The sequence below is a fragment of the Erythrobacter sp. genome, from assembly GCF_024305245.1.
Taxonomy (GTDB): Bacteria; Pseudomonadota; Alphaproteobacteria; order Sphingomonadales; family Sphingomonadaceae; genus Erythrobacter.
This window is the reverse complement of record NZ_JAMWYX010000014.1, coordinates 1-56,199: the sequence shown is the minus strand read 5'-3', so window position 1 is coordinate 56,199 and position 56,199 is coordinate 1. Positions and strand designations below refer to the sequence as shown.

Annotated in this window: 54 protein-coding genes (1 of these 54 only partly in view); 29 read left to right on the top strand and 25 right to left on the bottom strand. The window is 64.2% G+C overall.

Annotated features, from left to right (window positions below):
* The 3 genes in view from Q0L48_RS15580 to Q0L48_RS15570 are tightly spaced (each overlapping or abutting the next) and all read right to left on the bottom strand, a layout consistent with a single transcriptional unit that may run on beyond the window.
* Positions 1–1,358: the 5' portion of an efflux transporter outer membrane subunit gene (locus Q0L48_RS15580; protein ID WP_296722477.1), read on the bottom strand. 130 nt of this gene lie to the left of the window's left edge; the window shows 1,358 of its 1,488 coding nt (coding positions 1–1,358); the start codon lies at positions 1,356–1,358; the stop codon falls past the left edge of the window.
* Complete coding sequence (locus tag Q0L48_RS15575; RefSeq protein ID WP_296722476.1) at positions 1,355–4,573, bottom strand: efflux RND transporter permease subunit; 3,219 nt, start codon at positions 4,571–4,573, stop codon at positions 1,355–1,357. Before Q0L48_RS15575 ends, Q0L48_RS15580 begins: the two co-directional genes overlap by 4 nt.
* Entirely contained in the window at positions 4,570–5,670 is a 1,101-nt protein-coding gene (locus tag Q0L48_RS15570) for an efflux RND transporter periplasmic adaptor subunit (RefSeq protein WP_296722474.1), read from the bottom strand. The genes Q0L48_RS15575 and Q0L48_RS15570 overlap by 4 nt, the downstream gene beginning before the upstream one ends.
* A gap of 138 nt (positions 5,671–5,808) precedes the next feature.
* Between Q0L48_RS15570 and Q0L48_RS15565 the strand changes: the two genes are divergently transcribed.
* From Q0L48_RS15565 to Q0L48_RS15515, 11 genes are all read left to right on the top strand, one after another.
* A complete protein-coding gene (locus Q0L48_RS15565; protein ID WP_296722472.1) occupies positions 5,809–7,011 on the top strand; it encodes an AraC family transcriptional regulator in 1,203 nt (400 codons plus the stop codon).
* A 431-nt stretch (positions 7,012–7,442) separates the two neighbouring features.
* On the top strand, positions 7,443–8,183 hold the full coding sequence (gene otsB / locus Q0L48_RS15560) for a trehalose-phosphatase (protein ID WP_296722471.1): 741 nt from the start codon (positions 7,443–7,445) through the stop codon (positions 8,181–8,183).
* Positions 8,168–9,973: a glycoside hydrolase family 15 protein gene (locus Q0L48_RS15555; protein ID WP_296722469.1), complete on the top strand. Its 1,806-nt coding sequence runs from the start codon at positions 8,168–8,170 to the stop codon at positions 9,971–9,973. Before otsB ends, Q0L48_RS15555 begins: the two co-directional genes overlap by 16 nt.
* Positions 9,970–11,379, top strand: a complete 1,410-nt coding sequence (locus Q0L48_RS15550; protein ID WP_296722502.1) for a trehalose-6-phosphate synthase — start codon at positions 9,970–9,972, stop codon at positions 11,377–11,379. Before Q0L48_RS15555 ends, Q0L48_RS15550 begins: the two co-directional genes overlap by 4 nt.
* A 637-nt stretch (positions 11,380–12,016) precedes the next feature.
* Positions 12,017–12,739 (top strand): Crp/Fnr family transcriptional regulator, encoded by a 723-nt coding sequence (locus Q0L48_RS15545; RefSeq protein WP_296722467.1) that lies wholly within the window; start codon positions 12,017–12,019, stop codon positions 12,737–12,739.
* 140 nt (positions 12,740–12,879) lie between these two features.
* Positions 12,880–13,761 (top strand): hypothetical protein, encoded by an 882-nt coding sequence (locus tag Q0L48_RS15540; protein WP_296722465.1) that lies wholly within the window; start codon positions 12,880–12,882, stop codon positions 13,759–13,761.
* Positions 13,762–13,788: 27 nt separating this feature from the next.
* Positions 13,789–14,664, top strand: a complete 876-nt coding sequence (locus Q0L48_RS15535) for a hypothetical protein (RefSeq protein ID WP_296722463.1) — start codon at positions 13,789–13,791, stop codon at positions 14,662–14,664.
* Between the two features lie 83 nt (positions 14,665–14,747).
* Positions 14,748–15,809, top strand: a complete 1,062-nt coding sequence (locus tag Q0L48_RS15530; RefSeq protein ID WP_296722461.1) for a hypothetical protein — start codon at positions 14,748–14,750, stop codon at positions 15,807–15,809.
* On the top strand, positions 15,806–16,510 hold the full coding sequence (locus Q0L48_RS15525) for a C39 family peptidase (RefSeq protein ID WP_296722459.1): 705 nt from the start codon (positions 15,806–15,808) through the stop codon (positions 16,508–16,510). The genes Q0L48_RS15530 and Q0L48_RS15525 overlap by 4 nt, the downstream gene beginning before the upstream one ends.
* 59 nt (positions 16,511–16,569) lie before the next feature.
* A complete protein-coding gene (locus Q0L48_RS15520) occupies positions 16,570–17,028 on the top strand; it encodes a hypothetical protein (protein WP_296722458.1) in 459 nt (152 codons plus the stop codon).
* A gap of 75 nt (positions 17,029–17,103) precedes the next feature.
* A complete protein-coding gene (locus Q0L48_RS15515; protein WP_296722456.1) occupies positions 17,104–18,504 on the top strand; it encodes a hypothetical protein in 1,401 nt (466 codons plus the stop codon).
* A 30-nt stretch (positions 18,505–18,534) separates the two neighbouring features.
* On the opposite strand, the gene yihA is transcribed toward Q0L48_RS15515, so the two are convergent.
* The 6 genes from yihA to Q0L48_RS16705 form a co-directional block, all read right to left on the bottom strand.
* On the bottom strand, positions 18,535–19,221 hold the full coding sequence (gene yihA, locus Q0L48_RS15510; RefSeq protein ID WP_296722455.1) for a ribosome biogenesis GTP-binding protein YihA/YsxC: 687 nt from the start codon (positions 19,219–19,221) through the stop codon (positions 18,535–18,537).
* 1 nt (position 19,222) lies between these two features.
* Entirely contained in the window at positions 19,223–21,001 is a 1,779-nt protein-coding gene (yidC, locus tag Q0L48_RS15505; RefSeq protein ID WP_296722453.1) for a membrane protein insertase YidC, read from the bottom strand.
* Between the two features lie 77 nt (positions 21,002–21,078).
* Entirely contained in the window at positions 21,079–21,288 is a 210-nt protein-coding gene (gene yidD / locus Q0L48_RS15500) for a membrane protein insertion efficiency factor YidD (RefSeq protein WP_296722452.1), read from the bottom strand.
* Positions 21,285–21,662: a ribonuclease P protein component gene (gene rnpA, locus Q0L48_RS15495; protein ID WP_296722450.1), complete on the bottom strand. Its 378-nt coding sequence runs from the start codon at positions 21,660–21,662 to the stop codon at positions 21,285–21,287. The genes yidD and rnpA overlap by 4 nt, the downstream gene beginning before the upstream one ends.
* Before the next feature lie 126 nt (positions 21,663–21,788).
* Complete coding sequence (gene rpmH / locus Q0L48_RS15490; RefSeq protein WP_036801591.1) at positions 21,789–21,923, bottom strand: 50S ribosomal protein L34; 135 nt, start codon at positions 21,921–21,923, stop codon at positions 21,789–21,791.
* Positions 21,924–21,998: 75 nt separating this feature from the next.
* Complete coding sequence (locus Q0L48_RS16705) at positions 21,999–23,096, bottom strand: hypothetical protein (RefSeq protein WP_367274051.1); 1,098 nt, start codon at positions 23,094–23,096, stop codon at positions 21,999–22,001.
* Positions 23,097–23,196: 100 nt separating this feature from the next.
* On the opposite strand from Q0L48_RS16705, the gene Q0L48_RS15480 reads away from it, so the two are divergent.
* The 3 genes from Q0L48_RS15480 to Q0L48_RS15470 all read left to right on the top strand — a co-directional run bounded on the left by Q0L48_RS15480 (position 23,197) and on the right by Q0L48_RS15470 (position 26,411).
* Positions 23,197–24,687: a YifB family Mg chelatase-like AAA ATPase gene (locus Q0L48_RS15480; RefSeq protein ID WP_296722445.1), complete on the top strand. Its 1,491-nt coding sequence runs from the start codon at positions 23,197–23,199 to the stop codon at positions 24,685–24,687.
* A 6-nt stretch (positions 24,688–24,693) separates the two neighbouring features.
* On the top strand, positions 24,694–25,449 hold the full coding sequence (locus Q0L48_RS15475; RefSeq protein ID WP_296722444.1) for a DUF4019 domain-containing protein: 756 nt from the start codon (positions 24,694–24,696) through the stop codon (positions 25,447–25,449).
* Positions 25,450–25,577: 128 nt separating this feature from the next.
* Positions 25,578–26,411, top strand: a complete 834-nt coding sequence (locus Q0L48_RS15470; protein ID WP_296722443.1) for a hypothetical protein — start codon at positions 25,578–25,580, stop codon at positions 26,409–26,411.
* Here the strand turns inward: Q0L48_RS15470 and recQ are convergent.
* Together recQ and Q0L48_RS15460 are read right to left on the bottom strand one after the other, a co-directional pair.
* Positions 26,408–28,198: a DNA helicase RecQ gene (recQ, locus tag Q0L48_RS15465; protein ID WP_296722442.1), complete on the bottom strand. Its 1,791-nt coding sequence runs from the start codon at positions 28,196–28,198 to the stop codon at positions 26,408–26,410. The genes Q0L48_RS15470 and recQ overlap by 4 nt on opposite strands.
* A 62-nt stretch (positions 28,199–28,260) precedes the next feature.
* Complete coding sequence (locus Q0L48_RS15460; protein WP_296722440.1) at positions 28,261–28,815, bottom strand: helix-turn-helix domain-containing protein; 555 nt, start codon at positions 28,813–28,815, stop codon at positions 28,261–28,263.
* A 206-nt stretch (positions 28,816–29,021) separates the two neighbouring features.
* On the opposite strand from Q0L48_RS15460, the gene Q0L48_RS15455 reads away from it, so the two are divergent.
* Complete coding sequence (locus Q0L48_RS15455; protein ID WP_296722439.1) at positions 29,022–29,363, top strand: hypothetical protein; 342 nt, start codon at positions 29,022–29,024, stop codon at positions 29,361–29,363.
* A gap of 203 nt (positions 29,364–29,566) precedes the next feature.
* Here Q0L48_RS15455 and Q0L48_RS15450 read toward each other — a convergent pair whose 3' ends face one another.
* From Q0L48_RS15450 to galE, 3 genes are all read right to left on the bottom strand, one after another.
* Positions 29,567–30,169, bottom strand: a complete 603-nt coding sequence (locus Q0L48_RS15450) for an HAD-IA family hydrolase (RefSeq protein ID WP_296722437.1) — start codon at positions 30,167–30,169, stop codon at positions 29,567–29,569.
* Between the two features lie 97 nt (positions 30,170–30,266).
* Positions 30,267–30,392 (bottom strand): type B 50S ribosomal protein L36, encoded by a 126-nt coding sequence (gene ykgO / locus Q0L48_RS15445; RefSeq protein WP_029724010.1) that lies wholly within the window; start codon positions 30,390–30,392, stop codon positions 30,267–30,269.
* 101 nt (positions 30,393–30,493) lie between these two features.
* Positions 30,494–31,519: a UDP-glucose 4-epimerase GalE gene (gene galE / locus Q0L48_RS15440; protein ID WP_296722436.1), complete on the bottom strand. Its 1,026-nt coding sequence runs from the start codon at positions 31,517–31,519 to the stop codon at positions 30,494–30,496.
* A 117-nt stretch (positions 31,520–31,636) separates the two neighbouring features.
* Between galE and Q0L48_RS15435 the strand changes: the two genes are divergently transcribed.
* Together Q0L48_RS15435 and Q0L48_RS15430 are read left to right on the top strand one after the other, a co-directional pair.
* A complete protein-coding gene (locus Q0L48_RS15435) occupies positions 31,637–32,284 on the top strand; it encodes a hypothetical protein (protein WP_296722434.1) in 648 nt (215 codons plus the stop codon).
* Complete coding sequence (locus Q0L48_RS15430; protein WP_296722433.1) at positions 32,281–33,420, top strand: M14-type cytosolic carboxypeptidase; 1,140 nt, start codon at positions 32,281–32,283, stop codon at positions 33,418–33,420. Before Q0L48_RS15435 ends, Q0L48_RS15430 begins: the two co-directional genes overlap by 4 nt.
* A gap of 8 nt (positions 33,421–33,428) precedes the next feature.
* Here the strand turns inward: Q0L48_RS15430 and Q0L48_RS15425 are convergent, their stop codons facing one another.
* From Q0L48_RS15425 to Q0L48_RS15415, 3 genes are read right to left on the bottom strand one after another with little or no spacing between them, the layout of a single operon-like run.
* Positions 33,429–33,872 carry a cytidine deaminase gene (locus Q0L48_RS15425; RefSeq protein WP_296722431.1) on the bottom strand — a complete coding sequence of 148 codons (444 nt, stop codon included), beginning with the start codon at positions 33,870–33,872 and terminating at the stop codon, positions 33,429–33,431.
* Positions 33,851–34,585 carry a glycoside hydrolase family 25 protein gene (locus tag Q0L48_RS15420; RefSeq protein ID WP_296722430.1) on the bottom strand — a complete coding sequence of 245 codons (735 nt, stop codon included), beginning with the start codon at positions 34,583–34,585 and terminating at the stop codon, positions 33,851–33,853. The genes Q0L48_RS15425 and Q0L48_RS15420 overlap by 22 nt, the downstream gene beginning before the upstream one ends.
* 8 nt (positions 34,586–34,593) lie before the next feature.
* The gene (locus Q0L48_RS15415) at positions 34,594–35,127 is read right to left on the bottom strand and encodes a UPF0262 family protein (protein ID WP_296722429.1); all 534 of its coding nucleotides are present in this window, start codon (positions 35,125–35,127) and stop codon (positions 34,594–34,596) included.
* A gap of 136 nt (positions 35,128–35,263) precedes the next feature.
* On the opposite strand from Q0L48_RS15415, the gene Q0L48_RS15410 reads away from it, so the two are divergent.
* On the top strand, positions 35,264–36,784 hold the full coding sequence (locus tag Q0L48_RS15410; protein WP_296722427.1) for a replicative DNA helicase: 1,521 nt from the start codon (positions 35,264–35,266) through the stop codon (positions 36,782–36,784).
* 32 nt (positions 36,785–36,816) lie between these two features.
* Here Q0L48_RS15410 and phbB read toward each other — a convergent pair whose 3' ends face one another.
* Positions 36,817–37,539 carry an acetoacetyl-CoA reductase gene (gene phbB / locus Q0L48_RS15405; RefSeq protein ID WP_296722426.1) on the bottom strand — a complete coding sequence of 241 codons (723 nt, stop codon included), beginning with the start codon at positions 37,537–37,539 and terminating at the stop codon, positions 36,817–36,819.
* Between the two features lie 159 nt (positions 37,540–37,698).
* On the bottom strand, positions 37,699–38,457 hold the full coding sequence (locus Q0L48_RS15400) for a hypothetical protein (RefSeq protein WP_296722425.1): 759 nt from the start codon (positions 38,455–38,457) through the stop codon (positions 37,699–37,701).
* A gap of 433 nt (positions 38,458–38,890) precedes the next feature.
* Here Q0L48_RS15400 and Q0L48_RS15395 point away from each other — a divergent pair, with 433 nt between their 5' ends.
* The 5 genes from Q0L48_RS15395 to Q0L48_RS15375 all read left to right on the top strand — a co-directional run bounded on the left by Q0L48_RS15395 (position 38,891) and on the right by Q0L48_RS15375 (position 44,956).
* Positions 38,891–39,310: a DUF3576 domain-containing protein gene (locus Q0L48_RS15395; protein ID WP_296722500.1), complete on the top strand. Its 420-nt coding sequence runs from the start codon at positions 38,891–38,893 to the stop codon at positions 39,308–39,310.
* Between the two features lie 41 nt (positions 39,311–39,351).
* Complete coding sequence (gene leuS, locus Q0L48_RS15390; RefSeq protein WP_296722423.1) at positions 39,352–41,871, top strand: leucine--tRNA ligase; 2,520 nt, start codon at positions 39,352–39,354, stop codon at positions 41,869–41,871.
* Positions 41,871–42,371, top strand: a complete 501-nt coding sequence (gene lptE / locus Q0L48_RS15385) for an LPS assembly lipoprotein LptE (RefSeq protein ID WP_296722421.1) — start codon at positions 41,871–41,873, stop codon at positions 42,369–42,371. Before leuS ends, lptE begins: the two co-directional genes overlap by 1 nt.
* Complete coding sequence (locus Q0L48_RS15380; RefSeq protein WP_296722419.1) at positions 42,368–43,432, top strand: DNA polymerase III subunit delta; 1,065 nt, start codon at positions 42,368–42,370, stop codon at positions 43,430–43,432. The genes lptE and Q0L48_RS15380 overlap by 4 nt, the downstream gene beginning before the upstream one ends.
* 120 nt (positions 43,433–43,552) lie before the next feature.
* Entirely contained in the window at positions 43,553–44,956 is a 1,404-nt protein-coding gene (locus Q0L48_RS15375) for a sugar transferase (protein WP_296722417.1), read from the top strand.
* A gap of 18 nt (positions 44,957–44,974) precedes the next feature.
* On the opposite strand, the gene Q0L48_RS15370 is transcribed toward Q0L48_RS15375, so the two are convergent.
* The 3 genes from Q0L48_RS15370 to Q0L48_RS15360 are packed head-to-tail and all read right to left on the bottom strand — an operon-like array spanning position 44,975 to position 46,855.
* Positions 44,975–45,553, bottom strand: coding sequence for an LptA/OstA family protein (locus Q0L48_RS15370; protein ID WP_296722415.1), 579 nt, complete (start codon positions 45,551–45,553; stop codon positions 44,975–44,977).
* A complete protein-coding gene (gene lptC / locus Q0L48_RS15365; RefSeq protein WP_296722413.1) occupies positions 45,553–46,221 on the bottom strand; it encodes an LPS export ABC transporter periplasmic protein LptC in 669 nt (222 codons plus the stop codon). Before lptC ends, Q0L48_RS15370 begins: the two co-directional genes overlap by 1 nt.
* A 13-nt stretch (positions 46,222–46,234) precedes the next feature.
* Complete coding sequence (locus tag Q0L48_RS15360) at positions 46,235–46,855, bottom strand: ribonuclease D (RefSeq protein WP_296722411.1); 621 nt, start codon at positions 46,853–46,855, stop codon at positions 46,235–46,237.
* Positions 46,856–46,936: 81 nt separating this feature from the next.
* Here Q0L48_RS15360 and ung point away from each other — a divergent pair, with 81 nt between their 5' ends.
* Together ung and Q0L48_RS15350 are read left to right on the top strand one after the other, a co-directional pair.
* Entirely contained in the window at positions 46,937–47,623 is a 687-nt protein-coding gene (gene ung, locus Q0L48_RS15355) for a uracil-DNA glycosylase (protein ID WP_296722409.1), read from the top strand.
* Between the two features lie 108 nt (positions 47,624–47,731).
* Complete coding sequence (locus Q0L48_RS15350) at positions 47,732–48,811, top strand: CNNM domain-containing protein (RefSeq protein WP_296722407.1); 1,080 nt, start codon at positions 47,732–47,734, stop codon at positions 48,809–48,811.
* Here the strand turns inward: Q0L48_RS15350 and Q0L48_RS15345 are convergent.
* Positions 48,789–49,997, bottom strand: a complete 1,209-nt coding sequence (locus Q0L48_RS15345) for a phosphatidylserine/phosphatidylglycerophosphate/cardiolipin synthase family protein (protein ID WP_296722405.1) — start codon at positions 49,995–49,997, stop codon at positions 48,789–48,791. The genes Q0L48_RS15350 and Q0L48_RS15345 overlap by 23 nt on opposite strands.
* A gap of 108 nt (positions 49,998–50,105) precedes the next feature.
* On the opposite strand from Q0L48_RS15345, the gene rpoZ reads away from it, so the two are divergent.
* From rpoZ to Q0L48_RS15330, 3 genes are all read left to right on the top strand, one after another.
* On the top strand, positions 50,106–50,450 hold the full coding sequence (gene rpoZ, locus Q0L48_RS15340) for a DNA-directed RNA polymerase subunit omega (RefSeq protein ID WP_296722403.1): 345 nt from the start codon (positions 50,106–50,108) through the stop codon (positions 50,448–50,450).
* A gap of 176 nt (positions 50,451–50,626) precedes the next feature.
* On the top strand, positions 50,627–51,358 hold the full coding sequence (locus Q0L48_RS15335) for a ParA family protein (protein ID WP_296722401.1): 732 nt from the start codon (positions 50,627–50,629) through the stop codon (positions 51,356–51,358).
* 81 nt (positions 51,359–51,439) lie between these two features.
* A complete protein-coding gene (locus Q0L48_RS15330) occupies positions 51,440–52,492 on the top strand; it encodes a DUF3667 domain-containing protein (RefSeq protein ID WP_296722399.1) in 1,053 nt (350 codons plus the stop codon).
* 92 nt (positions 52,493–52,584) lie between these two features.
* Here Q0L48_RS15330 and ftsH read toward each other — a convergent pair whose 3' ends face one another.
* Positions 52,585–54,552, bottom strand: coding sequence for an ATP-dependent zinc metalloprotease FtsH (ftsH, locus tag Q0L48_RS15325; protein ID WP_296722397.1), 1,968 nt, complete (start codon positions 54,550–54,552; stop codon positions 52,585–52,587).
* A gap of 105 nt (positions 54,553–54,657) precedes the next feature.
* A complete protein-coding gene (locus tag Q0L48_RS15320) occupies positions 54,658–55,332 on the bottom strand; it encodes a TetR/AcrR family transcriptional regulator (RefSeq protein WP_296722396.1) in 675 nt (224 codons plus the stop codon).
* Between the two features lie 94 nt (positions 55,333–55,426).
* Between Q0L48_RS15320 and Q0L48_RS15315 the strand changes: the two genes are divergently transcribed.
* Positions 55,427–56,199 (top strand): ABC transporter permease (locus Q0L48_RS15315; protein ID WP_296722394.1); only part of this gene is annotated, 773 nt, incomplete at its 3' end.

Below are 56,199 nucleotides of genomic sequence, written 5' to 3'. Positions count from 1 at the left end.
TGTCTCTGCGTGTCGAGCAGCACCAATTGGCTATCGAGCCCCTGTTCGAACCGCAGCTTGGCAAAGCCGTAACTCTGTGACCGCTCAGCCAAAACCGCTTCGAGCACGCGCAGCCGCCGCTGCGCATAGACATAAGCCGTCAACGCCCGGTCAGCGTCTTCAAACGCGCGTAGAACGGCGCCGCGATAGAGCGCCCGGGCTTCGTCGGCACCGGCGCGCGCTTCGGCAATTTCTGCTCGCGCACGTCCGCCAGAAAAAACCGGCCAGTTCAAAGCCGCACCGATAGACGTATTTTGCGACCCGCCCGCAAAGAGCGTGTCGAGCGCGATCGAGGAGAATCCGAACAGGCCCGACAGGCTGAAACTGGGATAAAGATCGGCAATCTCCCCGCCAATATCGGCGGTTTCGGCAGCGAGCCTTCGCTCGGCAAGGCGAATATCGGGTCGGCGACGAAGCACATCGCTCGGCACCCCGGCGGGGAAGGCGTCGCTCGGCACCGCAATTGCGGCGGGTGTCATCAGACTTTCGCCAAGCTCGGCCGGGAATTGTCCCGTGAGTGCCGCAATGGCCGCATTGTTCGCCCTGACCTGCGCGCCAAGCGGCGCGAGCTGGGCCTCTGCGCTGCGCGCATCGGCCTCAGCACGGGATAGGTCGAACTGCGATGCCAGCCCCTTGTCGAACCGCAGCTGCGTCAGCCTGACGGTCTCGCGCGTGGTCTCCAGATTGGCCTCCACCGCGCCGAGCTGTTCCTGCGCGATCCGCAGTTCGGCATAGTTCTGCACGGTGTCGGCGATCACGGTCAGCAACAGGGCGTTGCGATCCTCCTGCGCGATACCGACGCGGGCTTCGGCGGCTTCCACGCGGCGGCCGATCCTGCCGAACAGGTCGATTTCCCACGATGCCGAGGTTCCGACGCTGTAGATCGTCTGCGGGGCACCAATGCCGCCGATCGGAGCGCCGCCGCCCCCACCCCCGCCGCCAAGGCCGCTGAGGTCGATGGCGTTCTCGCTGGTCTGGGACCGGGTGACGCTGCTGTTGGCCGCAACATTCGGGCGTGCGCCGCCGGCCGCAACGGCGCGCAACGCCCGCGCCTGCGCGATCCGGGCAGCCGCCGCCTCGAGATCGGCGTTGTTCGCCACCGCGTCGTTGACCAGCCGGTCGAGCAGCGGGTCGCCGAACGCCTGCCACCACCTTGCATCAGGCGCGGCTTGCGAAATCTCGGGCGCTTCCGGCAGCGTCGTTACGGTAAGGGGCACGCTTTGGCTGGGCCGCGCGTAATCCGGCCCGACCGCGCAGCTGGCCATTCCGAAAGCCATCGCGTTAAGCATGGCGGCGACGAGGAAAGATTTCCCGCTCATGCCTTCGCCCCCCGCCGCGCAATCGGCAACTTGGCTATCAAGCGGCGCCACCAGCTGTCCGCTTGCCCCGCCCCGGTCTCGCCGTCGCGGTCGGGCCTGCGAATGCCGAAAAACAGGCAGTAGAGGACCGGCGTCAGCGCCAGAGACACCACGAATGTGCCGATCAGCAGGCCGAACGCGACCGAACTGGCGAAACCGTAGAACAGCACGTCCTGCGCGATGATGAGCGGCAGCAGACCCGCTATCGTGGTCAGCGTCGTCATGACAACCGGACGGAAGCGCCGCCGACACGCCGAGATTACCGCTTCGAATTCGCGTTCCAGGCTCGCCGATGTTTCCGCCGCGCCCTCAGGACGCTCCGCATCCTCGGCGAGGATCGCGTTTCGCTCGATATCGATGCGGTCGACCAGCACGATCGAATTGTTGATGATCACCCCGAACAGCGCGAACAGGCTCAGTATCGCCATGAAACCGAACGGCGACTGCATCACCAGCAGCCCGAAGAACGCCCCGAAAGTGGCAAACGGCAGGCTGAGAAAAATCACCAACGGACGGCGGAAATCGCCGAACTGGGCGATCAGCAGAAAGAAGGTCATCCCGATCACGATCGGCAGGGTTGCAATCAGGGCCGCATTGTTCTTGCCCGATTCTTCGAGAATGCCGGCGATCTTGATGTTGTGACCGGGCGCAAGGTCCGCGTTCATTGCGTCGATTTTCGGCTGGAGCTGGGGCGCCAGATCATCCGGGCTCATCCTCAGGTGGCGGCCTTCGACCGTTACCGTGCGCACCATGTCCTCGCGCTGGATGAAACCCCATTCGCCGGCAAGTTGCAACTCGGCCACCTGCCCCAGCGGGACACTGCTGCCATCGGCGGCATAGACCGCCGCAGTGCGCAGCCGTTCGATACTGGTGCGTTCGTCCTCTGCTCCGCGCATCACGATCGGGAAGCTTTCATCGCCTTCGCGGAACGTGGAAACGGGCTGCCCATCGAGCTGCCGTTGCAGCGAAAGCGCGATCGCCGCCGAAGTCACCCCTGCCGCCCGCGCGGCCTGTTGATCGACCTTGAGATCAACCTCCACCGTGCGCGAACGCCAGTCGGACCAGATATCGATCATGCCCGGTTCCGCCGCGAGCATGTCCATCACATCACCAGCGCGCGCATTGATATAATCGGCATCCGGCCCTGTGACCTGAAGGCGGATGACCTTGGGGTCTTCCGGCCCCAGAAACATGCGCGTGACCCGCGCGTTGATATCCGGAACACGCGCCGCAAACACTTCACGCAGGCGCGGCACAATCGCCTCCGCCCCTGCCAGATCAGTCGTGTTGATGACGATAAAGCCCTTGTTCGGCGCAGGATCGACGGGGGACAGCGAAAGCACGAAACGCGGCCCGCCAAAACCGACATAGGCGGCGAAATCCTCGACTTCGGGGAAGGCTTCATCGTCATCAATCAATTTCACGATATCGCGCACGCCCGCGTCGGTCTGGCTGCTGGTCGCGCCCGACGCGAGTTCGATATAGACCAGCACCTGCGGGTTGTTGTTGCTGGGGAAGAATTCCTTCGGGATCGCCGATTGCAGCAGGCCCGCAGCGGCGAACAGAGCGACCATCGCGGCGACATAAAGCCAGCGGAAGGCGAGCAGCTTGCGAAGGATTCCGGCATAAATATCGGTCAGCCGGTCAAACGCCTTGGCGATCCGGGTCTTTTCGTCTTCTGCATCATCGGCGCTCCCGGCTTCGGGAACCTTGAGGAAGTGGTAACACAGCGTCGTCGTCACCGTCATGGCGAAGACGTAGGAGACACCCAGCGAAATCGTCACCACCAGACTGATCGAGCGGGTGTATTCCGAACTGTCGCTGTTCGCGATCAGCAGCGGCAGGAACACCGCAATCGTGGTGAGCGACGATACCAGCAGCGGAAATGCCAGCTCGCGGCTGGTCTGCGCCAGCGCCTTGTCACGGTCGCCCAGTTCCTGCACGCGCCGCTTGAAATCTTCGGCGATGACGATGCCGTTGTCGACCAGCAGGCCCAGCGAGATGATGATCGTTGCCAGGCTCATGCGTTGCAGCGCAATCTCGAACGCGCCCATCACCGCAAAGGTGGCAAGAATCACCGCCGGGATGATCGCGCCGACGATCAGGCCGGTGCGAACCCCCAGAAACAGGATGACGATGCCCAGCACCACCGCCAGCGTCTGGAGCATGTTGAAGGTGACACCGTAGACGGCGGCTTCGACCTTGGTTGCTTCGTAAGTGACGATGTCGAGCGACAGGCCCACCGGCAGTGTCGCGGCGATCCGCTCCACTTCCGCGCGCGCCACAGCCGAATAATTGAGGACGCTCAGCCCCTCTTCCATCACCACTGCAAGGATCACGGTCTCGTCCTTGTTGTAATAAGCAAGCCGCTGGACGGGGTCTTCGTATCCGCGGCTGACAGCCGCAATGTCCTCCACGCGCACCAGCGTTCCGTCGGGTGACCGGACTAGCGCGCTGCGGACATCGTCGATATTCTGGAAATTGCCGCCCGGCCTCACCGCGATCGAACCGTCGGCGACTTCGACCGAGCCGCCCGGCCGGATCGTGTTCTCGCTATCGAGCGCAGCGGCAATCGCATCGGGCGATATGCCTGCCTGCGACAAGACGGCATTATCGAATTCGACGAAGATGCGTTCCGGGCGAACGCCCAGCAGGTCGACCTTCTTCGTCCCTTCGACCAGAATCAGCTGGTCGCGGACATGCTCGGCATATTCGGCCAGTTCGGCATTGCTGTATTCCGGGCCGTGCAGCGCCAGTGTCATTGCGGCGATATCGCCGAAATCATCATTGACGATCGGGGTCTGCGCGCCTTCCGGAAGCGCGGGCACGGTTTCGGTCACCGTCTCCGCGAGGTTTTCGAAGGCCAGTTCGAGATCGGGCGTATCGAAATCGAACCGCGGCTTGATGATCGAAACGCCGTTCATCGATGTGCTGGCGATGTCCCGGATATTGGGCAGCGCCATGATCCGTTCTTCCAGCGGCTTGGTGATCAGCAATTCGACCTGATCGGCGGACAGCCCCGGATAGACGGTTGTCACCACCGCCTGACGGATGATCAGCTTGGGATCCTCGCGCGCAGGCAAGGTGAGATAGCTGTAGACCCCGAACAGCATCAGGATGCCGACCAGAAACAGCATGAGCGGCCCAGCCCGCAGCGCAGCGACCGAAATATTCACGGGTTGTACTGCTTCGGCCCGGTGGACGTCGGGCGGACGGTCTCACCAGGGCGCAGCAGCCGCGCACCCTTGACCACCACGGTTTCGCCGGGCTTCAAGCCGCTCGTCACGGTCACGCCGCCGTCGCTGACCTGCCCAAGCGCAACCTTGCGTTCGGCCACCAAATTCGTTTTCGGATCGACCACCAGCACCGAGCCACGCCCGTTCTCGCCCATCCGGATCGCCGCAAGCGACAGTCTGATCGCATCATCGCTCTGCGCAAGCAGGACAACCTCGCCGCGGCTGCCGAGGGCAAGATTGCTTCGTCCTGCGTTGGGCACGCTCAGGATGATCTCGAACAATCCGTTGCTTCCGGCGGCGGCGTTGATCTGCTGGACGACCGCCTGAAGGGCTGCCCCATTGTCCGGCGCGAAACTGACACGCTGCCCGATCGCGAATGCGCTGCGCTGGCGAGCCGGCACCGTGATGACCGCTTCCAGCCCTGCGCCAATGCCGCTCACTTCGAACACAGGCTGGCCGACGCCCACCACCTCCGAAGGCTGGACAAGGCGCCCGGTCACCACCCCGGCATAGGGGGCATAAAGCCCGGTATCGCGCAAGGTATCCTTTGCGCGCCCGGCTTGCGCGGTCAGCGCGTTGACGCGCGCGGCGGATTCGTCGCGCACCCGCCTCGCATTATCCACTTCCGATTGGGAGACCGCGCCGGTGCCTTCAAGCGCGGCCTTGCGATCGAAATCGAGCGCGGCTTCGCGGGCCAATGCCTGCGCCTGCGCCAGATCTGCGGATGCCGCCTCAGCGCCCAATTGCTGCTGATTGGCCTGCAATGTCGCAAGCAATTCGCCTTTCCGAAACCGGTCGCCCACATCGACATTGACCCGCGCGACCAGCCCGGCCAGCTCGAACCCGATCCTTCCGCGATCCGCCGCTCGCAGCAGAGCAGGAAATCGGTCGCTGGCACTGGCAGTTGATGGCTGGACCACCTCGGTCACCGCGACGCGCGGCGGTGGCCCCTTCTCCGGCGCCCCGTCGCACGCTGCCAACGCAGACATTCCGAACAGGGCGATGAGCGCGCGCAGCGGCTGGGTTGTGTTGTGCATCAACAAAGTTATGCCCTTCACTTCGGCCTCTGCACAAGGTCTAATGTTGTCATAATTTCATGGGCATAGGCCATGCCGTTTATTGCTTGGGCGGCATGCATTCGCGGCAGATCGAGGGAAGAATCCTGATCATATATCGTGCGTTCCACGGCGCCCTCCTGCCAGCATCGGGGCGGCTATTGGCCTCGAACTGTCTGGAAACTAGGTCTGCCTGCCAACCAGAGCGATATGCAAATTCGGTCAGGCATGGGCAAATTCGGTCAAGCGGATATCTGCATATGGCCACGGACCCTGCCTCATGCCATCCAGCATCACCTCATAGCGGGAGAGCGTATGGCAAGCTCCGAAACCTATTCCCTCTTCATGGCGACCGATGTTTCGTGCCGGATCCTCGAGATCGATCCGGACCTGATGCTCCGGACTGCCGGCATCGCCGGTCAGGCGGGCGCGGGACCAGATCTGCGGGTATCGGCAGAGCAATATTTTGCCGTCTGGGATACAGCTGCCGTTCTGTCGTCCCGCGCCGATTACGTGCCTTTTCTGGGCGTGGCGATTGCGCGCGGGCCGGTGATTCCGGTGTTTTTCACGCTATCATGCGCGCCCGACATGGAAACCGGGCTGCTGCGCCTCGCGCAGTTCAAATCCTTGCTGGGCCCCACCCGAATGCGCGTGTTCCAGGACGGGCCGCTGCTACGTATTGAGTACGACAGTGCGGATAGTCGGATCCCGATGCCGCCCAGTCTCGGTGCCTTGCAGATCGTCGTCATGGTCGAACATGTTCGCGGTGCCTCTGCGCATCATATCCGGCCGGTGCGAGCGGGGTTCGATGGGTCGGAAGAAGAACGGCGGCAGATCGCGGGTCATCTGGGGATCATGCCCGACCGTTCCGATGTCGCCTTTGTCGCCTTTTCGCAAGACGACGCCAAGCGCCGGTTTATCTCGGAAAACCCGAGCCTTTGGGCCGATGTCGAAGAGGATCTCAAGCTTAAACTGGCCGCGCAGAATGCCCGTATGCCGATAGCAACACGCGTGCGCGGCGCCCTGATCGATCTGATCCCGATGGGCCGAACAGGCGCAGAGGACGTCGCCGCCGCGCTCCAGATCAGCCGCAGCACGCTGCAACGAAGGCTGCGCGACGAAGATACCAGCTATCAGGCCATCCTGGACACAACCCGGCGGGAGATGGCGGTCCGCTTTCTCACCAAAACCAGCTTGCGATCGGACGAGATCGCCAATGTTCTGGCCTACAGCGACGCCAACAGCTTTTCCCGAAGCTTTCGCAGGTGGACCGGCAAGGCACCAATGGCCTTTCGGGAGGAAGCAACTAGTGACTCGGATTGAACCGAACCGGACGTTCAATCTTGCGATCGTGAACGGCAGGGTCTGGGGCGCGAGCGGCCGATGCTGACCGGCAGGCTAGACATCAGCTTCCTGGCTCTCGCCGCCCGCTAACATCAGAAAGCAATAGACCCATTTGCTGCGCTCCCGGAGCAATTTTGCTGGCTAGTTTACGGCATTCCGAGCGAAATTCCCCAACGATCTGAGTGCCCATCTTTAACCTCCGCAGGGCACCAAACAGTCAGCCCTTGCCACGCAAGAGCTCTGAGTTTCCGGAAATTCATAATGAAAGCGCGGGATGCTGGTCCGGTCTTGCGAGGCTGACCTCAGGCGAGGCCCGCACCACCTCCCGCACCTCCGTCGATAACCGTAAATGTGCTGCATCTGCGAAGCAGCGGTTTGACGCTGACGGCGGAGGGTCTATGTCTCGCGCGATGGAATCACGCCCCTGTCTTCCTGCCCCGCCGCGGCTCTCCAGCCTGCTGGCGGACCGCCCACTTGCGTTGTTCCTCGATTTCGACGGGACGCTGGTGGAGATCGCCGACGGGCCGGATGCGATCGCCGTGCCGCCCGGGCTGGCGGACCGGCTCCAAGCCCTCGCCGCGCGGCTGAACGGCGCTCTGGCGCTGGTGAGCGGGCGCAGCATCGCCAATCTCACCGATTTTCTCGGCCCGCTGCCGCTGCATCTGGCCGGATCGCATGGCGGCCATGTGCTCGCCCCCGATGGCGCGCCGCTGCGCGAGGCGGCGCCCCTGCCCTCCCCGGTCGTCGATGCGCTCGGCACCTTCGCGCAAGCCAATGGCTTGCTGCATGAACGAAAAGCCCACGGCGGCGCGCTGCATTACCGCGCAAGGCCCGATCTGGAAGGCGGCACGCGCCGCTTTGCCGATGCGCTGGCGAGTGAGCACGGCCTCGCCACCAAATCGGGCAAATGCGTGATCGAACTGGTCTGGCCCGGCGCGGACAAGGGCGGCGCGGTCGATCTGCTGAGCAGCGAGCCGCCATTCGCAGGCGCGCTGCCGGTGTTCATCGGCGACGACGTGACCGACGAGGACGGCTTTGCCGCCTGCGCCCGGCACGGCGGATTCGGTATCGCTGTGGGCGAGCGCGAATCCGCCGCCGCCCGCTATTCTCTCCCAAGCGTAAAGGACGTCCACGCGTGGCTGCAACTGTGACCCACGATCTTGAACTCTGGCCGATCGGCAATTGTCAGGTGAGCGCGCTGATCGACCGCGAAGGCGCGGTGGTGTGGTCCTGCGTGCCGCGGGTCGATGGCGATCCGGTGTTCTGCTCGCTGCTCAACGGCGACCAGCGCGACGCGGGCATCTGGCGGTTCGAACTGGTCGGGCAGGTCAGCGCGACACAGGAATATATCCGCAACACTCCGATCCTGGTCACCCGGCTCGAAGCGGAGGACGGCAGCGCGGTGGAGGTGCTCGATTTCTGCCCGCGTTATGAACACAAGGGCCGGATGTATCGCCCCGTCGCGATCAGCCGGATCGTGCGCCCTGTGGCGGGTCATCCGCGGATGCGCGTGGTGCTGCGGCCCTTGCGCGATTACGGCGCGGCGCTGGCCGACACCACCCATGGTTCCAACCACATCCGCTATCTGGTCGGGCCGCAGGCGCTGCGGCTCAGCACCGATGCGGCGGTCGGCTTCATCCTCGAACAGCGCAGCTTCCGGGTGGAGGAGGACATGCATTTCTTCCTTGGCCCGGATGAGCCGTTCATGGGCAACCTGCGCGAGGAAGTGCGCCGGATGGAGCAGGCGACGCGCAAATACTGGCAGCACTGGGTGCGCAGCCTCGCCACCCCGTTCGAATGGCAGGAGGAGGTGATCCGCTGCGCCATCACCCTGAAACTGTGCCAGCACGAGGAAACCGGCGCGATTGTCGCCGCGCTCACCACCTCGATCCCCGAAGCGCCGCAATCGGAACGTAACTGGGATTACCGGTACTGCTGGATCCGCGATTCCTATTACACCGTGCAGGCGCTGAACCGGCTGGGCGCGCTGGATGTGCTGGAGAAGTATCTCGCCTACCTGCGCAACATCGTCGACAATGCCAAGGGCGGGCAGATCCAGCCGCTCTATTCGGTGATGGGGGTGGCCGAATTGTCCGAAACCACCGCCAGCTGGCTCGCGGGTTATCGCGGGATGGGGCCGGTGCGGCGCGGCAATGCCGCCTACCACCAGATCCAGCACGATTGCTACGGCCAGATCGTGCTGCCGACCGTGCAGAGCTTCATCGACCGTCGCCTGCTGCGGATGGCCGATGATCGCGATTTCGAAAGCCTGGAACAGGTGGGCGAAATGGCATGGGCGATGCACGATCAGCCCGATGCCGGCCTGTGGGAATTCCGCACGCGGCAGGAAGTGCACACCTATTCGGCAGTGATGAGCTGGGCCGCCTGCGACCGGCTGGCGACCACCGCCGACTGGCTCGGCAAGGATGATCGCGCCACGCTGTGGCGCAGCCGTGCCGATGCGGTGCGCGCCAAGATCGAGGAAGAAGCATGGGTCGAGAATGGCGAGGAAGGCGGCCACTACGGCGCCAGCTTCGAAAGCGATTACCTGGACGCCAGCCTGCTGCAGATGGTGGAACTGCGGTTCCTCAGTCCCGACAACCCCCGCTTCCTGTCGACTTTCGCGGCGGTGGAAAAGCACCTGCGGCGCGGTGACTTCATGCTGCGCTACGCCGCCGAGGACGATTTCGGCGCGCCCGAAACGGCCTTCAACGTCTGCACCTTCTGGCTGATCGAGGCGCTGCATCTGGCCGGGCGCAGTGAAGAGGCGCGGCGGCTGTTCACCACCATGCTCAGTCATACCACCGCATCGGGCTTGCTCAGCGAGGATCTGGACTACAACAATGGCGAATTGTGGGGCAATTTCCCGCAGACCTATTCGCTGGTCGGTGTGATCAACTGCGCCGGGCTCTTGTCGAAACCATGGAGTGAAGTGCGATAGAACGGCTGGTCGTCATCTCCAATCGCGTGGCCGTGCCCAAGGCGCGCGGCGCGGCCGGTGCGCAGGGCGGGCTGGCGGGCGCGCTGAATGCCGCGCTCAAGGATCATGGCGGCATCTGGTTCGGCTGGTCGGGGCAGGAAAGCGACGACAGCGACGACACGGATTGCAACATCCACCTGCAACGCAGTGACGGCGTGACCACCGCCACCATCGACCTGTCCAGCCGCGATATCGACGAATATTACAACGGCTATGCCAATGCGACGTTGTGGCCGCTGTTCCACTACCGGCTCGACCTGACGCAATACGAGCGCGAAACCGCCAAGGGTTACGAGCGCGTCAACGAATTGTTCGCCGAATGCGTCAGCCCGCTGATAGAGCCTGACGATCTGATCTGGGTGCATGATTATCACCTGCTCCCGCTGGGCGAGCGGCTGCGCGCGCGCGGGATCAAAAACCGGATCGGATTTTTCCTCCACATCCCCTGGCCCCCCACCCGCCTGTTCGTCTCGCTGCCGTTTCACGAACGGCTGGTGCGCACGATGCTGGATTACGACCTGATCGGATTCCAGAACGACGAGTGGCGCGAAAGCTTTCTGCATTACTGCCGCAAGGAACTGGGCGCGGAGGTCGAAGAGGCGACCGGCACGATCCGGTTCGAAGGGCGCACCGTGATTGCCCGCGCCTATCCGATCGGGATCGACTGGGATCACTTTCAGGCGCAGGGCCAAACCGATGAGGCCGCGCATGCCGAACAGCGTCTGCTATCGTCCACCCGCGACCGCACGGCGATGATCGGGGTCGACCGGCTCGACTATTCCAAGGGCCTGCCCGAACGGATCGACGGTATCAGCCGCTTTTTCGACCAGCACCCAGAATGCGTGCGCGATCTGGTGTTCATCCAGATCGCCCCGCCCAGCCGCGAGGATGTGGAGAGCTATCAGCATATCCGTGCGCTGCTCGAACAGAAGGCCGGGCAGATCAACGGCGCACGTAGCGAAGTCGATCTGGTGCCGATCCGTTATGTGAATCGCGGCTATTCGCACGCCGAACTGTTCGGCTTCTTCCGCGCTGCCAAAATCGGGCTGGTCACTCCGCTCAGGGACGGGATGAATCTGGTCGCCAAGGAATATGTCGCCGCCCAGGACCCGGAGGATCCGGGCGTGCTGATCCTGTCGCGCTTTGCCGGGGCGGCGCAGCAGCTCGAAGTGGACGGGGCCGGTGCGGTGATGGTCAATCCCTACAGCCCGGATGACATTGCCCAGGCGATCGGGCTTGCGCTCGACATGCCGCTGCAGGAACGCAAGGCGCGGTATGAAGCGATGATCGGAACGATCCGGGCGGATAATGTGCAGGCCTGGACCGACAGCTTCTGTTCCGATCTCGCCGCGACTCGGCCCGACTGAGGCAGCCTGCACGCCGCCGTGGGCTGCGTGACGCGAGTGGGGAACGGAGAGCGACGTGCCTTTGCCGATCGGAGCATCCGTGCAGCCACGGCTTCGGGAAGGCATTGAGCATTTTGCATAAATTCCGGACGAAGTGACAAATCATCACATGTGCAAATATAACAGGATTGTCATGAAGTAACATTTCTGCGGTTTGCAGTCTGCAAACCTGCAGACAGAATGAAATGCGTCTGGGACTGTTTCGGACGGCGAATCAGTGGCTTCGTAAGCTCGGCTCGGTTCTGCCGGGATGCTCGATCACCTGCAAAAGCCAATGTTTTGGGTGCGCGCGCTGCCGAAAAGTTAAGAATTTTAGATTCTTATTTCCCTTATCCTTGGCGGATTTGAATCTTTCACAGCCGTGAAGGCGTTGCCGGGATGCGTCAATTGGCTTATGAGATGCGACAATAAAGCGCAGTTCGGCTCAAAAAACAGTCGGCAAGGGCTTGCTGTTTTTCATATGCACGAACGGCCATAACAGGGGACGCATTACGTTCGCAGACCTGTATGTTGCTAATCTTCACCTAGTTTAGTGTCAATTGTTAAAGTTGACCTAAGTTTACGGGGAGATTGCTGCATTGTGGGGGAGGGAATGCAAATGACGCCGCGCCACAGAGCATTCGAACTCTCGCCCTCGGCGGCGAAAGTGGAGCTTTCTGGCGATCGCCCATCGCGAAGGTTGAAGCTGCTGATCCGCCAGGAAGGTGTGCAGAAGCGCTATGACCGGTCGCAAAAGCTGTTTCGCAAAGGCGACGCGGCCAGCCATGTCGTGTTGGTGGAAGATGGCATCGTCGCGATAACCAACGGGCTCCCGTGCGGACAGCGCCAGATCCTCGACTTCATTTTCTCGGACACCATGATCGCGCCTGCCCTGTCGCCGGGCGAACCCAACCACTTCACGGCGGAATGCCTCACCGCGACCACCGTTTCGGTGCTGTCACTCAGCAGCGTTCAACGGATCCTCGCGGTCGAACCCGAACTCAATCTGGCGATGCTGGACATGATATTCGCCATGCTCGACGGCGTGTACGCGCGGCTGTCGTCGGTGGTGTGCAGTGACGGCACCCACCGGATCGCCTTCCTGCTCGCCTATCTTTACGAGGCCCAGGCCGCCCGCACACCGGTTGGACGCAAGGAAGGCCTGCCGATCAAGCAGGTCGATCTGGCCGCCGCAGTCGGGATCAGCGCCCCTCACCTGAACCAGATTATTAAGAAACTGAAATGCCAGGGCCTGATTGAAACCAATAAAGGCAAGATAAAGGTCATGGATATTGCTGGGCTTATAGATTTGGCTGAAAGCGGCAGCTTCAGGTCACAATAAAAAATCGAATATCTATTAAAATTGCTGAATCAGATTTGGTTCATTTTTCATTCATCATTATTGTCAGTTATCGCCTCGATCTTCACTATGTTTCTACCCGCGGTCAATCGGGGGTTCAAAGCAACTAATGGAGAACAGCCATGCGTTACGGACTATTCTTGGGGGTGGCCTCTGCCGCTTTCTGTGTCGCGGCGCCCGCGTTGGCGGACGTGACAATCATCGGCACGATCGATGTCGACAAGACGATCGACGTCGATGAAACCATCAGCGTCGACACCGATGTCGACCTTGATGTGGATGTCGAGCTGGAAGCGGAGAAGTTCGCCGAGTCGATCGCGATCGCCAACCAGAGCAACTACAACAACGAAGCCTGCGACAACTGCGCCGAAAAGGATGGCATCATCCGCGATTCCGGCGTGGGCAACACCGGCGTCGTCTCGGTCAATCAGGCCGTCGGCAACATGAACAATCAGGGCACCCTGATCAGCATCGCCGTCGACGCGGCGGTCGATGGTCCGCCGGAGATTGTGGGTGAAGCCAATAGCGGCTTTGCCGAATCGCTCGCCGCCGCAGACCAGCGTAACGGCACGCCCGATGCGCTCGCCGGCGAAGGTGGCAATTATTCGGACGGCGGCAATCTGATCGAAACGGTCAACATCATCTTCCGCAACGCCCGGATCGCAAACTCCTTCAACGACAATGCCGGGCTTGTTTATGCCAACCAGGCCAGCGGCCACATGGCCAATCAGGTCAACGTGCTGTCGCTCGCCTTCGCCATCGACGACAACGGCGTTGCTCTGGCCGAAGCCGATCTGGGTCAGGTGAATGCCAACCAGACGGTGCGCGAATCCGATACGGCGGAAGACAACCTGTCAATCGGGGTGGTCAAAGTCGCTGCCACCGTCGGCTCGCTCAACGGCAACACCGGTATCGTCGGGGTCAACCAGTCGGTCGGCAACATGTCCAATCAGGCGAACGTGGTTTCGATCGCCGCAGTCGGCAGCAACCTGCCGACGTTCTGACACACCGAGCATCAAAGGAGAATCGAAATGGCAAATCTTGTGAAATCCTCCGCGCTCGCGTTGATCGCGGCAGCGGGGCTGGCATCGCCCGCACTGGCCGATGTCCAGGTCGTCGGCGAAGTCACCGTGGACAAGGACATCGTGATCGATGTGAACACGGTCAAGGACAAGGACGTCACCATCGAGGTCGATTTCGACATCGACCTGACCGGCGCGGCCAAGTCCGACGCGATCGTGAATGCGACCGTGGACGACGTGGACATCGGACCGGAAGAAGGGAACACCGACAACGGCACCGACCTTACGGCCAACACCAATGGTTCGGTCAATGAGAACACCGGCATCGTGCAGTTCAACCAGGATGCCGGTCAGGCCACCAATCAGGGCAACGTCATCTCTGCGGCGATCATCTTCAGCGATGATCCGCTGGACGCCCAGGTGGTCGTTTCCGAAGCCTATGCCGATCAACGTGCCAGCGATTCAAGCGCCGTGCACCTCGAAGGCGGAGCCAACCTCGGCGGGCTGATCAATCCCGACGGCACGGTGAACCTCGATGGTGAGTTCGATTACGACCTGACCACGCGGATCGTCGATTCGTACAACGGCAACGTCGGCGTCGTGATGGGCAACCAGAACGCGGGCGCTGGCAACAACCAGCACAACGTCTTGTCGGCAGCCGTCGGGGAAAATGCCCTCGTGGCATTGTCCGATGCCGGTCTGGGACAGGAAACCAGCGGCAATTTTGTCGAGGAAGTGAACACGCTCAAGCTCGCGCTGGTGGCGGATTCGGTGCTCGGCAATGAAGGCATCGTCGCCGTCAACCAGTCGGTTGGCGCGTTCAACAACCAGGCAACCGTGATCTCGGTGGCCGCCTTGTCAAGCGCCGTGGGCCTTGGCCAGTAACTCAGGCCATTGAGAGGAAGGCAGCCAATCGCCCCCCAGCCCCGGCTGCCTTCCACCCTCTCATTCAGGTCGAGGTATTCATGATGGACCGATGCAACCAATCGCCTGCAGCACTCCGGTGGCTGATCTGTGCGGCGGCAGCCCCGCTTATGGCGGGCGCGGCGCTTGCTCAGGATCAGGACGCGGATGACGGCGCGGGCGATGATCCGGCTGCACGGACGCCGGCCGCCGCAATCGACGATGCGGGCAATGGCCACCGGGGCATATTCCATTTCAATCAGGATGCGTCCGATGGGACGCAGCAGGCGAACGTCGCCGCGCTGGCCTTTGTCGCCGCAGAAGGCGCCGCGATTGCCGACTCCGCGGCGACGCAAGGATCGGGAGCCACGTCACTGATCGCCGCGAACGCTGGCTTAGCCGCCGATGCCAGCATGTCGCGTATCGCGAATGATGCGGCGGGGATCATCGGCATGAACCAGTCCGCAGCCAGCGGATCGCAGCAGATCAACAGCGCCGCCATCGCGCGAACAGCCGGGCCGGGCGGGCTCGCCATGGCCTCTGCCGCAGCCACCGGCAATGCGGCAGGGACGCCGATCGCCGCGCTGCTGCCGCCGGGGTCGTCCTCGGCATCGATGGACGGCGTCGGCAATGCGGCCTCCGGGATCATCCAGATCAACCAGATCGCCGGACTTGGCGGACGTCAGGCCAATCTCGTCGCCATTGCCGCTGCGCCCGGCGGTGCGGCGCTGGCCGAGGTGATCAGCGAAGGCGACCGGCCGAACGCTGCCGACGCCTATTCCGGCGCAGCCGGCCCGGTCGCACTGATCAATAGTTTCAACGCCGCTTCGGGGCTCGTGCAGATCAATCAGGCCAGCGGATCGGGCAATGCGCAGGCCAACCTGCTCGCCGCCGCGTTCGGCGGGTTTGCCGATGCGCAGGTGGTCAGCGATGCGGGCCTCGGTCAGGCCACCGGTTCGCCTGTCGAAAGCCCTCTGCCCGAAGGCGAAGGCCGCATCGCGCTCGGCAGTTCCTTCGAAGGCTTCAGCGGCGTGGCGCAGGTTTCGCAGGTGTCCGGCCATGGCAACCAGACCACCAACACGATCTCCGCATCTTTCGGCGCGCTTGCCGGAGGAGGCGCACCATGAAACGCGCCGGGGCGCAGCGTAGCTGGCTGCTGGCCGTGCTCCTTGCCGGAGCGGCGACGGCCCATCCCCCGCTGGCGTTTGCCCAGCCGGTGCCGACCGTGGGCGGCGGCCAGCTTCAGGTGGAGGTGCGCAGTCTCGCCGAATTGCGCTTCACCAACATGGAACGGCAATCGCGCGATCTCAGCTGCGGCGCGGCGGCGCTCGCGACCTTGCTGCGGCATGGCTACGGATTGCCCGCCGACGAGGGCCAGATCATCGAGGAGATCCTCGGCAACGCGCCCGACGATACCCGCGCCAAGATCGCCGAACAGGGATTCTCGCTGCTCGAGCTCAAGCGTTACCTTGAAACCAGGGGGTTTGCCGCTGGTGGGTTTCAGCTCGACCGGGTCGATCAGCTTGCCAATCTCAAGGTGCCGGTGATCGCGCTGGTCAATGTGCGCGGCTATAATCACTTCGTCGTGATCAAGCGGATCAAGGATGGCCGCGTCCTGATCGCCGATCCGGCTTTCGGCAATACGCGCCCGCCGCTCTCGACATTCGAAGGCCAGTGGAACGGGATCATTCTGGCGGCCGCACGCGCCGATCTGTCGCCGCGCAATGTCTTCATGGAGGATCCGACCATCCGGGCACGGCCCGGAGACCTGCGCTCGATCGCAGCGGCGCTCGGCACGGCGGAACTGACACTGCCGGGAGAATACTGACGCTGCCACCGCACTGCACCGCAGCAAGGGTTTTTGATTTTTGGATGAGGAGAAAAGCGATGGAATACGGTTTTTCGGGAATCGCCGTTCGCGCAGGATTGGCCGCCGCACTGCTCGGCTGGTCGGGCGCGGCGCTGGCGCAGCAGGCCGATGCCAGCCTGCTCGCCATGAGCTTTTCGGGCGCGACGGAGAATATCCGCACGATGAGCGAATCCGAACTCGACGAAAGCCGCGGCGGGTTCGGCGGGATATTCTTCTCGCTCATCGGCTTCGGCGATATCACCCAACTGGGCGGCGGTCTGCCCGAGGGGGTCGAACTGAATTCGATGTCGCCCGATCTGGTCAGCATGAACGTCGGCCTGGCAAGCCTGCCCAACACCGGCGGGTTCATCCAATTCGCCAACGTCGTCGGCAACAACAACATCGTCAACAACACGCTGCTGCTCAACGTCTACATTCTGGAAGGCGGGGTCGCGGATACCACCAACATTACAAATGGCAGCGCGTTCGGCCTGTAACGAGATCGCGCCGCCAGTGAAAATCTGACTGTTCGCAGAAACAGAAATTTGGGGGGGATTGCTGTGACTTTGCTGATGCAATTCGACAAGACTGCTGCCCGCACTTCGAGGAAACTGCTGGGCAGCTATGCTTCGTTGATCGGAGTGGCAGCTTTCGCCTGGGCGGTTCCCGCGATGGCTCAGAACGATACGGCGGGAGGCGCGGCGACCGCGTCCCCCCGCCCGGCCGACAGCGAGGAACGAGCCGCGCCGACGATCGAGTATCGCCTACTGGAACTGGACGAGCGCCTGACGCAGCAATCGCGGGAGATCGACGAGCTGCGCCAACTGGTCGAGTTTCAGGCGCAGACCATCGCCGAACAATCGGCGCTGATCGACCGGCAAAGGAGCGAACCCGCCAGGCTGCCCGCTCCGCCCGCCGGGGACAGGTGGGGCTCGGGCGCCGATCCCGCCGCTGCGCAAGCCCGCTTCCAATATGCCCGGCAGGATCCCGCCCCAGCCCCAGCCCCGCCGGCCGAAGCGCCCGCCGCCGCCGATCCGAATTTGGTCGGCACCAGCGAGCGCCCGCAATCGGACAAGGCGGTCGATCAACTCCTCCTCGATCAGGGCGGCGTCCTGCTTCCGGTGGGCGCGCTCCAGATCGAGCCGAGTTTCGATTACACCTCGATCTCCAGCGACCGGGTCAACATCTCCGGGTTCTCGGTTTTCAATGCGATCGTGATCGGTTCGATCCGTGTCGATGATGTGAACCGCGATATCCTGTCGGCCGCTTTGACGGCGCGTTACGGGTTGGCGCGGCGGATGCAGATCGATGCGCGTCTGCCGTTCGTTTACCGCAATGATACCGAAACGAGCGGGATCGGCACCGGCGATGCGCAGGAACGCTCGATCAGCGGTCACGGCATCGGCGATGCGGCGCTGACATTATCGTGGCAGCCGTGGGCCGCACGCGGCTGGCGGCCTGCCACGATCCTGCGCACGCTGGTCGAATTTCCGACCGGCAAGAGCGCCTTCGAAATCGAACGCATCGCGCCCGAGGAAAACAGCCCCGAACGCATCCTGACAGAGGCGCCGCGCGGATCGGGGTTCTACACCGTCTCCCCCGGCGCGACCTTCGTTTGGCCGATGGACCCAGTGGTGATGTTTGCCGGAGCCAATTTCAACTACACTTTCAAACGCAGCTTCGATGAATTCGGGCTGGTCGAACCGGGCCACGGGTTCGAGTTCTTTGCAGGGATGAACATGTCGATCAACGAGCGGGTTTCAATGAACTTCTCGTTCCTCGACAAGCAGCGGTTCGCCACGCGGTCGAACGGTGTCAGGATTCCGGGATCGGGCACCCATGATGCGCGGCTATCGCTCGGCGCGGCTATCGGCCTTACCGACCGGACATCGCTGGTCCTTTCGTCGGCGGCGGGCCTGACCGACGAATCGCCCGATTTCGTGTTCTCGATCAGAGTGCCGTATCAGTTCTGACGGCGGGTGGGCGCGCCTTGCGGTCGCGCGCTACTGCGTCCAGCCTTCGCCCATCGCATCGGCCAGTACGGCGGCGCGCAGGGCGGCAATGCCCATGCCCTTTTCGGCGCTGGTCAGATGGATTTCTGGGTGCGCGGCGACGTGCTTCTTGGCTTCAGCGGCGGTCTTTTCGGTCACCGCGGCAAGGTCGCTCGCCTTGATCTTGTCGGTCTTGGTCAGCACGATCCGGTAGCCCACGGCGGCTTCGTCGAGCATCTTCATCATCACCCGGTCGACATCTTTCAGCCCGTGACGGCTATCGACCAGCACCAGCGTGCGGCTGAGCACCTGCCGCCCGCGCAGGTAGGAATTCACCAGCGCCTTCCACTTGTCGACCACCTTGATCGGCGCCTTGGCAAAGCCGTAGCCGGGCATGTCGACCAGCCGGAACAGCGGCAGTGCGCCTTCTTCCTCGGGTCGGCCCACGTCGAAGAAATTGAGTTCCTGCGTGCGCCCCGGCGTCACCGAAGCCCGCGCAATCGCCTTGCGGCCCGTCAGCGCGTTGAGCAGCGAGGATTTGCCCACGTTGGAGCGTCCGCAGAACGCGATTTCGGGCACCGCCGGTTCGGGCAGGAACTTCAGCTGCGGCGCGGACAGCAGGAAGTCCACCGGCCCCGAAAAGAGGCGGGATGCAGCTTCCTCGCGCGCGGCCTGCTCGATGGCGTCGATCTCGTCCACGCTAGCTCTTTGCCGCCTTCTTGGTCTCGGCCTTGTCCTTCTCTTTCGCGCTCGCGGCCTTCAGCTGCGGGTGCTTGGAGTAGAGGTAGCTCTGCTGGGCCAGCGTCAGGAGGTTCGATGTCACCCAGTACAGCAACAGGCCCGCCGCGAACGGCGCCATCACGAACATCAGAATCCACGGCATGATCGAGAACATCTGCTGCTGGATCGGGTCCATCGCGGTCGGGTTGAGCTTGAAGGTCAGCCACATGGTGATGCCGAGCAGAATCGCGAGCGGACCGATCGCCAGGAAGCCTGCGACTTCGAACGGCAGCAGCCCGAACAGGTTGAGGATATGCGCCGGATCGGGCGCGGACAGATCCCTGATCCACAGCGCGAAGGGTTCGTGCCGCATCTCGATCGCCAGCACCAGCACCTTGTAGAGCGCAAAGAAGATCGGAATCTGGATCAGCATCGGCAGGCAGCCGGACAAGGGATTGACCTTCTCGTCCTTGTACAGCTTCATGATTTCCTGCTGCTGGCGCTGCTTGTCGTCCTTGAAGCGTTCCTGGATCTCTTTCATCTTCGGCTGGACGGCCTTCATCGACGCCATCGAGGCAAAGCCCTTCTGCGCGATCGGGAACATCAGAGCGCGGATGACCACGGTGAGCAGGATGATCGCCACGCCGAAATTGCCGACCAGCCCGTTCAGCGTACGAAGCAGCCACAGAATCGGCTTTTCAACGACTTCGAACCAGCCCCAGCTGATCGCCTTGCCGAAATAGGTGATCCCCGCATCTTCGTAGGAATCGAGAATTTCGCTGTCCTTGGCCCCAGCGTAAAGGCGGGTGGCCTGCGTCACGCTGCCGCCTGCGGGCACGGTTTCGGCGGCGTAGATGAGATCGGAACGGAACAGGTTGTCGCCCAGCGCGCGGAAGCCGGTGCTGTCGGTTTCGCCGCTCGCCTGCCCTGCGGCACCGGGCACCAGCGCGGAAAGCCAGTACTGATCGGTAAAGCCCAGCCAGCTCGCCGCGCCTTCCGGGGTCTCGCGACCGAGTTCGGCCAGTTCGCTATAGGAATGCGGGTCCCACAGCGTCCCGCCGAACACGCCGACGGGACCGGAATGGGCAATGAACTGATCGGGGGTGGCGTTGCGATCGGTGCGCTTGATCAGCGCGAACGGCTGGATGATCGCCGCAGTCTCGCTCGTATTGCTGGCGGTCTGGGTGGCGGTGATCATGTAATTTTCATCGACCGCAAAGCGGATCGAATAGGTGATCCCGTCCGGACCGGTGCGGGTCAGGGTAACGGGGCTATCGGGCGTCAGCCTGCCGCCATCGGCCTGCCAGCGGGCGTTGGAGGGCTGGCGCGCTCCGCCGGTGACGAAGCCGAACTCGGCAAAATACTGATCCGGCGTCGCTTCGGGCGCGAACAGGCGGACAGGGCCGGAATCCTTGTCCACTTCCTGCCGGTAATCCTTGAGCACGACATCATCGATCCGCGCGCCGACAAGGTTGATCGAACCGGCGATGCGCGGCGTATCGATCACCACCCGATCCGGGCTGGCAAGCGCGGCGGACAGATCGACCTTCTGCGCCGGTGCGGCATCTCCGCCCAGATCGCCAGCAACCGTGCTGGTGCCCGGCGCACCGGCAGCGCTGGTTTGCGCAGCCGGATCAGCCTCGTTCATCGGCGCGGTCAACGACGCTTGCGGGTAGAGATAGCTCACGCCCACTTCCCAACCGAGCAGGAGCAGGCCGGAAAGCACGACGGCGAGCAGGAGATTACGCTGATTGTCCAAGATAATGCCCTGAAAAAGTACGAGACGAGGTGTATTATGGGATTAGAACGGTTCGATTTCCAGCCCCAAAGGTCTGGCTACGGCACCGGATCGTGCCCATGCCCGCCCCAAGGGTGGCAGCGCATTAGCCGCTTAAACGCCATCCATCCACCCTTTGCCGCACCATACTTGCCAATCGCCTGAATCGCGTATTCGCTGCACGAAGGCGCATAGCGGCACGATGGCGGAAGGATGCGCGAAGGGCCAAGCTGCCAGCCCCGCGCAATAAGGATGAGAACGCGCTTCACCGCCCGCGATTCCCTTTTCGTGGTCGCCGCCCGCCCGATGGATCGCCCTTGCCTTCACGCGCGCGTTCCAGAGCGCGGCCAAGTTCGTCGGCCAGAAGCGCGAAATCACGCTCCACCCCGCCCGCGCGGCCGATCAGCACATGATCGTGATCGGGCAGGCCCTGCGTCGGCAACGCGGCGCGCAGCAATTCACGAAACCGCCGCTTCATCCGGTTGCGCACCACGGCATTGCCGATCTTCTTGGTGACGGTGATACCGAAGCGGATGCCCTGCCCATCGTTCGGGCGGGTCAATAGCACGAATCCAGCGCGCGCATTGCGAGTGCCGGAGTTGGCGCGAAGAAAATCCGCGCGTTTGGTGATGACCGAGATCATGAGTTGGCCGATAACGCAAACGGGCTCCCGAAGGGAGCCCGCAAGGACGAATGCCCGCCGCGGCTTATGCCGCGAAAGCCAAGCAGGCCGGACGGCCTGCGCCCGGCGCCTGAGGGCGCCAGAAAATTAAGCGCAGAGCTTCTTGCGGCCGCGGTTGCGACGGGCGCGCAGCACCTTGCGGCCACCGGGGGTCGCCTTGCGCGCGAAGAAGCCGTGGCGACGGGCACGCACGAGATTGCTGGGTTGGAACGTCCGCTTCATATCATCCTCGAAAAAACTGGAGCCGGCATTCCGGCGCGCGGCCACCGCAGGGCAGCCACTATCAGGTGGGCGCGCTTATGGGAAAGCCGTGGGCGAGTCAAGCAGCGCCAATGGCGCAAGGGCAAGGCGGGGGGCCGGATCGGCCCAGAAATCGATAGCGCCAAACCATGGCAGCGCAGCCACGCGCCCGGCCGCCAGCGCCAAGGCAGCCTGCGCATCCTCGTCCAGCACGCAATGGTCGGGCAAGGCCGCGAGCAGCACCGGCTCCGCCAGCAACGGCTCGATCACGGCGGGTTCTGCGGTCGCCGGGGCAGCTTCAGGCGCGATCCAGTGCGCCATTTCGCTACCCTTCAGCCACAACGCACCGGCATGCGGCACCGAATTGGTCATCGCGTAAAAGGCGCGGGCCTCCTCATCGCTCATGCCCATTTCGGCATAGTAATCCAGATAGAGCCGGTTGGAGGGCGCATCGGCAGCGAAGTCGGCAGGCTCGCGCCCGGCCTCGTCGCGCCACGAATGCACCGCGAACAACGCGCCGGGCGCGATGCTGCGATGCGTTCCGGCCAGAAACAGCTCGACCGCGCCAGACCGCGCCGATCCGCCTTCGGGCACATAAGTCGCCAGCCCCGCCGCGCGGATCGCCCGGCCCAGCTTGAGATTGGCAAGATCGTTGCGGGTGCCGGGCGCATCGAGAAACTCGATCACCTCCAGCCCCGGAAATGCGGCCAGCATCGCTTCGAACGCTTGCGGGGAGCCGATATCGGTCGAATCGACCAGCGCCGCGCGCCGACCGTCGAGGACACGGAACGGGCCATATTGCGCAAGACCCTGCTCCGCCCCAGCCCGCAGCGCCGGACGGGCGATGAAGCGTACCGGCTCCTCGATCACGGTTTCGGTGATGGTCACACCATCTACGAAAGTCTCCGCGCGGGTGACGGTGGCACCGCTGTGATAAGTCGCGGAAGCCACGCTCGTGGGGCTTTCATCGACCCGCACCCAGCGTTCCGTCGCCGGATCCCATTCCTCGACCCAGCTGATGCGCTCCACCACCCGCGCGCCCGATTGGGCGAGCGCCGGCGCGGCGGGCAGCAGCAGCGCGCAAGCGGCAAGGATGAAGGCAAAGGCGCGGGTCATGGCGGCACAATGGCCCCGCGCCCGTTCCGAAATTGCCAAGATTTATGCTTTAAAAAAGCCTTACCACTGCCCCCAAGCCGCTCGACAAGCTTCTCTTATGGCTGCACTAAGTCGGGCTGGGAGGATAAGGGGCAAGCAGATGGTCGCGCTGGTCAGAACCGTTGCCTATCTCGGGCTGGAGGCGCGCGCCGTCGAAGTGCAATGCCAGGTCGCGCCCGGCATGCCGCGCTTCACCGTGGTCGGCCTGCCCGATAAAGCCGTGAGCGAAAGCCGCGAACGCGTGCAATCGGCACTGTCGGCGATGGGCCTCGCGCTGCCGCCGAAGCGGATCACCATCAACCTGTCGCCCGCCGATCTGCCCAAGGATGGATCGCATTACGACCTGCCGATCGCCCTCGCCCTGCTCGCGGCGATGGGCGTGACCGATGCCGAACAGTTGGGCGACTGGATCGCGGTGGGGGAACTGGCGCTGGATGGCCGCGTGGTCGCCAGCCCCGGCGTGCTGATCGCCGCGCTGCATGCCAGCGAACAGGGCGCCGGGCTGATCTGCCCCGCCGAACAGGGGCCGGAGGCGCGCTGGGCCAGCGGTGTCCCGGTGCTCGCCCCGCGCGATCTGGTCAGCCTGATGGGGCATCTCAAGGGCAGCCTCGTGCTGGACGAGCCGCCGCGCGGGGCCGTGGCCGATGCCGCGATCGGCAATGATCTGAAGCAGTTGAAGGGGCAGGAAACCGCCAAGCGCGCACTCGAAATCGCGGCTGCGGGCGGGCACAACCTGCTGATGGTCGGCCCGCCGGGTTCGGGCAAGAGCCTGCTGGCGAGCTGCCTGCCCGGCATCCTCCCCGATCTCGCCCCGGCCGAGGCGCTGGAGGTGTCGATGGTGCAATCGGTCGCCGGTACGCTGGAGGCCGGACGCATCAGCCGCGCGCGCCCGTTCCGCGCCCCGCATCATTCGGCCAGCATGGCGGCGCTGACCGGCGGCGGGTTGAAAGTGCGCCCGGGCGAGGTCAGCCTGGCGCATCTGGGCGTATTGTTCCTCGACGAACTGCCCGAATTCCAGCGTCCGGTGCTCGATTCGCTGCGCCAGCCGCTGGAAACCGGCAAGGTCGATGTCGCCCGCGCCAATGCGCATGTGACCTTCCCCGCGCGCGTGCAGCTGGTCGCCGCGATGAACCCGTGCCGCTGCGGATATGCGGGCGATCCGGCGCGCAACTGCAACAAGTATCCGCGCTGCGTGGGTGATTATCAGGCGCGGCTATCCGGCCCGCTGCTCGACCGGATCGATCTGCACGTCCATGTCGCCGCCGTCAGCGCGATCGACATGGCGCTGCCCCCGCCCGCCGAAGGCAGCGCCGAAGTGGCGGCCCGCGTCGCCGCCGCCCGCGCGCGCCAGACGCAGCGCGGCGTGCGCTCCAACGCCGAGCTGGAAGGCGAAAAGCTCGATACCTTTGCCACCCCTGACGAAGCCGGGCGCAAGCTGCTGTTGCAGGCGGCGGAAAAGCTGCGCCTCTCGGCGCGCGGCTATACAAGAATGCTGCGGGTCGCGCGCACCATCGCCGACCTCGCCGGAGCCGACACGGTCAGCCGCGTGCATATTGCCGAAGCGCTATCCTATCGGCTGATGACGGGTTAAGAGGCGATGAGCAGTCCCGTCGACAAGCTGACCGAGCGCGAGCGGGAGACCCTGCGTCTTCTGCTAAACGGCCACGACAGCAAATCGATGGCTGCGGAGCTCGGCATCTCGGTTCACACGGTCAACGACCGATTGCGTGAGGCCCGCCGCAAACTGGGCGTGCCGAGCAGCAAGGCAGCGGCGCGACTGCTCGCCCAGCACGAGGCAGTAACACCCCCCGAAAATCTTGCACGCAATGAAATGGGGGGTGCACTAACAACCGATCCGCGTGACGTGGATGCATCACCAGGCGCCGGTCGTGGTTCATTCCTCGTCTGGCTGATCGGAGGAATGCTCATGCTTGCCATCATTATCGCCGCCGTTGCCATGACAGCCGCACCCTACGACAACGCAACCAACGGCGAAGTCGCGATCCGCGCCGATGACCGGACCGGCGAACAGCCCGCCCGGGATTGGCTCGCCTTGATCGATGCAAGCGATTGGGGCCGGGCGATCGAGACTTCGGGCCGGTCGATGCGCGATTCGCTTTCGGCGCAGCAGCTCGCACAGGCAGTGACATCTGCGCGGGAGCCTTTCGTTGCTATCGAAAGCCGCACACTGGCTGCGAATGCGGCTGCCAGCGCGCTTCCAGGGCTGCCTGCGGGCGAGTACCTGATTCTCGAGTTTGGGAGCGAATTCTCCAACCGGAAGGACGCCGTTGAACGCGTGGTGCTGGGCAAGGAAGACGGCCGCTGGAAAGTGATCGGCTACTTCATCCGGTAACTGCTCGCACCGCCGCTGCGACCTTCCGCGGCATGCATATGGCCGAAGCGCTATCCTATCGGCTGATGACGGGTTAAGAGGCCGCGCACGGCCGCGCTTCCCCTAACCCGCGGCCGATCAAGGGCGCATTGGCGATTACGGACGATCCTTCAGCAATGGTGGCCGAGCGGCCCGTCAGCGCGCCTGCCGCATGGGGCGGGCGGCGGCGGCAGCGTGCAATCAGTCTTGCCATCGCGCTGGCCATCGAGGCGCTGATCGTGGCGCTGCTGTTCACTCTGGGCGCGCAGATTGCAGGCGATCCGGACAGCGAAGCGGTGGTGACAGAATTCACCGCCGTCGAATTTGCCGCACCGCCCGAGCCGCAAGCCGACTCGCAGCCCGAGGAAGCCGCAGAGGCCGCGACCCCGCAGGAAACGCAGCCGGTGCCAGAGCAATCGCTGCCCCAGCCGCAGCCGCTGCGCCCCTCGCCGCTTGCGCTTGCCCCCCTTCCCGCTGCTCCGCCACCTTCCGCGCCTGCACCGCCTGAGCCGGAAGCTCAACCCAGCCCCACCCCGCCCAAGATCGGGGCGCGAATCAGGCCCAATCGCAGTTACGGCCCAGCCGATACCGGCGATCCGCGCAGCGCGGGCGATAGCGAGCAGGTCGGCACCGCGCCCAATGGCGAGCCGCTCTATGCCGCGCGCTGGTACCGTGAACCGACGCGGCAGGAATTGCGCGGCTACCTGTCCACCGCCACCCCTCCCTCTGCGGCGCTGATCGCCTGCCGGACCGTGCCCGATTATTATGTCGAAGACTGCGTGCTGCTGAATGAAAGCCCGCAAGGCTCGCAGATCGGGCGCGCGGTGATGGCGGCGGCGTGGCAGTTCCGGGTGCGCCCCGCCCGCGTCGGCGGACGCGAACAGTTCGGATCATGGGTGCGGATCAGGATCGATTACGGACTGGAAAGCCGCCCGCAGCGTTAGGCGCGCAGGTGATCGCGGATCACCGCGCAGAAATCCGCCCCCCACGTCTCCAGCTTCTTTGTGCCAACGCCCGAGATCGTGCCCAGTTCGGCGAGCGTCTCCGGACAGCGATGCGCCATGTCGCGCAGCACCGAATCATGGAAGATGACATAGGCCGGGATGCCGTGTTCGCTGGCGAGTTCCTTGCGCCGGTTCCGCAGCGCCTCGAACAGCGGGTTGCCGACCGGGTTGGGCGCGCCCCCGTCCCGCGTGCGCTGGCCACGGCGCTGCCGCACCGGCGGCTCCGCTATGGCAACTGCGGCTTCGCCCTTCAGCACGCTGCGCGCCTCCGGCCCCAGCATCAGCCCGCCATGCTCGGTCGCCGCCAGGATTCCGCGCGCCGCCAGCGTCCGCGCGAGCGGGCGCAGCAGCCGTGCCTCCTGCGCGCCGACAATGCCGAACACCGATAGTTTATCGTGCGCGCGGGACGTGATGCGTTCGTCGCTCGCCCCGGTCAGCACCTTTTCGATATGGCCGATGCCGAAGCTCTGCCCGGTGCGATAGACCGCCGAGAGCAGTTTCTGCGCCAGTTCGGTCGTATCCACCACCTGCGGCGGATTGGCGCAATTGTCGCAATTGCCGCACTGCGCAGGCGGGTGCTCGCCGAAATGCCGGAGCAGGATCGCGCGGCGGCACTCCGGCGTTTCGACCAGTGCGGCGAGACTGTTCAAGCGCGCCTGCTCGCCGGCCAACCGTTCTGGCTCGACATCGTTCAGCCACTGGCGCGCGCGGGAAAAGTCGCTGACGCCCCAGAACAGATGCGCTTCGGCGGGATCGCCATCGCGGCCCGCGCGGCCGGTTTCCTGATAATAGGCCTCGATCGACTTGGGCAGCCCGGCGTGGATCACGAAGCGGACGTCGGGCTTGTCGATCCCCATGCCGAACGCGATGGTGGCGACCATCACCATGCTTTCCGACCGCACGAACGCGGCCTGCGTGGCGGCGCGGCGTTCCGGGTCTAGCCCTGCGTGGTAGAACGCACTCTCCCGTCCGGTGCGGGCGATCTGGGCGGCGATGTCCTCGGTGGCCTTGCGGCTCGGCGCGTAGACGATGCCTGCCCCGGGCAAGCGCGCCAGCAGGTCGGCGATCTGGCGCGGGCCGTTGTCTCTGGGCGTAATGGCATAATGGATGTTGGGCCGGTCGAACCCGGCGACGATCAGACCGTCATCGGGAATGCCCAATTGGCGCAGGATATCCACCCGCGTCGCCGGATCGGCGGTGGCAGTAAGCGCGAGCCGCGGGACATCGGGAAAGCGATCGAGCACCGGGCGAAGGCTGCGGTAATCGGGGCGGAAATCGTGCCCCCATTCGGACACGCAATGCGCCTCGTCGATGGCGAACAGCGCGATTTGCGACCGCTCCAGCAAGCTCTGGAAACCGGCGGTCGCAGCGCGTTCGGGCGCAACATACAGCAAATCGAGCGCGCCTGAGCGAAACGCGTCGGCAGTGGCGGCGTTATCGCTATCGGCCGATGTCATCGACGCCGCGCGAATGCCCGCTGCGCTGGCCGAGCGGATCTGGTCATGCATCAGCGCGATCAGCGGGGAAATGACGATGGCTGTGCCTGCGCGGGCGAGCGCCGGCACCTGATAACACAGGCTCTTGCCCGCGCCGGTCGGCATCAGCGCGAGGCTGTGCTGCCCCTGCATCACCCGCGCGATCACCGCTTCCTGCTGCCCGCGGAAGCCGGGGAAGCCGAAGGTGCGGCGCAGGATATCGTGACATTCGGAAGGAAGGGCCGCGCTCATGCGCGCTGCCCTAGCCGAAGCGCCGGGCGGAAGGCACCCGCGCCGGGGCCGCTATCAACGGCTTATCGGGCGGCGGCCTTCTTCGCGGCTTCCAGATCGACCACGTCGCCCAGACCCAGCTCCGCACCGGGGGTGGCGATGGTGCCGTCGGCGCGGCGGCCGAGATTTTCGGGGCGGGTCAACCACAGGTCGTGATGGCCGAGAATGCGCCCGTCATGCGCGAGAATCGAAACCGGGCCGATCGGCAGCCGGTCACGCTCGTCGACCAGTACCGGGTCTTCGATCACCTGTTCGTTGCCGTATTTCTGGCCCCACTGGCGCAGCGCCAGCATCGCCGGGAGCAGATCGAAGCCCTTCTCGGTTAGGCGATACTCGATCTTGCGGCGATCATCGGCGCAGGGCTCGCGCTTGAGAATTCCGTGCTCGACCAGCTTGGCGAGGCGGTTGGAGAGGATGTTGCGCGCGATTCCGAGTTCGGTCAGGAATTCCTCGAAGTGTTTCAAACCGTTGAAGCTGGCGCGCAGAATCATGAATGACCAGCGTTCGCCCATCACCTCCAGCGCCTGCGGCAATCCGCATTCGATCAGGTCACGCAGCGGTTCTCTCAAGTCGCCCATAAATCAGTCCCTTCCCCGTCCGGGGTCTTGTGTAACCGCTTTTGCGGGCAGTCACAAAAAAAATTCAATTTTCAGTTGCAATGAGAAACCTAGGGAGTTAGGTAGCGAATAGCAACTGGTTTCGAATTGAAATGTTGCATTGCAAAATAAGATCACAGAGGCCACAGGGCAACCCGCCCAAAAATACAATGCAAAGGACAACCCCGATGACCAACACCCTCTCCCTGAACCGCACCGGCAAGCTTGCTGTCCTCGCCACCGCCATGGTCTACACCGGCCTCAGCTTCGGCGTTGCCACCGCGTCCCCAGCGAATGCAGCCGCCAGCGCCTATTACACCGCCACGCTTTCGGCCCCCCCCGGCGAAGACCGCGCTGTCGCAGCCGGCGTCGCCTGGGCCTGCGAAGGCACCACCTGTGTCGCCAACAAGGCGCCCGCCCGCCCGCTGCGTATCTGCCGCGGCCTGAACCGCAAGTTCGGCGAAATCGCCACCTTCAAGGTCGATGGCGAAGAACTGGCAGCCGAAGAACTGGCGAAGTGCAACGGCTGATCCAGCGCTGCAACTGATCCCCGCCGTGCGCGCACCTCTCCAGCGCGCTCGGCACTCCACGACCCCCGGCGCACCTTCCCCAAGGCGCGACCGGGGGTTTGTTTTGGCCGACACCGGCTAGAGATGTGCTGGCAACCGGGCCGAAGGATCCAAAAGTAGCGGCGACGACGCTCACCCGGATGGGCGAGCGAAAAGCAAGAGCCCTACAGAAGTCCGGCTTTGACCAGCGCTGCTTCCAGGTTCGCCGAATCGGTGAACAGGTGCGCGTTCCAGCCGCGGGCCTGTGCGGCGGCGATATTGGCGGGGTTGTCGTCGGTGAAGAACAGCGCCTCACCCGTCCGTCCCGTGCGTGCCTCGACGATTTCGTAGATGCGCGGCTCGGGCTTGGCGATCTTCTCGACACCCGAGACCACGATGTCATCGAACAGGTCGAAGATCGGCTGGGTCGGGCGGAACATCTGCCACAATTCGTCGCCGAAATTGGTCAGGCAGAACAATGGCACGCCCCTGTCCGCCAAACGCTCGACAATCGCGTGTGCGCCTTCGACCGGCCCCGGCACCGTCTCGTTGAAACGGGTCGCGTAGGCGCGAAGATGCGATTCGTATTGCGGGAACAGCGCACTCCGTTCAGCCACCATCTCGGCCAGAGCGCGGCCGCGATCATGTTGGAAGTGCCATTCCTCGGTGACGACGTGGTCAAGAAACCAGTCGAGTTCCTGCGGATCGTCGATCAGCTTTTCGAACAGGGCGCGCAATTGCCAATGGAACAGCACCCGTCCGACATCGAATACCACAGCCTGCGTCATATCGCTCGCCCCCGAACGTGTGCGGCCCGCGCTCCGGTACAGGAGGCGGGCCGCTGATTTCACCGGCTACCGCATCGGCAGCCGCACCACGCTTCAATCAGCCCTGACGGGCCTTGAAGCGACGGTTGGTCTTGTTGATGACATAGGTGCGCCCACGACGACGGATCACGCGGTTGTCGCGGTGGCGGCCCTTCAGCGACTTGAGGCTGTTGACGATCTTCATGGTGCGGTCTTCCAAAAGATAAACGCGCCGGATCAGGCCCCACGCGCGGAAATTGAGTGGTGCCGTTAGCGACGAAGCCTGCCCGCGTCAATGCGAGTCTGCTATGCGCTTCCTCGCAAATCGGCCAATTTGCGCTCCCACGCCAGCGCGTGCGCAATGATCGTGTCGAGATCGGCGTGCGCGGGCTCCCAGCCCAGAGTAGCGCGCAGGTGGCGCGAATCGGAAATCAGCGAATCGGGGTCGCCTGCGCGGCGGCCCTGGATGCGGCGATCGAGCTGGCGATTGGTCACCCGGTCCACGGCATCGAGCACTTCCAGCACCGAAAAGCCCCGGCCATAGCCGCAGTTCATCGTCAGCGAGCGGGACGGTGCGCCAATCAGCGCCTCCAGCGTCAGCACATGCGCGGCGGCGAGATCGCTGACATGGATGTAATCGCGAACCCCGGTGCCATCAGGTGTCGCATAATCGGTGCCGAACACCGCCACCGATTCGCGCATGCCCAGCGCTGCCTCGATCGCGACCTTGATGAGATGGGTCGCGCCTGCCGTCGATTGCCCGCTGCGCGCCTGCGGATCGGCGCCCGCGACGTTGAAATAGCGCAACACGCCGTAATTCATCGGGTGGGCGGCAGCGACATCGGCCAGCATCTGCTCGGTCATCAGCTTCGACCAGCCATAGGGATTGATCGGGCGCTGCGGCGTGTCCTCGCTCACCCCCGGAGAATCCGGCGCCGCATCGGGCGTGCCATAGGTGGCCGCGGTCGACGAGAAGATGAAATGCGGCAAGCCCGCCGTCACCGCTGCCTCGATCAAGGCGCGGCTGTTGGCGGTGTTGTTGCGGTAATATTTGAGCGGATCGGCCACGCTTTCGGGCACCACGATCGACCCTGCGAAGTGCATGATTGCGCGGGTGCCCTGTTCGGCGAAGATCCGCGCCAGCAGCGCGGCGTCCGCCACGTCGCCTTCATACAGCGGGACGCCATCGGGAATGGCAAAGCGAAAACCGGTCGAAAGATCGTCGATCACGGCTACCGGCCAGCCCGCATCCTTCAGCGCAAGCACGGCATGGCTGCCGATATATCCGGCGCCGCCGGTCACAAGCACGGGAGTTTTGGTGTGCGATGTCATGGAGCGGGCCTTAGCACGGGTTGCGGTCAGAAAATCTCAACCTGGAGCAGACACAGCAAGTCTGTGCACATTCCGGTGCACCCTCTATAAGCGGTCGGCTACGAAAGGAACCCCGCCGTGAACAGCAACTCCTTCAACCGCCTGCTTGGCCCCGCGCTCCTCGGCGCTGCGACGCTCGGCCTGTCGGCCTGCGCCTCCAGCCCCTATACCGGCCCGGTCGAAGTCACCCGCTTTGTCGCGCCCGATCCGGCCGGCCTGGGACAGGGGACGATTGCGCTGAACTTCCCCGACGAGGTCGGCAATCCCGGCGCGCGCGCGGCGTTTGCCGCCGCTGTTGGCAGGGAACTGACCAGCCTCGGCTACACCGTGGTGCCGGAAGGCGTGCCCGCCGCGCAGACTGCCGCGATCCGCACCAGCCGCAATGGCATCGCCGCTGCGGCGGAAAACCGGCGCGGGCCGGTCAATGTCGGGGTGGGCGGTCAGACCGGCGGCTTCGGCTCGGGCGTGGGCATGGGCGTGGGCATCAATCTGGGCGGCGGGCGCGAAAGCCCCAGCGTGATTACCGATCTTTCCGTGCGCATCACCCGCACCGGCGGCGAAACCCTGTGGGAAGGCCGCGCGCAGATCGCCACCGGCGTGAAATCGCCCTATTCGCAAATCAACACCAGCGCCGCCACACTCGCAGCAGGGTTGTTCAGGGACTTCCCGGGTGGCAATGGCGAAATGGTGACGATCGACGCCAAAAAGCTTCAAGGAACCCAATGACCCCCATGTTTGTGGATGCCGTGTTCGACAGCGGCAATATCGAAGTGCTCGGCATCGAAGGCCGCACGGCGCGGCTGGCGATCCGGCGTGATACGGAATCCGAGTTTTTCCAGTGGTTCCATTTCCGCGTCGCCGCCACGGCGGGCGAGGAGATCGTGCTCAAGATCACCGGCCTCAATGCCAGCGCCTATCCGGGCGGCTGGCCCGATTACAACGCCTGCGTTTCCGAAGACCGCGATTACTGGACGCGCGCGGCGAGCACCTTCGACAAGGACGAGGAAGGCGGCACGCTGACGATCCGATATCTGCCCGCGTCGGACATCTGCTGGTTCGCCTATTTCGCGCCGTTTTCGATGGAGCGGCACCACGATCTTATTGCCGAGACCGCCGCTTGTGAGGGCGTGGATTATGTCCGCCTCGGCACCACGCTGGATGGCCAGCCGATCGATTGCCTTGAACTGGGCGAAGGCGAAACGCAGGTGTGGCTCTATGCGCGTCAGCATCCGGGCGAAACGCAGGCCGAATGTTGGATGGAAGGCGCGCTGGATTGCCTGACCGATCCCGCCGATCCGGTTGCGCGGGCGCTGCGCAAGGCGTGCCGCATCCATGTCGTTCCCAACTGCAACCCCGATGGTTCGCGCCGTGGGCATCTGCGAACCAATGCGGTTGGCACAAACCTGAACCGCGAATGGGCCGAGCCGACGGCGGAACGCGCGCCCGAAGTGCTGGCGATCCGCAACCGGATGGATGCAACCGGCGTCGATTTCGCGATGGATGTCCACGCCGACGAGGCCATCCCGGCGGTGTTCATCGCCGGGTTCGACGGCATCCCGTCATGGACCGAAGCGCAAGGGGCGGGCTATGATCGCTACCAGCGCATCCTCGACCGCCGCACGCCCGATTTCCAGACCAAGCTGGGCTATCCCAAGGCGCGCACCGGCTCCGCCAACCTTTCGATGAGCACCAATCAGGTGGCGCAGCGGTTCGGCGCGGTCGCGATGACGCTGGAGATGCCGTACAAGGATCTGGCCGATTTTCCCGAGCCCGAACAAGGCTGGTCGCCCGAACGGTGCAAGCTGCTGGGCCGCGAATGCATGGCGGCGCTGGTGGAATGGCTGGAAGGACGCGAGGGCTAGGCTGCTTCCTAGCCCAGATGCCCCGGCCCGAAGGCGTGCGGCAGCAGCGCCGATAGTGTTACCCGCCGCACGTCGTCCGCGCTTACGCATAGCACCAGCGGATCGGTGCTGCCCAGCGCGGCGACTTCGTTCAGCACCTGACGGCAGCGTCCGCAGGGCGTGATCGGCTGGCTATCGGCCTTCAACCCCACCACCGCCACGGCGATCAAACCGCCGCGCCGCCCTTCGCCCAGCGCCTTGGCGACCGCGACCGTCTCGGCGCACAGCGCGAGGCCGTAGCTGGCGTTCTCGACATTGCAGCCGGTCAGGACAGCGCCGTCATCGAACAACAGCGCCGCGCCAACCGGGTAATCGGAATAGGGCGCATAGGCGTGCTCGGCAGCAGCGAAGGCTGCGGCGATCAGTGCCTGTTCCTGCGCGTCGCTCAGGCTCACTTCTGCACCACCACCCATTCGATCGGCTCCTCGCTCGCTGCGGTCATTCGCTGGCTGTTGGCGCTCCATAGCAGCCACGGGCGGCCGGCATAGTCGGGCCGCGCGCGGTCGCGAATCAGCCACAGGTCGCGGCCCAGCGCAGTGGCGGTGCGGTGGCGCGCCTCGAACGCGGGCGCAAGCTTGAGGATCACCGGCTTTCCAGCGTGCATCTCGATCTGGTTGATCAGCGTCATCAATTCGCTTTCCACCGCCGCATCGCTCACCGCCGGAGCGCATCCGTCGGCAAGCCGGGCCAGCCCGATCGCGGGCGGCAGCAGATCGGCATCGCGCGGCACCATCTGCGCGAAGGCACCGCTCTGCACATCGGCCCGGGCGCAAGGATCGAATTCGAGCACCACCCCGACCTGCAGCCCCGCCTCGCGCGCACGCCGGAACCGTTCGGAGAAGGCGATACCTCCATTGACGAAAGGTTCGGCGACCAGCGGAATATAGGCAAACTGCGCGCCGATCGCCTTCAGCGTTTCGAACTTGACCACGGCGGTGCCGGCTGGCGCCACCGCGCCCTGTTCAGGATAGAGCGTTTCGTCCGGGTGCCAGTCGCGCATGTCCCACCACAGCCACGCGGCGAAGGCGAAGGCGACCAGCCCCACCAGCGCAAAGCCGCGCAGCATCCAGCGCCGGGTGGCCCCGCGCGACGACTTACGCACCGAAGCGGTCCGTTTGCGAGCCATTGTGCCGTTCAGCCCTTGATGTGCAGCACGCAGATCAGCGTGAACAATCGCCGAGCGGTGGCGAAATCGGTGTCAACCTTGCCCTCCAGCCGTTCGAGCAGCAGTTCGGCGGCGTTGTTGTGAATGCCGCGGCGGGCCATGTCGATGGTTTCGATCTCCGACGGGGTGGCCTTGCGAATCGCCTGGTAATAGCTGTCGCAGATCGCGAAATATTCGCGGATCGGGCGGCGGAACCGCGCCATGCCGATCAGCAGCGTTTCCAGCAATTGCCCGCCGTCGTCGCTGACATCCATCGACAGCCGTCCGTCATTGACAGACAGGTGCAGGTGATACGGCCCCGAAGCCCCACGTTCGGCGGCGCGCAGCGGCTTGAAGGTGTTTTCCTCGATCAGATCATAGATCGCGACCCGGCGTTCCTGTTCGACATCGGCGTTGCGCCACAGAATCGTCGCCTCGTCGAGCGTGACCTTCGCAATGCGATAGGCGCCCGAACCTCCGGCGGCGGGTGAAATGGGCAGGGAATCGGGCGGCAGATCGGCCATATCCCCTGCCTTCGCAGATGGAGGGGCCGCACTTCAAGCACTTCGACGAAATCTCCACGCTATCCACAGCAAACGAAAAAAATATTGGCGGCTTTCGCCCTTGCCTGATGCCCCTCGCAAGGCGCATCAGGCGCGCATGGCCGAACCCGAAAAAGTCACTCCGATCAACGCTGCACCCCCCGCCCCGGACGCCGCGCCGCGCAAGCTGCCGTCCAATCTGGAGGCCGAGGCCGCGTTTCTGGGCGCGGTGCTGATCGATAACCGGGTGATCGAGGAACTGCAGGTTCCGGTTCGGGCAGAACATTTCTTCGAACCGCTCCATGCGCGAATCTACGAACGCGTGCTGGTGCTGATCGAGCGCAACGCCACCGCCTCGCCCGTCACGCTGCGCCCCTATTTCGAGGCGGACGAGGCGCTGAAGGAACTGGGCGGCACCAGCTATCTGGCGCAGCTTACCGCCAGCGGGGCCGGCCTCCTCGCCCCGCGCGAACTGGCACAGCAGATCTATGATCTGGCGCTGCTGCGCGAGCTGGTCAGCGTCGGTCGCGGGCTGGTCGAAGGGGCGCTGGATACTTCCGAAGACACCTCGCCGATGGACCGCATCGCGCAGGCCGAGGCCGATCTTTTCCGCGTGGCCGAAGGCGCGGCGACCGGGCGCGAGGCCGCGACCTTCCGCGATGCCGCGCTGGTCGCGATCAAGATGGCCGAAGCGGCGATGAATTCAGGCGGCGGATTGTCGGGCAAGACCACCGGGCTGGCCACCATCGACCAGAAAACGTCGGGCCTGCACAATTCCGACCTTATCATCCTTGCCGGGCGGCCGGGCATGGGCAAGACCTCGCTGGCGACCAACATCGCCTTCAACTGCGCGGAACAGCATCTCGAATGGCAGCGCGACGGGGGCGAATTCAACTATGGCGCGCCGGTCGCGTTCTTCAGCCTGGAAATGAGCGCCGATCAGCTCGCCACACGTATTCTGGCCGAACAGGCCGAGATTTCGTCCGAGGCGCTGCGTAGCGGTAAACTCAGCCGCGAGGATTTCCAGAAGCTGAGCTTCGCCAGCCAGCGTCTCGCCGAACTACCGCTGTACATCGACGATACGCCCGCGCTCACCATCGCCGGCCTGCGCACCCGCGCGCGGCGGATGAAGCGGCGGCACGATATCGGTCTGATCGTGGTCGATTACCTGCAATTGCTGCAGGGTTCGGGCCGGGCCAACGACAACCGCGTCAACGAGATTTCCGAGATCAGCCGGGGGCTCAAGACGCTGGCCAAGGAATTGTCGGTCCCGGTGATTGCGCTATCGCAGCTGTCTCGTGCGGTCGAACAGCGCGAGGACAAGCGCCCGCAGTTGTCCGACCTGCGCGAATCCGGCTCGATCGAGCAGGACGCGGACATGGTGTGGTTCATCTTCCGCTCGGATTATTACCAGATGCTGGTCAAGCCCGACATGCCCGATGCCAACTCCACCCCGGACGTGCAGGAGAAATACCGCGCGTGGGAGGAGAAGTTCGAACAGATGGTGGGCAAGGCGACCCTGATCGTCGCCAAGCAGCGCCACGGTTCGACCGGCAATGTGCCGCTCCACTTCCAGAGCGACATCACCAAGTTCACTTCCCCCAGCTTCAAGGACTATTCGGACTACGGCTACGAATAGTGGTGCCGGGGCGACGCGCGCTTGGCGCGGCCTCAATACATATGCTGGCCGCCGTTGATGCTCATCGTCGAACCGGTCACAAAGCCGCCGTTCTCACTGGTGAGGAAGGCGACGCCGCGGGCGATTTCCTCGGCCATGCCCAATCGTCCGACCGGAATTTTGGCGACGATCTTTTCCAGCACCGCAGGCGGCACGGCGGCGACCATATCGGTGTCGATATAACCCGGCGCGATCGCGTTCACCGTCACCCCGAACTTCGCGCCCTCCTGCGCCAGCGCCTTGGTAAAACCGTGGATGCCCGACTTGGCGGCAGCATAATTGACCTGGCCGTATTGGCCCGCCTGCCCGTTGATCGAGCCGATATTGACGATCCGGCCCCAGCCGCGCTCCCGCATGCCGGGAAAGGTCGCCTTGGCCATATTGAAACACCCGCCAAGGTTGACGCGCATGACATCGTTCCAGTCGTCGAAGCTCATCTTGTGCATGGTGCCGTCGCGGGTGATCCCGGCGTTATTGACGACAATATCGACGGGGCCGAATTCAGCCTCCACCGCAGCGCACCCGGCGATGCAGGCTTCGTGATCGCCCACGTCCCATTTGCGCGCCGGGATACCGGTCGCTTCGGTGAAAGCGCGGGCCTTGTCGTCGTTACCGGCGTAATTGGCGATGACCGTGTGGCCCTGACGCTGGAGCCGCTTGCAGATTGCTTCGCCGATTCCGCGCGTTCCTCCGGTTACGATGGCTACCCGGCCCATGACAATTCCCCCCTCGATACGATGACTTATGATCGCACCCTAGCCTTGACGTAACGTCAGGGAAAGCGGGGAATAGCTATGCGGTGAGCGTCGAAGTTGGCGGAAGGTAGAGGCGCGGCTGGCAGGAGCCCGAACCGGACCCGGCGCCGCACCGACGCGTCAGAACTTGATCTGCGTGCCGACGTAGACCGCCTGGCTATCCTGCACCGAATTGGTCAGCGGATCGAGCCGTTCGCGTTCCTGCGAATAGCGCACGCCCGCAGTCACATTGAGGTTGGGCGAAAGGCGGAAGCTGCCGCCAACCCCCACCGTCTGAGCGCCGATCGCATCGAGCGTGTTGGGCGAACGGCCGGCAATCTCGCGATCTTCCAGTTCGATCCTGGGCTGCAGGCGCGAAGGCTTGTCGTCAGCTTTGGGACGCGAGGGTTCGAACTGCGCCAGATCGGGCAGTGCCATGCGGCGCACTTGCGAAGGCAGCTCGATCGGGCGGGCAAAGCTCTTGTAACCGCGCGCCGTGCCCAGTTGGAACCGGCTTGCCTCAAGGCCCGTCAGCCCGGTGCCGCGACCCGGCACTGCATCGATCATCTTGCGAACGGAAATGGCGCGGGCATTATCGCTATCGACCCGCACTGCCACTGTCACCGTACGCTCACCCGCCTCGGGTCTCGCCCCGGCGGGGGTGAAGCGGATACCATGCATACGCGCCTTGTCGGCCACGCGGGCGGCCAATGCAGGATCGACGGAAGCGGGCGTGAATACGTTGAGGCCCATCGCCTCGAACGATGTCGGCGCGGACGGCATGTCCTGGCCAACCAGCGCCAGACCCGCGCTCGGCAAAGCCAGCGCCAGCACGCCGGCCACAATCAGCATCGGCAGCTTGCGCTGCGCCTTCGCTGCTGTGTGTCGACCGTGTGACATTGCGCTGTTCGCTTCCCCGTTTGATATGAATCGGTTTTTTACCGTTCACATATGAACTTGACCTTGACCGAGTCGCCACGGAAAGCCCTTAAACTGTGATAGGCGCGCAAGGCTTTGTTGCAATGGCTTTGCCGCAGGGGCCGCGGGATTCCTTTGCAATCTGTGGCTTCAGGCACACAGAATCCCGCGCCAGGCGCCGCGTGCCCTCGGTTCAGCGGGGATACGCGTGCCCTCGGTTCAGCGGGGATAAAGGCCTGCGGGCGTCTGCTGGCGAAAGCGACCGGAATGCCCGCGCCGCGCCGCTTACCTGCGCATCGAAGCTTGCCGCGCAGGGCATGAGGGCTATAGAGCGTGGGCGATACAGATGATGAGGAAACCACCGGCAGTGACACGCGCCAACTTCGCCACCTTCCGTGCGCCCTTCGCAAGGGTCATGACCGCTGCGCTGATGGGCGGCACGATGACATTGCTCGCCGCGTGCGGGGGCAATGAGCGTCCGCGTACCGAATTGCAGGCCGCGCAGCTCAACACCATCGGCGTCAACGCCTACCTGTGGCGCGCCGCGCTCGACACGGTGAGTTTCGCGCCGCTGCTTCAGGCAGACAGCAATGGCGGCGTGATCGTGACCGATTGGTACGCGAACCCCGCCAATCCGGGCGAGCGGGTAAAGCTGACGGTGACGATCCTCGATCAGGATTTGCGCGCCGATGCGCTGCGCGTTTCGGCGAGCCGCCAGGTCAGCGAGACCGGCAGCTGGGTCGAAGCCCCGGTGCAGGCCGCGACCGTGCAGAAGCTGGAAGACATCATCCTGACCAAGGCCCGCGATCTGCGGCGTCAGGCGCTGGCGTCCTAACCGTCTATTCGGGCACTGGCCCAACCGACTGAAAGCCGTTCATGACCGATACGCGTTTCGACCCTGCCGTCGCCGATGAACGCTGGCAGCGTGCCTGGGCCGAGGCGGGCACCTTCACCGCCGATTCGGACAGCGAAAAGCCCAAAAGCTACATCCTCGAGATGTTCCCGTATCCTTCGGGGCGCATCCACATGGGCCACGTGCGCAATTACACGATGGGCGACGTGCTGGCGCGCTATCAGCGGATGCAGGGCTTTGAAGTGCTGCATCCGATGGGGTGGGATGCCTTCGGAATGCCGGCTGAAAACGCGGCGATGGAAAAGGGCGTGCACCCCGGCGGATGGACGCGCCAGAACATCGCGCAGATGAAGGCGCAGTTGCAGCGCATCGGCTTCGCGCTCGACTGGACGCGCGAATTCGCCACCTGCGATCCCGAATATTACGGGCACGAACAGGCGCTGTTCCTCGACATGTTCGCCGCAGGGCTGGTCTACCGCAAGGAATCGACGGTCAACTGGGATCCGGTCGACATGACCGTGCTGGCGAACGAGCAGGTGATCGACGGCAAGGGCTGGCGTTCCGGCGCGGAGGTCGAGAAGCGCAAGCTGAACCAGTGGTTCCTGAAGATCACCGACTTTGCAGACGATCTGCTGGACGGCCTCGGGAAACTGGAAGACTGGCCCGAAAAGGTTCGCTTGATGCAGGAGAACTGGATCGGCAAGTCGCAGGGGCTGGAGTTCAGTTTCGACCTCTCCGACGGCGGTAAACTGCCGGTTTACACCACGCGGCCCGACACGATCTTCGGCGCGAGTTTCTGTGCTATCGCCGCCGATCACCCGATTGCGCAGAGCCTCGCGGGCGACCCGGACGTCGCGGCCTTCATCGAAGCGTGCAAGCGCGGCGGGACCAAGGCGGCTGAGGTCGAGACGGCGGAAAAGCTGGGCTACCAGACCTCGATCACGGCAAAGCATCCGTTCTCCGGAGCGGACCTCCCGGTCTTCATCGCCAACTTCGTGCTGATGGAATACGGCACCGGCGCGGTGATGGGCGTGCCGGGGCATGACCAGCGCGATTTCGAATTCGCGACCAAATACGGACTGCCGATCACCCGCGTGGTCGCCAGCGATCCGGCCCGCGCCGACGAACCCTTCAAGGGCGAGGCCGAAGCGGGCGACGGGGTGATCGTCAGCTCCGGTTTCCTCGACGGCATGAGCGTCGAGGATGCCAAGCAGGCGGTCATTACCCGCGCCGAGGCTGGCGGCTGGGGCGAGGGTCGCACCGTATGGCGGCTGCGCGATTGGGGCGTGTCTCGCCAACGCTATTGGGGCACGCCGATCCCCTTCATCCACTGCGATGCCTGCGGCGTGGTGCCGGTGCCCAAGGACCAGCTGCCCGTTACCCTGCCCGAAGACGTCGGCTTCGACATCCCCGGCAATCCGCTCGAACGCCACCCCACATGGAAGCACGTCGATTGTCCGCAATGCGGCAAGCCCGCGCGGCGCGAGACCGATACGCTCGACACCTTCACCAATTCCTCGTGGTACTTCCTGCGCTTCGCCAGCCAGCCGGAAGATCGTCCGTTCGACCCGGAGGAAGTCGCCAAGTGGATGCCGGTGCAGCACTATATCGGCGGCATCGAGCACGCGATCTTGCACCTGCTCTACGCGCGGTTCTGGACGCGGGCCTTGGCGCACATGGGCCAGATCGAAGTGGCAGAGCCGTTCGCGGCGCTGTTCACGCAGGGGATGGTGACGCACGAGACTTATAGCCGCACCGATCCTGCACGCGGCGCGCCGGTGTTCTTTGCGCCGGAGGAAGTGGATCGCACCTCGGACAGGGCGACGCTGCTCGCCGATGCCGCCCCGGTCGACGTCGGCCGCGTCATCAAGATGTCTAAGTCGAAGAAGAACGTCGTTGATCCCGATGCGATCATCGCCCGCCACGGCGCGGATGCGGTGCGCTGGTTCATGCTGTCGGACAGCCCGCCGGAACGCGATCTGCCGTGGTCGGACGCCGGGATCGAAGGCTGTGCGCGCTTCGTCCAGCGGTTGTGGCGGCTGTTCAGCGCCTATGATCCGGCGGCGACGGGTGAGGACAAGAGCCTAGAGCGCAAGACCCACCAGACCATCGCTGCGGTGGCTGCCGATATCGAGGCGCTGGGTTTCAACAAGGCCGTGGCGCGCATCTACGAACTGACCGGCGCGACCGAGAAAGCCGCGCCGTCTGCCAGCCGCAGCGCCGCGATCCGCGCGCTCGTCCACCTCGCCGCACCGATGATGCCACACTTGGCCGAAGAAGTTTGGGCCGGTATGGGAGAGGGCCTGATCGCAGATGCGCCGTGGCCCACCGTCGATCCCGCGCTACTGGTCGATGACGAAGTCACCATCGCGATCCAGCACATGGGCAAGCTGCGCGACACCGTCACCGCGCCAAAGGGCGCATCGAAAGACGCATTGGAAGCGCTGGCGCTGGCTTCGGCCAATCTGCAACGCTCGGTCGATGGCGCGGCGATCCGCAAGGTTATTGTCGTGCCCGACCGTTTGGTGAATATCGTCACCTGATGCGCGCCATTCTCGCCCTCCTCGCCTGTCTCGCGCTGCCCGCCTGCGGGTTGTCGCCGATGTATGCGGGCGGCGGCGATGCGGCGGTGGCGCAGGGGCTGGCGGCGGTCGATGTGCCCGCGATCCCCGGACGCGGCGGCTGGCTGGTGCGCAACGCCCTGCAGGACCGGTTCGGTATCGCCGGAGACGCGCCCACGGCCTACCGGCTCGATGTGCGGCTCGACGATACGCTCGAAGCGCTGGGCGTGCTCAACGACGATACCATCAGCCGGGAACGCCGCATTCTTCGCGCACGCTACCAGCTGGTCGATGCTGCGACCGGCGCGATCCTGCTCGATGCCACCGCCGGTTCGGATGCCGGCATCGACGTGGTCAGCAGCGAATACGCCACCATCGCTGCCGAGCAAAAGGCGCTGGAAAACCTCGCGCGCGCCGTGGCCGAACAGATGGCGACGCAGGTTTCGCTCACATTGCGGGCGCGCGCCGCTCCCGCACAATGAAGGCCAAGAACAGCGACTTCGTCCGCGGGCTGCCCGCGGGGATCGAACGGCTGACAATGTTCTTCTTCTGCGGCCCCGACGAAGCAGGCGCAAGCGCTGCTGCCGACCGGCTGGCCGCCGCCCTGCCCGACGCGGGCGACCGGGTCGAACTGTCCGGCGCCGAACTGAAACGCGACCCCGCGCTGCTCGGCGACGAGGCGCGCTCGACCTCGCTGTTCGGCGGCAAGCGGCATATCTATGTGCGCGCCAGCGGCGACGAGGCGCATGATGCCTTGCAGGTTCTGATCGAGACGAGCGAGGCCGGAGCGGGCACCGCCGCGCCGGTGATCGTCGTCGCCACCTCCGCCACCGACAAGTCGCGCACCGCCAAGCTGCTGGAGAAGCGCAAGGATGCGCTGGTGGCGATGTTCTACCAACCCGATCTCGGCACCGTCGCCAGCGCCGTGCGCGCAATGGCGGATGCGGCGGGGCTGCGGCTCGGCGGCGATCTGGCCGAACGCATCGCGCGCGGTGCCGGGCTGGACGTGCGGCTGGCGCAGTCCGAAGTCACCAAGCTCGCGCTCTATTGCGATGCAGACCCGCAATCGCCCAAATCGGCCACCATCGAAGATCACGCCGCGATCGGCGCCGCGACGGAAGAGGACGGGTTCGCCCCGTTGGTCAACGCAGTGCTCGGCGGGGAACTGGGCCGGGTGAGCGGCGAGATCAGGCGGATGCGCGAACTCGGGCTCAATCCGGTGGGTCTGGCGCTGGCCCTGGAACGGCGGGCGTCGCAACTGGCGCAGATCGTCGCCTATCTCGGCCCGCGCGGCTCGTTCGACCGGCTGGACAAGGGCGAGCAGGCGCGGCTCGGCATTTTCTTCAAGGAAGCGCGCGAGATCCGGCAGCAGTTCGACCGCTGGCGCCAGCCCGCCCAGCGCGGAACGCAGGAGACACGGCTGGACCGGCTGATCCCGCGGCTCACCGAACTGCACCGCACATTGCTCGCCAACAGCCAGGCCGCCGAGCTGCTTTTGGCGCAGGAACTTGCGGAAATGGCGCGCTTCGCCGCCAAGCGATAGCAAAACGTGACAGGCTGCATTTCGCAGTCGCACAATTGCCCCTTCCCCCTGTAAGGGTACTTACCTATGGAGTTGCTCAGAGGTATCTCTTGAGGGTCGCGCCTTTGGGGGAAGGTTTGAATGAATCGGGTAACGCCGAAACTTCTTGAATCCGTCCGGCACGTCGCTGTCGAGAGCAAGATTGCGCCCTCGCTGGAGCGGCGACGGCTGCGCACCTATGTGCTGATCCTGCTGGCCGATGGCGCTCTGTTCAGTCTCGCCTTTGCGCTCGGTAGTCTGATCTGGGAAGGGCGGTGGGCCGAACCGCGCTCCATGCTGGCGGCGCAGGCGATGCTGCCCGCATTCTATACCATCGCGCTGTATAATGGATCTTACGGGCTGAAGGCCTTGTCGGACTGGATGTTCGCCGCCCGGCAAGCCTTGGTTGCGCTGGTTATTTCGGCTGGCCTGATCAACTTTCTCGCCTTCTACACCAAGTCGAACCAGGATTTCTCGCGCGCGGCGGTAACGCTGGGACTCATGTTCTCTGCCATTCTGCTGGTGGTGCTGCGGCGGGTCATTACCGGCTTCATCGATTGGCGCTGGAAGGGACGGATCGCGAACCGTCTGGTGATCGACGATGGTGGATCGGGCTTTCCCTACCCCGATGCTATCGCTGTTTCGGCGAAGGATTTCGGCCTCGACCCCGGCAGCCACGATCCCTTCATGCTCGACCGGCTGGGCAAGCTGCTGCGCAATCAGGATCACGTCGTCGTCAGCTGTCCGCGCGAACGGCGCGAGGAATGGGCCTTCCTGCTCAAATCGGCCGGGATCTATGGCGAGATCGTGAGCGAACCGGCGCACAGCCTCGGCGCTATCGGGGTGCACCGCTATGACGCGCTGGATCGCACCACGCTGGTGGTTTCGACCGGACCGTTGCGGCTGCGGTCGCGCATCATCAAGCGCCTGTTCGACATCGCCGCCGCCTCGGCCGGGCTGCTGGTGCTGTCGCCATTGCTGATCGCGGTGGCTATTGCGATCAAGCTGGAAGATCGCGGCCCTGTGCTGTTCGTGCAGCGCCGTCTGGGACGCGGCAACCAGTTTTTCGACATGTTCAAGTTCCGGTCGATGCGCGAGGAAAAGCTAGACCAGAACGGCGATCGATCAACGGCGCGCGATGATGACCGGATCACCCGCGTCGGCGCATTCATCCGCAAGACCAGCATCGACGAGCTGCCGCAGCTTATCAACGTGCTGACAGGTGACATGTCGATCGTCGGCCCTCGCCCGCATGCCATCGGTAGTCAGGCGAACAAGAAGTTCTTCTGGGAGGTCGATCGCAAGTACTGGCAGCGCCATTGCCTCAAGCCGGGATTGACCGGTCTGGCGCAGGTGCGAGGCCATCGCGGCGCTACCGAGGTCGAAAAGGATCTGACCGACCGGTTGCAATCCGATCTCGAGTATATCGCCGAATGGTCGTTGCTGCGCGATATCCAGATCGTGCTCAAGACCGTTATGGTGCTCAAGCACGACAGGGCCTATTAGATCCTGTCAGGCACGCCCTTAGGGCTGCTGATTTTCCCGCTGCGGCACAGTGAAGGTGCCGGTGACGCGGCCATTCGCCGGAGCGCCGGGTGCGCTGCCTCCCGAGGCGCTGCCGTCCACGCTCGACAGCCCCGTTTGCAGATCGATCACCAGCCGTCCGCCATTCAGCGTATCGCCGCCCCGGCGCAGGCGAACGTCGCCGGCCATGGTGATAATCCGGCGGTTGAAGTCGTAAATCGCATTATTGCCGGTGGCGCGCTCGTCACCGCGATTAATGGTCACGCCGCCGGTAGCGGTAATGCGCTGGATTTCGAGCTCTCCGGCATCGGTGAAATTGACCAGCATCCGGTCGGAACGGATGGAAAGACCGGCTTGGGTCACTGTCACTCCGCCGCTGAGGACCACCCTGTTAGCGCGGTCGTCGAGCACGATGCGTTCCGCATCATAGGTGACCGGTGCCCGCGAATTGTGGCCGGCGATGCTCTGTGCCTGCACTGTCATGCCGCCTGCCAGCACGGCGGCGAGGGCAACGCCGCCCAGCCCCCAGACACAGGCAAGACGGGTCAGATGGCGACGACGGGGAACGAACTGGTGCATCACGGCATCCTCAACTGGCCGGGAGTCATGGTCAAGCGGGCGCTGCCCTCGAGCGTGATCGTGCGCGCACCGAGATCGGCGCGCATGGTGTCGGCGGAAAATGTCCCGGCGGGAACCTCGCCCGATACGCCGTCGTCGCCGCGCATCTCCCGCGCCTTGAGATCGACCCCGACCCCGCGTGCGACCATCGAATAGCCGTCGTTTGCGGTGAGTTGCACCGGGCCGTTCACCGCCACGGTTTCCGCGTCGATATCGTAGACCCCGCCCTGGGCGCTCAGCCGGGCCGGGCCTTCGGTCAACATCATCTGCGCGACCAGGTCCTGCATCCGCACCAGCCCTTCGATGCTGGAACGCTGCACCGCCTCGCCCGCCATCAGCGAGAACGGGCGGCCGCTATTGTCGCGCCCGCGGTACATCGCATTGTCGACGCTCAAGCGTTCGTCGATCAGGGCGACCTTGTTGCGATCGAGCAGAAAGCTCACCTCGCCGCGCGGAGACAGAGGAGTGATGATCATCAGCGCAGCAACCAGCCCGACACCCATCGGCAGAGCGCGGGCGAGAAATCCAACGAGCCTGTCGTGCGATCCGCCGGGCGCAGCAAAGTGCTGGCGGCGGCTGCGCAGGTCTCGGGCCTCGCTGGTTTCGATCCGGGTGTGGCTGATCACCATTGCGCGCGCACCGTCAGGCGTGGGCGAAGATATCGGCTTCGGGCCAGCCGGCCAGATCCAGCAGCGCGCGCGCAGGCAGGAAATCGAAGCACGCCTGCGCCAGATGCATCCGCCCTTCGCGCTCGAGCCGCAGCGTTAGTTCGTCCCGCAGCCGGTGGAGATAGCGCACGTCGCTGGCGGCGTATTCACGCTGCGCCTCGGACAATACCGGGCCGCCCCAGTCGCTCGACTGCTGCTGCTTCGACAGGCTTTCGCCGAGCAGTTCCTCGACCAGATTTTTCAGCCCGTGGCGATCGGTGTAGGTGCGGATCAGGCGGCTGGCGATCTTGGTGCAGAACACCGGCCCTGCCGTCACACCGAGATAGTGGTGCAGCGCGGCCAGATCGAAGCGAGCGAAGTGATACAGCTTCACCCGCGCAGGATCGCCCAGCACCGCCTTCAGATTGGGTGCATCATAGCTGCTGCCGGGGCCGAAGCGCACCAGATGTTCATCGCCCGACCCATCGGACAATTGCACCACACACAGCCGGTCACGCGGGGTGATGAGGCCCATAGTCTCGGTATCGACCGCGATTGCGCTGCTGCCGGACAATACGCCAGCGGGCAGGTCTTCCTCGTGAAAATGTACAGCCATGGCCCACGCCCTACGCCGATTGGGGAAAGAGGGAAAGAGCAGAGTAGCGCCCATGCCGCCGGGACGTGTAGCGGTGACGCCATGACGGCCGAGACCATCCCCGAAAGCTGGCGCGCGGCGCTCGATCCGGTGCTCGCCGCGCCCGAAGCGCGCAAACTGGGCGGCTGGCTGACTGCGCAGGAAGCGGCCGGCAAGACGATCTATCCGCCCCGCGGGCAACGCCTCGCTGCGCTGGCGCTGACCCCGCTGGATGCGGTGCGCTGCGTGATCCTGGGGCAGGACCCCTATCACGGGCCGGGGCAGGCGCATGGTCTGGCGTTTTCGGTGCAGGAGGGCGTGCGCCCACCGCCTTCGCTGGTGAACATCTACAAGGAGCTGGAAAGCGATCTCGGCTTGCCGCGGGCCGCGACGGGCGATCTTTCCCGATGGGCGAAGCAAGGCGTGCTGCTGCTCAACAACACGCTGACGGTCGAGGCGGGACAGGCGGGCAGCCATGCCGGGCGCGGATGGGACGCGATCACCGATGCTTGCGTGGCCGCCGTCGCGGCGCGTGAGGAGCCGACCGTGTTCATCCTGTGGGGAAGCCATGCGAAGAAAAAGGCCAGCCGCATTCCGGCGCTGGGCCGCAGCACCAGCCATCTGGTGCTCACCTCGCCCCATCCCAGCCCGCTGTCGGCGCATAGTGGCTTCTTCGGCTCGCGCCCCTTCAGCCAGACCAACGCCTTCCTCGAAAGTCAGGGGCGCGGCGCGATCGATTGGCGGGTGTGACGCTCCGCGCGTGAAACACGGCGAGCCGTTTGTGCATCGTGTGGGCACCTGCCTTAACCATGCAAAGGTAGTGACTTGGGCAGGCCGCCTCGCCTAGGATAGGTCGGGATGACCCTACTGATATTCTATGTCGCGCTGGCGCTAGTCGTCTCTTTCCTGTGTTCGCTGCTTGAAGCGTCGCTGCTGACGATCACGCCGTCGAGCATTCGTTCGGCAGAGGATCGCGGCGCGCGCTGGGCCGTCAAGATGCGGCATCTCAAGGACGATGTCGAACGCCCGCTGGCGGCGATCCTGACGCTCAACACCGTTGCGCACACGATGGGGGCGGCGGGCGCGGGCGCGCAATATGCCGCGATCTACGGCGCGGGCGGCGAAGCGATCTTCGCCGGAGCGCTGACGCTGGCCGTGCTGGTGATTACCGAAATCATCCCGAAAACGATCGGCGCGCGCTACGCCGGACGGCTGGCCCCCTTCACCGCATGGCTGCTGCCGATCCTGATCACAGCGCTGGCGCCGCTGGTCTGGGCCTCGCGCCAGATCACCCGCGTGATCACCTTCGGCAAACCCGCCGAATTGCCGCGCCACCGCGAGGAGTTGATGGCAATCGCCAGTCTGGGGCAGGCTTCGGGCCAGCTTCAGCAGGATGAAGTGCGGTTCGTGCGCAACATGCTGCAGCTCCATGCGATCAAGGCAGCCGACATCATGACGCCGCGCACGGTGGTGTTCAGCCTGCCGCTCGACACGCCGCTCGATGAATTCGCTAACCGGATCAAGGGCGTGCCCTATACCCGCGTACCGGTGCTCGATCCGCAGTCCGACAATATTCGCGGCTTTGTCATCAAGCATGAAGTGCTAGGCGCGCTGACAGGAGACGACGGCGGGAGCGATTCCGGGCGCGACATCGCCGGCCTGGTCCGCGCGTTGCCGGGCGTGCTGGACGAAGTGCCGGCGGATCGCCTGTTCCGCAGGATGATTTCCGAACAGCACCAGATCCTTGCGGTGATGGACGAATTCGGCACCTTCCTGGGGCTGGTGACCCTCGAAGATGTGCTGGAGACGATCTTCGGGTTCGAAATCGTCGACGAACTCGACGAAGTTCCCGATTTGCAGGCCTTCGCCCGCGAACTGGCCCGGCGGCGGGCGACGGGCGCCGGGCGGGTTGCGCCTACCGGGCAGAAAGGCGACTGACGCGGTAATCGGCCAGCGCCAGCATATAACTCATTCGCCACCTTAACCGGGTCAGGAACGTCGCCTCGCGCACATACCAGCTCGGGGTGATGGCCTGACTGCCGTTTTCGAGATGGTCGATCAATTCGCGCAGGCGCGCGGCGAGTTCCGCATCCTCGATCCGCACCATCAGTTCCACATTGATGCGGAAGGATCGCTTGTCGAGATTGGCGCTGCCGAAATAGCTCGCATCATCCACCACCAGCAGTTTCATGTGCAGTTTGCAGGGCTCGAATTCGAAGATCTTCGCGCCCGCCGTCAGCAGCTGCTTGTACAGCAGCCGCGCGACATCGATTGCCGCGCCGATATCGGATTTGCCGGCCATGATCATCCGCGCCTGCCCGCGCCGGGCGACCTTGGCGAACTGGCGGCGGAAACTGCGCGGCGGGGAGAAATAGGCCGAGACGGTATCGAGCCGCTTGGCCGGAACCAGATCCTTGCGCAGCTGCCACGCCCAGTGTCCTCTCCGCACGAACGGGCCGCCGACCAGCAGGCGCACTGGCCCGCCGTCCCCGTCGATCCCGCCGTCCCAATTCTTGACGATGTCGCGCAGCTGGCGCAGCTTGCCGGTCTGCCCCTTGTCCTCGCCATCGACCCATTGGCTGACCAGCGCGAACCATTCGACGAACTTGGCCACCACCGGACCTTCGATCACGACCGACAGATCACACCAGCCGTTGTCGGCGGGCGGGGCGAAATAGTGGTCCGAGATGTTGGCGCCGCCGGTCATAACCCTCGTTTCATCGGCAATCACGATCTTCTGGTGGTTGCGGACCAGATAGCGCGTGCTCCAGCGCGAGGAGAACACCGCGAAACTGCCGCCGGCCTCGACCAGCGGATCGAAGAAGTCGCGGCCGGCATCATTGCCGAAATCGTCGACGATCAGACGCACCGGAACCCCGCGCTGCACCGCCGCGATCAAAGCATCGCGCACGCGGTTGCCGACGCTGTCATTATCGAACAGGTAATAGAACAGATCGAGCCGTTTTTCAGCGGTATCGATCAGGTCGATCAAAGCCTCCATGCGGTCTTCGCCGTGCGGCAGGAAATTGAACTCGTGACCCTGCGCTGTGACCCGGAATGGCTCTGCATCGCTGTAGGTCTCGTGAGTGCGGGCCGCAGCCGCGCTGGGGGTCTGATCGTTCATGTCAGCAACATAGAACAAAAACGCGATCGCCGCATTATCTTGACTTGCAGCCTGTGCACCCCTAGCTGAGCACCCTTCCCGATCATTGCGAATCCAAAAGGGCCGCCCATGGCACGCGTTACCGTTGAAGATTGCGTCGACAAGGTTCCCAACCGCTTCGACCTCGTCCTGCTCGCCGCCCAGCGCGCGCGGGAAATTTCCGGTGGCAGCGACCTGACCATCGATCGCGATCGCGACAAGAACCCGGTCGTGGCGCTGCGCGAAATCGCCGAACAGACCGTGCGTCCGCGCGACCTGCACGAATCGGTGGTCGTCAGCCTGCAGAAGATCCTGCCGGATGACGAGGACGAGGCGGATGAAATCGGCTCGCTCAGCCAGTCGGCCGAAGCTCTGCGGATCACCGCATCGGCGCCTGCACGCACCACCTCGCTCGGCAGCGACTACGACGGTTAACCGTTACCGGTTGGCGAGTGCGGTGGTATCCGGCGGAAATATTCGCCTGCTGATGCCCGTTTTTTCGCGCGATCTGACTGCTTCTTGACCGTACTTCGGCTTCGCTTGCCATTGTGATATGGCGCGCTATCGCCTGTTGCTGTAATCAAACAGTAACATAGGGGCGGTCTGGCAGCATGGCATCGATTGCGGTCTACAGCGTTAAAGGCGGCGTCGGGAAAACGACCCTGGCCGTCAATCTTGCCTGGTGCGCGGCCAGCATTTCGCGGCGCAAGACCCTGCTGTGGGATCTCGATGCGGCCAATGGCTCGGGCTTTCTGCTCGGAATCGATCCGAAGAAGAAGCGCAGCGCAGACAGTGTGTTCGCCGACGGTGTCGATCCGCTGAAGCTGATCCAGCCGACCGGCCATGCCAATCTCGACCTGCTGCCCGCCGACGAAAGCATCCGAACGCTCGGTCGTCAGCTCGATCGACTCGGCAAGAAGAAACGCCTTGCCAAGCTGGTCGAGGCGCTGGCCCGCAATTACGACCGGATCATCTTCGATTGCCCACCTGTTCTCAACGAGTTGAGCGGGCAAGTGATGCGTGCCGCCGATCTGGTGATCGTTCCCCTGCCACCCTCGCCGCTCTCCGCCCGCGCCCTGGATGTGGTGGTGGAGGAGGTGCGCGGCAGCGGGAAAGGGCATCCGCCGATCCTGCCGGTGCTCTCGATGATCGACCTGCGCCGCACGCTGCACCGCGAAGCGCGCGAGGCCAATCCCAAATGGCCCGCGATCCCGCTGGCGAGCGCGATCGAACAATGCGCGGTCGAAAGAAAGCCGGTGGGCGCCTTCGCTCCGCGTGCCCCCGCCGCACGCGCCTTTGCCCAGCTGTGGACCGCGATCGAGCGCAAACTCGCCGCCCGCTGAAACCGGCGCTCACAAGCCACTGGCCTCGCTTCCTCTTTGCCGCCATATTCGCGCACCGGATGCGGGATTGAGGGCGTGGGCATGAACGGGTTGAGCGACGGGATCAGCGCAGCGATCGAAGGCGGGCTGTTGGGCCGCGCAGTCGAACCCGCGCATGGCGAGGCGCCGCACGCGCCCCCGTCCCCCTCGCAATGCGCCAATTGCGGGGCCACGGTGACCGGGCATTACTGCGGACAATGCGGGCAGAAGGCCCATGTCCACCGCAGCCTTGCCGCGATCGGCCATGACATCTTGCACGGCGTGCTGCACCTCGACGGCAAGCTGTGGCACACCTTGCCATTGCTCGCGTTCAAGCCCGGCAAGCTGACCCGCCGATATATCGAAGGCGAGCGCGCCAGGTTCGTCAGCCCGATGGCGATGTTCCTGTTCAGCGTGTTCGCGATGTTCGCGGTATTCCAGGCCGTCGGCATTTCCGCTCCCAGCGAGATGCCGGCCGGTTTTCTCGGCACCGGCGAGAGCAGCGCTTTTCAGAGCAACATCCGCGACCAGATCACGACGCTGGAGCGGGAGCGTGACACACTCGCTCAGGCCGATCCCCGCCGGGCAGAGATCGACAGCGAATTGACCGGGCTCAACATGGTGCTCGGCAACAGTCCGGTCGATCTCGCCGGGGCCGGATCGGCGGAATTCAACGTCACCGGGATCGACTGGCTGGATGATGGCATCATCGAGAAGTGGAAGAAGAACCCCACGCTGATGCTCTACAAGATGCAGGCAAACGGATACAAATTCAGCTGGCTGCTGATCCCGCTATCGATCCCGTTCGTGTGGCTGCTGTTCGCGTGGCGGCGCGAATTCAAGGCGTATGACCACGCCGTGTTCGTAACCTATTCGCTCAGCTTCATGTCCTTGCTGTTCATCACCATGTCGCTGCTCAGCACAATTCCCGACGGTGCGGGCTGGGCGTCGCTGCTGTTCGCGATTGCTGCTCCGCTGCATCTCTACAAGCAATTGCGCTATGGCTACGGCCTGACGCGGTTCTCGGCATTCTGGCGGTTCTGCGTGCTGTTCATATGCATCATGATCGTGTCGTTACTGTTCCTGCAGGCGCTGCTGGTGCTGGGCGCGTTCTGAGCCGCAGCGCCCGGTAGCGGGTGCCAAAGCAAAGGGCGCCCGGATTGCTCCGGACGCCCCTTCTGGTGATGTGGTGATGTGGTTTGCGGGGATCAGGCGCCCTGCGGTGCCTCGTCGCTTCCGGTTTCTTTGGACCCGCCGAAACGCTTGCCTGCCTTAGGAATGGCCGAGCCCCGCACTGGTGCCGGCAACGGACCGCGCGGCGCATCCGGACGATCGACCTTGCCGTTTTCGAGCAGTTGGCGGATGTCCTCACCCGTCAGCGTCTCGTATTCCAGCATGGCTTGCGCCAGCAGGTGCAATTGGTCCTCATGCGTTTTGAGGATGTCGGTCGCCCGCTTGTGCGCGCCTTCGACCAGTGCCTTGATCTCGGCATCGATAAGCTTGTTGGTCTCGTCCGAAGCCATGGTGCGCATGGTTTGGCCCATACCGAGATAGCCATCCTGGCTCGATTCGTACTGCAGCGGACCGAGCTTTTCCGACATGCCCCAGCGGGTCACCATGTTGCGCGCCAGATCGGTCGCATACTGGATGTCGGACGACGCGCCCGAACTGACCTTGTTGTGACCGAAGATGATCTCTTCCGCCACGCGCCCGCCCATGCTGACCGACAGGTTCGCGTGCATCTTGTCGCGGTGGTAGGAATAGCTGTCCCGCTCCGGCAGGCGCATCACCATGCCCAGCGCGCGACCGCGGGGAATGATGGTGGCCTTGTGGATCGGATCGGACGCTTCTTCGTGAACCGAGACGATCGCATGGCCGGCCTCGTGATAGGCGGTCATCTTCTTCTCGTCGTCGGTCATCACCATGCTGCGACGCTCCGCGCCCATCATGACCTTGTCCTTGGCGTCCTCGAATTCCTGCATTGCCACCAGCCGCTTGTTACGGCGGGCGGCCAGCAAGGCGGCTTCGTTGACGAGGTTGGCAAGGTCGGCGCCCGAGAAACCGGGGGTGCCGCGGGCGATCACACGCGGGTTCACATCGGGGGCCAGCGGCACCTTCTTCATGTGCACGCCGAGGATCTTCTCGCGCCCGTCGATATCGGGGATCGGCACGACGACCTGACGGTCGAACCGGCCCGGACGCAGCAGCGCCGGATCAAGCACATCGGGACGGTTGGTCGCCGCGATGATGATGATGCCCTCGTTGGCTTCGAACCCGTCCATTTCGACCAGCAGCTGGTTCAGCGTCTGCTCGCGTTCGTCATTGGAATTGCCAAGGCCATTGCCGCGCGAACGGCCCACAGCGTCGATTTCGTCGATGAAGACGATGCACGGCGCGTTCTTCTTGGCCTGTTCGAACATGTCGCGCACACGGCTCGCACCGACGCCGACGAACATCTCGACGAAGTCGGAGCCCGAGATGGTGAAGAACGGTACGCCCGCCTCGCCTGCGATAGCGCGGGCGAGCAGGGTCTTGCCGGTGCCGGGCGAACCGACCAGCAGCGCGCCTTTGGGGATCTGTCCTCCGAGCTTGGAGAAGCGCTGCGGATCGCGCAGGAATTCGACGATTTCCTGCAGTTCCTCGCGCGCTTCGTCGATGCCCGCCACGTCGTTGAACGTGACCTTGCCCGAACGCTCCGTCAGCAGCTTGGCCTTGGACTTGCCGAAGCCCATCGCGCCGCCGCCGCCGCCCTTCTGCATCTGGCGCAGCGCGAAGAAGGCGATGCCGAGGATCAGCAGGAACGGCAGCGAATTGAGCAGGATGAACAGCAGAACGCTTTGCTGTTCGCGCTGCTTGCCGGTGAACTGCACACCGTTCTGTTCCATCAGCTGCGTGATTTCGGTGTCGTTGGGCACCGGAACAGTCGAGAACGGCTCTCCGTTCTTCAGCGTGCCGGTGATGAGCTCTGCGCCCATCTGCACGTCCTGCACCTCGCCTTCGGCCACCGCTTCGCGGAAGTCCGAATACCGGATCGAGGTTCCGGGATTCTGTCCGGCGTTGCTGAACAGCGTGACGACCAGCAATAGGGCAAGGAAGATCCCGCCCCAGATCATCAACTGCCTGACCCATGGATTGGGACCATCGCCCTGCGGCTGCGGATCGTTCTGCTCGCTCATCGGCTGGATTCCTTTCGTACCCCACAATGTAGGACTGCCTGAGTGAATGGCAAGATAATGCCGACCCGTGCGAATGATGCTAATTATCGCACAGGGTGATGCGCATTATCGATGCTGCACCGGTTCATCCCGCACCCCGTATGCTGCGAGAAACACATCGACCGCTCCGGCAATGCGGCGCGTTCTGTCCTGCGTGGTGACGACGCCGCCGAAGCGACGCTCGAGATCTCCCATGCCCTTGCACATCGACACGAATTGTTCGGCGGCAAGTTCGGCATCCGCGATCACCAGATCACCGGCTGCCTCGGCGTGCTGCAGGTAAGCGGCAAAGCCGTTCTTCATCCGCCGCGGCCCGGCATCGAGAAACGCTACGCCGATCGCGGGTTCATGCTCGGTTTCCGCAGCAATGCGGCGTTCGAACTGGATCATTTCGGGGCGGAACAGGAACGCGAAGATCGCCTCTCCGATGGCAGTCAGGCGTTCGCGAATGGTGCCCGCCGGCATCGATTCCAGCGAGAAGTGCCCGCGCATCTTTTCGCATTCGTATTCCACTGCAGCGGCAAACAGCGCACGTTTTTCGCCGAAGTGGTTGTAGATCGTGACCTTGGATACCGCGGCTTCGGCAGCGACCTGCTCGATCGAGGTCGCGGCGTAGCCATGATGCATGAAGAGGTGTGCCGCGGTATCGACAATCGCCTGCCGTTTGGCCGCGTCCAGAGGCCGCCCCGCACGGCGCGGGCCGGATAACACTGATTTGCCCGACGAATCGCGGATTGACAAGGTGAACGACTCCGTTCATTTAAACGTTACCGTACAATAATGGTGCGGTTCCCCCACTCGCGCAACCCAGTCCGCTCGTAAAAGGTCACCCCGCGTGCTTTGGATCGCCATCAGAATGCTCACCGGCGATGCCCAGAAGTTCTACGGGCTGTTGTTCGGCATCGCTTTTTCGACCCTGCTCATCACCCAGCAGCTGACGATTTTCGTCAATCTGGTCGAACGCGGGGCAAGCGGCGTCTACAACGCGCCCGAGGCCGAAATTTGGGTGATGGACCCGGTTAGCCGCACCACCGATGTCAGCTATGCGATGCCGTCGACCGCGCTCGACAAGGTGCGCTCGGTCAAAGGCGTCGAATGGGCCGTTCCTCATCTGCGCGCGCAGGCCAATGTGCGAACCAAGGAGGGGGATCTTGAAGGCGTGGCCGTGATCGGGGTCGATGATGCGACACTGATCGGCATGCCCGCGCGCATGGCCGAGGGCGACAAATCGGTGCTGTTCGCACCCGACAGCGTGGTGATTGACGACACCGGCACCACCCGCTTTTTCCCGCCCGAAGTGAGCCCGATCGGGGAACGGCTGGAACTCAACGATCAACGCGCCGTCATTCGCGGTATTGCGGATTCGATCCCCAGCTTCACCAGCACGGTGGTGCTTTACACCCGCTATTCCAACGCGCTCAACTTCGTGCCCGGCACCCGCAACCGGCTGAGCTTCGTGCTGGTCGGCGTGAGCGAGGGCGAGACGCCCGAAGGTGTTGCCGCCCGGATCGAGGTCGACACCGGACTGAAGGCCGAAACCCGCGCCGAATTCTCGCAGGCGGGGGTCAATTTCATCATCGAAAATACCGGCATCCCGACCAATTTCGG

What these genes read in the sequence shown, in the direction of transcription:
- Q0L48_RS15540 (WP_296722465.1), top strand. Translation starts at nt 12,880, where the DNA reads ATGCGTTACGGACTATTCTTGGGGGTGGCCTCTGCCGCTTTCTGTGTC.
- Q0L48_RS15530 (WP_296722461.1), top strand. Translation starts at nt 14,748, where the DNA reads ATGGACCGATGCAACCAATCGCCTGCAGCACTCCGGTGGCTGATCTGT.
- recQ (WP_296722442.1), bottom strand. Translation starts at nt 28,198, where the DNA reads ATGAGCGCGGCCCTTCCTTCCGAATGTCACGATATCCTGCGCCGCACC.
- Q0L48_RS15450 (WP_296722437.1), bottom strand. Translation starts at nt 30,169, where the DNA reads ATGACGCAGGCTGTGGTATTCGATGTCGGACGGGTGCTGTTCCATTGG.
- galE (WP_296722436.1), bottom strand. Translation starts at nt 31,519, where the DNA reads ATGACATCGCACACCAAAACTCCCGTGCTTGTGACCGGCGGCGCCGGA.
- ftsH (WP_296722397.1), bottom strand. Translation starts at nt 54,552, where the DNA reads ATGAGCGAGCAGAACGATCCGCAGCCGCAGGGCGATGGTCCCAATCCA.
- Q0L48_RS15535 (WP_296722463.1), top strand. Translation starts at nt 13,789, where the DNA reads ATGGCAAATCTTGTGAAATCCTCCGCGCTCGCGTTGATCGCGGCAGCG.
- Q0L48_RS15515 (WP_296722456.1), top strand. Translation starts at nt 17,104, where the DNA reads ATGCAATTCGACAAGACTGCTGCCCGCACTTCGAGGAAACTGCTGGGC.
- Q0L48_RS15520 (WP_296722458.1), top strand. Translation starts at nt 16,570, where the DNA reads ATGGAATACGGTTTTTCGGGAATCGCCGTTCGCGCAGGATTGGCCGCC.
- Q0L48_RS15475 (WP_296722444.1), top strand. Translation starts at nt 24,694, where the DNA reads ATGAGCAGTCCCGTCGACAAGCTGACCGAGCGCGAGCGGGAGACCCTG.
- Q0L48_RS15425 (WP_296722431.1), bottom strand. Translation starts at nt 33,872, where the DNA reads ATGGGTGGTGGTGCAGAAGTGAGCCTGAGCGACGCGCAGGAACAGGCA.
- Q0L48_RS15430 (WP_296722433.1), top strand. Translation starts at nt 32,281, where the DNA reads ATGACCCCCATGTTTGTGGATGCCGTGTTCGACAGCGGCAATATCGAA.
- Q0L48_RS15345 (WP_296722405.1), bottom strand. Translation starts at nt 49,997, where the DNA reads ATGAACGATCAGACCCCCAGCGCGGCTGCGGCCCGCACTCACGAGACC.
- Q0L48_RS15400 (WP_296722425.1), bottom strand. Translation starts at nt 38,457, where the DNA reads ATGTCACACGGTCGACACACAGCAGCGAAGGCGCAGCGCAAGCTGCCG.
- lptC (WP_296722413.1), bottom strand. Translation starts at nt 46,221, where the DNA reads ATGGTGATCAGCCACACCCGGATCGAAACCAGCGAGGCCCGAGACCTG.
- lptE (WP_296722421.1), top strand. Translation starts at nt 41,871, where the DNA reads ATGCGCGCCATTCTCGCCCTCCTCGCCTGTCTCGCGCTGCCCGCCTGC.
- rnpA (WP_296722450.1), bottom strand. Translation starts at nt 21,662, where the DNA reads ATGATCTCGGTCATCACCAAACGCGCGGATTTTCTTCGCGCCAACTCC.
- Q0L48_RS15395 (WP_296722500.1), top strand. Translation starts at nt 38,891, where the DNA reads ATGACCGCTGCGCTGATGGGCGGCACGATGACATTGCTCGCCGCGTGC.
- leuS (WP_296722423.1), top strand. Translation starts at nt 39,352, where the DNA reads ATGACCGATACGCGTTTCGACCCTGCCGTCGCCGATGAACGCTGGCAG.
- ung (WP_296722409.1), top strand. Translation starts at nt 46,937, where the DNA reads ATGACGGCCGAGACCATCCCCGAAAGCTGGCGCGCGGCGCTCGATCCG.
- Q0L48_RS15420 (WP_296722430.1), bottom strand. Translation starts at nt 34,585, where the DNA reads ATGGCTCGCAAACGGACCGCTTCGGTGCGTAAGTCGTCGCGCGGGGCC.
- Q0L48_RS15545 (WP_296722467.1), top strand. Translation starts at nt 12,017, where the DNA reads ATGACGCCGCGCCACAGAGCATTCGAACTCTCGCCCTCGGCGGCGAAA.
- rpmH (WP_036801591.1), bottom strand. Translation starts at nt 21,923, where the DNA reads ATGAAGCGGACGTTCCAACCCAGCAATCTCGTGCGTGCCCGTCGCCAC.
- ykgO (WP_029724010.1), bottom strand. Translation starts at nt 30,392, where the DNA reads ATGAAGATCGTCAACAGCCTCAAGTCGCTGAAGGGCCGCCACCGCGAC.
- Q0L48_RS15525 (WP_296722459.1), top strand. Translation starts at nt 15,806, where the DNA reads ATGAAACGCGCCGGGGCGCAGCGTAGCTGGCTGCTGGCCGTGCTCCTT.
- Q0L48_RS15335 (WP_296722401.1), top strand. Translation starts at nt 50,627, where the DNA reads ATGGCATCGATTGCGGTCTACAGCGTTAAAGGCGGCGTCGGGAAAACG.
- otsB (WP_296722471.1), top strand. Translation starts at nt 7,443, where the DNA reads ATGGAATCACGCCCCTGTCTTCCTGCCCCGCCGCGGCTCTCCAGCCTG.
- Q0L48_RS15360 (WP_296722411.1), bottom strand. Translation starts at nt 46,855, where the DNA reads ATGGCTGTACATTTTCACGAGGAAGACCTGCCCGCTGGCGTATTGTCC.
- Q0L48_RS15330 (WP_296722399.1), top strand. Translation starts at nt 51,440, where the DNA reads ATGAACGGGTTGAGCGACGGGATCAGCGCAGCGATCGAAGGCGGGCTG.
- Q0L48_RS15375 (WP_296722417.1), top strand. Translation starts at nt 43,553, where the DNA reads ATGAATCGGGTAACGCCGAAACTTCTTGAATCCGTCCGGCACGTCGCT.
- Q0L48_RS15480 (WP_296722445.1), top strand. Translation starts at nt 23,197, where the DNA reads ATGGTCGCGCTGGTCAGAACCGTTGCCTATCTCGGGCTGGAGGCGCGC.
- Q0L48_RS15370 (WP_296722415.1), bottom strand. Translation starts at nt 45,553, where the DNA reads ATGCACCAGTTCGTTCCCCGTCGTCGCCATCTGACCCGTCTTGCCTGT.
- phbB (WP_296722426.1), bottom strand. Translation starts at nt 37,539, where the DNA reads ATGGGCCGGGTAGCCATCGTAACCGGAGGAACGCGCGGAATCGGCGAA.
- Q0L48_RS15415 (WP_296722429.1), bottom strand. Translation starts at nt 35,127, where the DNA reads ATGGCCGATCTGCCGCCCGATTCCCTGCCCATTTCACCCGCCGCCGGA.
- Q0L48_RS15460 (WP_296722440.1), bottom strand. Translation starts at nt 28,815, where the DNA reads ATGGGCGACTTGAGAGAACCGCTGCGTGACCTGATCGAATGCGGATTG.
- Q0L48_RS15350 (WP_296722407.1), top strand. Translation starts at nt 47,732, where the DNA reads ATGACCCTACTGATATTCTATGTCGCGCTGGCGCTAGTCGTCTCTTTC.
- Q0L48_RS15410 (WP_296722427.1), top strand. Translation starts at nt 35,264, where the DNA reads ATGGCCGAACCCGAAAAAGTCACTCCGATCAACGCTGCACCCCCCGCC.
- Q0L48_RS15455 (WP_296722439.1), top strand. Translation starts at nt 29,022, where the DNA reads ATGACCAACACCCTCTCCCTGAACCGCACCGGCAAGCTTGCTGTCCTC.
- Q0L48_RS15570 (WP_296722474.1), bottom strand. Translation starts at nt 5,670, where the DNA reads ATGCACAACACAACCCAGCCGCTGCGCGCGCTCATCGCCCTGTTCGGA.
- Q0L48_RS15380 (WP_296722419.1), top strand. Translation starts at nt 42,368, where the DNA reads ATGAAGGCCAAGAACAGCGACTTCGTCCGCGGGCTGCCCGCGGGGATC.
- rpoZ (WP_296722403.1), top strand. Translation starts at nt 50,106, where the DNA reads ATGGCACGCGTTACCGTTGAAGATTGCGTCGACAAGGTTCCCAACCGC.